Source organism: Pseudomonas sp. FSL W5-0203 (assembly GCF_001896155.1).
In the GTDB taxonomy this organism is placed as follows: Bacteria; Pseudomonadota; Gammaproteobacteria; order Pseudomonadales; family Pseudomonadaceae; genus Aquipseudomonas; species Aquipseudomonas paracarnis.
On sequence record NZ_MPOR01000009.1, the window covers coordinates 115,344 to 170,247 of the forward strand.

Consider the following 54,904-nt stretch of genomic DNA (forward strand, 5'->3'; position numbering starts at 1 on the left):
GCGTCTCAATGCGCCTGCTGCGGCCACACCACTGGGTCAATGAACGCGAAATCGTCCTCTGTAGGAGTGAACAAGCTCGCTCCTACATGGATTGTCACCGCTCGGTGACATTTCTTCTCCCCTTCGTTACTTGCCCATCCCGCGCCCTTGTTTAGACTCCGGTCATCCCAAAAAAACAATAAGGGCCACCCATGACCACCCATCCACTGCCTGTCAGCAGTTGGCTGAATGCACCTGCCCATCACGCTTGGCTCGCCGCAGAAGGCCAGCGCCTGTTGGCGTTCGCCAAGGCATCGCGCCTGCCGGACGGTTTCGGCAACCTCGACGATAAAGGCCAGTTGCCGGCCACTGCCCGCGCCGAAACCATGAACACCGCGCGCATGACACACAGCTTTGCCATGGCCCATGCCATGGGGTTGCCGGGTTATGCCGAGCTGGTGGCGCACGGTGTGGCAGCGCTCAGCGGCCCGCTGCGTGACAGTGAGCACGGTGGCTGGTTCGCCGCGCCCCAGGCGGCTGATGGCAACACCGGCAAGGCCGCCTACCTGCACGCCTTCGTGGCCCTTGCCGCCAGCTCTGCCGTAGTGGCCGGCGCGCCGGGTGCGCGCACATTAATGAACGACGCCGTCCATATCATCGACCAGTTCTTCTGGAGCGAAGAGGAGGGCGTCATGCTCGAATCCTTTGCCCGAGACTGGAGCGGCGTCGAAGCCTACCGTGGCGCCAACAGCAACATGCACGCCACCGAAGCTTTCCTGGCATTGGCCGATGTCAGTGGTGATACACGTTGGCTGGACCGTGCGCTGCGCATCGTTGAACGGGTGATCCATACTCATGCCGCTGGCAACCAGTTCATGGTCATCGAACATTTCGATACGCACTGGAAGCCGTTGCTCGGTTACAACCAAGACAACCCTTCCGATGGCTTTCGCCCTTACGGCATCACCCCAGGCCATGGTTTTGAATGGGCGCGGTTGCTGCTGCACCTGGAAGCTGCGCGCCTTGAGGCCAAGCTGGCCACGCCGGACTGGCTGGTGAGCGACGCCAAAGGCCTGTTCGCCAGTGCCTGCGAGTACGCCTGGGCGGTGGATGGTGCGCCGGGCCTTGTCTACACTTTGGATTGGAACCAACGCCCGGTAGTACGCGAGCGCCTGCACTGGACCCATGCCGAAGCCAGCGCCGCTGCTCAGGCGCTGCTCAAACGTACCGGTGAGCTGCATTACGAAACCTGGTACCGACGTTTCTGGGAGTTTTGCGAAACCCACTTCATCGACCGGCTCCAGGGCAGTTGGCACCACGAACTCAGCCCGCACAACCAACCCAGCAGTAATATCTGGGGCGGTAAACCTGACCTGTACCATGCCTGGCAAGCGGTAGTGCTGCCTGCACTGCCCTTGGCACCCAGCTTGGCCAGTGCATTGGGCGGCGGATGCTATGTCACCAAGTGGTGACATTTGTGCGTCCCTTTGTTACCTGCGCCCTGAAAATCCATGTTTAAACTCCGTGCAGCGCAAGCTCTAGACTTGCATGCATAACAACAAGAAAAGGTACTCAGATGAACGCGATTAATCGCCTCGCCGTCGCTATTTCCATTGCCTCGTTGTTCCCCCTCAGTGCATTTGCCGCCGACTCCAAAGGTACGGTGGAAGTGGTGCATTGGTGGACCTCCGGCGGTGAAAAAGCGGCTGTGGATGTCCTGAAGGCCCAAGTTGAGAAAGACGGCTTTACCTGGAAAGACGGTGCTGTAGCAGGCGGCGGTGGCGCCACTGCCATGACCGTGCTCAAAAGCCGCGCGGTTGCTGGTAACCCGCCAGGCGTTGCCCAGATCAAAGGCCCCGACATCCAGGAATGGGCGTCGACTGGCCTGCTCGACACCGACGTGCTCAAAGACGTCGCCAAAGAAGAAAAATGGGATTCGCTGCTCGACAAGAAAGTCTCCGACACCGTGAAATACGACGGTGACTACGTGGCAGTGCCGGTGAATATCCACCGCGTGAACTGGCTGTGGATCAACCCGGAAGTCTTCAAGAAAGCCGGCATCACCAAGAACCCAACCACCCTCGAAGAATTCTATGCAGCGGGCGACAAGCTCAAGGCTGCAGGCTTCATTGCACTCGCCCACGGCGGCCAGCCTTGGCAGGACAGCACCGTGTTCGAAGCGGTGGTGCTCTCGGTGATGGGCGCCGATGGCTACAAGAAAGCCCTGGTCGACCTGGATAACGGCGCATTGACCGGCCCGGAAATGGTCAAGGCCCTCACTGAACTGAAGAAAGTCGCGACCTACATGGACGTCGACGGCAAGGGCCAGGACTGGAACCTGGAGGCTGGCAAGGTCATCAACGGCAAGGCCGGCATGCAGATCATGGGTGACTGGGCCAAGTCCGAATGGACTGCGGCCAAGAAAGTCGCCGGCAAGGATTATGAGTGCGTAGCGTTCCCGGGCACTGATAAAGCCTTCACCTACAACATCGACTCCCTGGCGGTGTTCAAGCAGAAAGACAAAGGCACTGCCGCGGGCCAGCAGGACATCGCCAAAGTCGTGCTGGGTGAAAATTTCCAGAAGGTGTTCAGCATCAACAAGGGCTCGATCCCTGTGCGTAACGACATGCTGACCAAGATGGAATCCTACGGCTTTGATTCCTGCGCCCAGACCGCCGCCAAAGACTTCCTGGCCGACGCAAAGACTGGCGGCCTGCAGCCAAGCATGGCGCACAACATGGCCACGACCCTAGCGGTACAGGGTGCGTTCTTTGATGTCGTGACCAACTTCATCAACGACCCGAAAGCCGACCCGGCCGATACCGCCAAGAAGCTGGGTGCTGCGATCAAGTCAGCCAAGTAAGACGTGGTAGCGGATTTTTGTGGGAGCCGGGCTTGCCCGCGATGCAGGCAACTCGGTGTGCCGGTTACACCGAGGTGATGCCATCGCAGCGGTGCGACGATTCGACAAGCCAGCTCCCACACAAACCGCGTTCGACAAGAGACTCACCTTGTAGTCCTTTTTCCCTGTACTGGATTTTCCCATGAGTTCTGTTGCTGTGTTCAGCAAGGCCTCGCCATTCGATGTGCTGCAGCGCTGGCTCCCTAAACTGGTGCTGGCGCCGAGCATGTTCATCGTGCTGGTGGGCTTTTATGGCTACATCCTGTGGACGTTCGTGCTGTCGTTCACCACCTCGACCTTCCTGCCCAGCTACAAATGGGCGGGCCTGGCGCAGTATCAGCGGCTGTTCGACAACGACCGCTGGTGGGTGGCGAGCAAGAACCTGGCCGTGTTCGGTGGCATGTTCATCGGTATCACCCTGGTGATCGGCGTGCTGCTGGCGATTTTCCTCGACCAGAAAATCCGCCGCGAAGGCTTTATCCGCACCATTTACCTGTACCCGATGGCGCTCTCCATGATCGTCACCGGTACCGCCTGGAAATGGTTGCTCAACCCGGGCATGGGCCTGGACAAACTCCTGCGGGACTGGGGCTGGGAAGGCTTCCGTCTCGATTGGCTGATCGACCCGGACCGCGTGGTCTACTGCCTGGTGATTGCCGCTGTGTGGCAAGCCTCCGGCTTTATCATGGCGATGTTCCTCGCTGGCCTGCGCGGTGTTGATCAGTCGATCATCCGCGCTGCGCAGATCGACGGCGCGAGCCTGCCGCGTATCTACTGGAGCGTGGTGCTGCCCAGCCTGCGTCCGGTGTTCTTCAGTGCGGTGATGATCCTGGCGCACATTGCGATCAAGAGCTTCGACCTGGTGGCGGCAATGACCGCAGGTGGCCCGGGCTATTCGTCCGACCTGCCGGCGATGTTCATGTACTCGTTCACCTTCAGTCGCGGCCAGATGGGCATGGGCTCGGCCAGTGCAATCCTGATGCTCGGTGCGATCCTCGCGATCATCGTGCCGTACCTGTATTCCGAGCTGAGGACCAAGCGTAATGACTAGTCTCGCCGCCAAACCTGCCATCAGCCTGAGCCGCATCGCGATCTACGCGGTGCTGATCCTGGCGGTGCTGCTGTACCTGGTGCCGCTGGTGGTAATGCTGCTCACCAGCTTCAAGACCCCGGAAGACATCAGCACCGGTAACCTGCTGAGCTGGCCCACCGTGGTCAGCGGCATCGGCTGGGTGAAAGCCTGGGCCACCGTGGATGGCTACTTCTGGAACTCGATCAAGATCACCGTTCCTGCTGTGCTGATCTCTACCGCTATCGGCGCCTTGAACGGCTACGTGCTGTCGTTCTGGCGCTTCCGCGGTTCGCAGCTGTTCTTTGGCCTGTTGCTGTTCGGCTGCTTCCTGCCGTTCCAGACCGTGTTGCTGCCCGCGTCGTTCACCCTCGGCAAGATGGGCCTGGCCAGCACCACCACCGGCCTGGTGTTTATCCACGTGGTCTACGGCCTGGCGTTCACCACGCTGTTCTTCCGTAACTACTACGTGAGCATCCCGGATGCGCTGATCAAGGCAGCACGCCTGGACGGAGCGGGGTTCTTCACCATCTTCCGCCGGATCATCCTGCCGATGTCGACGCCGATCATCATGGTCTGCCTGATCTGGCAGTTCACCCAGATCTGGAACGACTTCCTGTTCGGCGTGGTGTTCTCCAGTGGCGACTCCCAGCCCATCACGGTGGCGCTGAACAACCTGGTCAACACCAGTACCGGGGCCAAGGAATATAACGTGGATATGGCGGCGGCGATGATCGCCGGGCTGCCGACCCTGCTGGTCTATGTGATCGCAGGCAAGTATTTCGTGCGCGGCCTTACGGCTGGCGCGGTCAAGGGGTAATCATGGCTACGCTTGAACTTCGCAATGTAAACAAGACTTATGGCGCCGGCCTGCCCGACACCTTGAAGAACATCGAACTGTCGATCAAGGAAGGCGAGTTCCTCATCCTGGTCGGCCCGTCGGGCTGTGGTAAATCCACGCTGATGAACTGCATCGCTGGCCTTGAGACCATCACCGGCGGCGCGATCATGATCGGTGATCAAGACGTGAGCGGCATGAGCCCCAAGGACCGTGACATCGCCATGGTGTTCCAGTCCTACGCGCTGTACCCGACCATGAGCGTGCGCGAGAACATCGAGTTCGGCCTCAAGATCCGCAAGATGCCGCAAGCCGACATCGACGCCGAAGTGGCGCGCGTGGCCAAGTTGCTGCAGATCGAACACCTGCTCAACCGCAAGCCGGGCCAGTTGTCCGGTGGCCAGCAACAGCGCGTGGCCATGGGCCGTGCCCTGGCGCGCCGGCCGAAGATCTACCTGTTCGACGAACCGCTGTCTAACCTCGACGCCAAGCTGCGCGTCGAGATGCGTACCGAAATGAAGCTGATGCACCAGCGTCTGAAAACCACCACCGTCTACGTGACCCACGACCAGATCGAAGCGATGACCCTGGGCGACAAAGTGGCGGTGATGAAGGACGGGATCATCCAGCAATTCGGCACGCCAAAAGAAATTTACAACGACCCTGCCAACCTGTTTGTGGCAAGCTTTATCGGTTCACCACCGATGAACTTCGTTCCCATGCGCCTAAAACGCCAGAACGGTGATCTGGTGGCGGTGCTCGACAGCGGCCAGGCCCGTTGCGAGTTGGCGTTGGGCATGAATGACGCCGGGCTGGAAGACCGCGATGTGATCCTGGGCCTGCGCCCGGAGCAGATCGTGCTGGCAGCGGGCGAGGGTAATGGCTCGTCGAGCATTCGTGCCGAAGTCCAGGTCACCGAGCCGACCGGCCCGGACACCCTGGTGTTTGTGCAGCTCAACGACACCAAGGTCTGCTGCCGTTTGGCGCCGGACGTGGCACCGCAAGTGGGCGAGACCCTGACCTTGCAGTTCGACCCGGCCAAGGTATTGCTGTTTGACGCCAAGACCGGTGAGCGGTTGGGCGCAGTGGCTTCATTGCCGGCACAGGGGCATGCCGACAATGTGACCCAGTTCAAGGGCCGTTAAGCAAGATAAGTGATTGTTTTAATTAAAAAATGTAACCCGCGTTAGATAAAAACAGTTTAATAACAATAAAGACGAGGATGTAGGGATGAAAAAGCAACACAACAACACCCGGCTGATCTGCCAACTGTCAGCGGCAGCAGCCCTTGTATTGTCCGCCAATGCGATGGCGGCCGATGCATTCAGCGCTGATTCCAAGTGGATGACCGGCGATTGGGGCGGCGAGCGTACCAAGCTGATCGAGCAAGGTATCGACATCAAGGCCGACTACGTGGGCGAGATGGGCTACAACGCCCACGGCGGCTACAACGACGACAAGACCGGTCGTTACTCCGACCAGTTCGGTCTGGGCGTGGCACTGGACCTGCAAAAACTGTGGGGCTGGGATAACACCCAGGCCAAGATCCAGTTGACCAACCGTAATGGCCAGAACATCTCCAATGACCGCATTGGCGACCCGCGTGCCGGCACCTTGAGTTCCTCGCAAGAAGTGTATGGCCGTGGCCACATGGTGCGTTTGACCCAGTTCTGGATTCAGCACCAGATGTTCGACAACAAGCTGGACGTGAAGCTCGGTTACTTCGGTGAAGGCGAAGACTTCAACACCTTCCCTTGCGACTTCCAGAACCTGTCGTTCTGCGGCTCCCAGGTCGGTAACTACGTCAATACCTGGTACAACTGGCCGGTCGCCCAGGCCGCTATCCGCGTGAAATACAACATCACGCCTGAGCTGTATGCGCAAATCGGTGCCTACAACCAGAACCCGTCGCAGCTGGAGCACGGCAACGGCTTCAAACTCAGCGGCAGTGGTACCAAGGGCACCGTGATTCCGGTGGAATTGGTCTGGTCGCCGAAGGTTAATAACCTGCCGGGCGAATACCGTGTGGGTTTCTATAAAAGTGCGGCCGATGCTCCGGATGTACGTGAAGACGTCAACGGTAACGATGCGGTCCTCAGCGGCGCCGACTTCCGTACCCGCAGCAGCAAGAAAGGCTACTGGTTCGTTGCGCAACAGCAACTCACCACCCATAACGGCGACGCTTCCCGTGGTTTGAACATTGCCGCCAACGCGACCTTCCATGACAAGGAAACCAACCTGGTCGACAACTACCAGTCGTTGATGCTCGTGTACAAAGGCCCATTCGACGCGCGTCCAAAAGATGACGTCGGCATTGGCGTCGCTCGCCTGCATGTCAACAATGATGTGAAGAAAAACTCGGAGCTGCTCAACGACGCCAGGGGCGTGAGCGACTACGACAATCCGCTGTACACGCCGATTCGTGAGACTGAGTACAACGTCGAACTCAACTACGGTTTCCACGTCACCAACTGGCTGACTGTGCGTCCGAACCTGCAGTACGTTGTCCAGCCTGGCGGCGTGGATAAAGTCGACAACGCGCTGGTAGCGGGCCTGAAAATTCAGTCTACGTTCTAACGCTGTTGCGATAAGCTCCTCTCTCTGTGCGCATTTGCGGGTAGCCATGGCTATCCGCTTTTTTTTGCGTGGCACTGTGATATTCGGGACCTGGCACATGCACGAGCAACCGCTGCAACGCTTTTTCAAATCCCTGCGCGAGCGTCCGGTGTTCGCCTGGGAGCGCTTTCAGATGCGCGATGTGTTGGTGATCGACCATCCGCTGTGCCAGGCGGTGTTCAGTCGCCAGGGTGCGCAATTGCTGCACTTTCAACCCACCGGCCAAAAGCCGTGGCTGTGGTGTGCCGCCAAATGGCCGCAAGTCGGGGCTATCCGTGGTGGCGTACCGGTGTGCTGGCCGTGGTATGGCCGTCACCCCAGCGAAAATGCCTGGCCTTCCCACGGTTGGGCCCGCTTGATCGACTGGAAACTGCTCGACAGCAGCACTGACGATGACGGCGTGCGCCTGCACTGGCAATTGCAACTGTGCGACTGGCAGGTGGACTTGCACGCACACTTGGGCGAAACCCTGGAACTGCGCCTGAGCACCGAGCATCACGACGAGCTGCCGTGCCAGTTGAGCCATGCATTGCACGCTTACTGGCGTATTGGTCACGTTGACGAGGTAGCGCTGTCTGGGCTCGAAGGGGCGCAGGGTTATGACCAGCTCAATCGCCAGGTTTGCCAGCAGGAAGGTGAATTGCGGGTCGATGGCGGATGCCAGCGGGTGTTCCAGCATGAGGGCGAACTGCAGCTCAAGGACCGCGCCTGGCAGCGTGAACTGTGCATCGATACCGGCGACAGCGCCGACACGGTGGTGTGGCACCCGGGGAGCCGGCCGCTGTTGGGCGTGAGCTTTAACGAAGCGTCGGGGTTTGTGTGTGTGGAGGCGGCGATGGCGGCGGCGAGCCTGGCGCCGGGGGAGAGGGCGCATTTGAGTTTGCAGGCCAGGGCAGGGGTTTAGCGGTGTGGCTGATGGCGCTATCGCAGGCAAGCCAGCTCCCACAGGGGAATGCATTCCAAATGTGGGAGCTGGCTTGCCTGCGATAGCGCCGGTACTGCTGGTAGAGCTGCCTGCTAGTTGAACTCATCCCCCACCGGATATCGGCTGTCATTCAAGCTCTCTTTGATCTTGCGCAAATGCGGCTGGAAATCCACTCCGCGACGCAGGGTCATACCCGTTGCCAACACGTCCAATACCGTCAATTGGATAATCCGAGAAGTCATCGGCATGTAGATATCCGTGTCTTCCGGCAGCGGGATGTTCAGGCTCACCGTACTGGCTTTGGCCAGCGGCGAGTTTTCGGCGGTCACGCCCAGCACTGACGCACCGTTTTCCCGAGCGATACGCGCCACTTCCACCAGTTCGCGGGTACGACCGGTGTAGGAAATGATCACGAACAACTCACCGGTGTGCGCCACCGAGGCGATCATGCGTTGCATCAGCACGTCGGCGTGGGCGGTCACTGCCAGGTTGAAGCGGAAGAACTTGTGCAACGCATCCATGGCCACCGGGGCTGAAGCGCCGAGGCCAAAGAAGTGGATCTGCCGTGCCTGGATCAACAAGTCCACGGCCTTGCTGATCAGCGCCGGGTCCAGGGCCTGGCAGGCACTGTCCAAGGAGGCAATGGCGCTGCCAAAGATCTTCTGGGTGTAGGCCTCGGGGTTATCATCGGCCTCCACGGCGCGGCTGACATACGCGGCGCCACTGGCCAGGCTTTGCGCCAACTGCAATTTGAGTTCAGGGTAACCGCTGACACCGAACGAACGGCAGAAGCGGTTGACCGTCGGTTCACTGACCGAGGCGGCCTGGGCGAGGGCGGCGATCGAGAAGCGTGTGGCCTGCTGCGGGTTGAGCAGGATCACTTCAGCGACTTTGCGCTCGGCCTTGTTCAATTCTTCGAGGCGGTTCCGGATCTGTTCCAGAAGATTTCGCACGCGGTCCATTCAGTCTTTCCTTCGGGCGACGATGCAAATAAAAAGGCGGTAACCAATCGATGAGTGGCTTTTCGCGGTGGCCTATCCTACTGAGGGTAGCTGAACACCACCACTCGCAATGCGTATTTCGGGAAAATGTTGTGGTTATTACTACATTTTTCCTTGAGTGATGCCTTGAAAAAAGGTATTTGTAGCTTAACTTGATAAAAGAACAAACATCATGCCTTCGATAACCGTGGAACCCTGCACCTTTGCCCTGTTTGGCGCCTTGGGTGATCTGGCGCTGCGCAAGTTATTTCCTGCCCTTTATCAACTCGATGGCGCCGGGTTGCTGCACGACGACACACGCATCCTGGCCCTGGCCCGTGAAGCCGGCTCCGAGCAGCAACACCTGGCCCATATCGAAAAAGAATTGCGTAAATACGTCGGTAAGGAACTCGACGAGGCCGTGGCCCAGCGTTTCCTCGCGCGCCTTTCGTATGTGCATGTCGACTTCATGAAGGCTGACGACTACGTTGCCCTAGCCGAAAAAGCCGGCAGCGATCAACGCCTGATTGCCTACTTCGCCACCCCGGCGGCGGTGTACGGCGCGATCTGCGAAAACCTGTCCAAGGTTGGCCTGGCGGAAAATACCCGCGTAGTGCTGGAAAAACCCATCGGTTCGGACCTGGAGTCATCGCGCAAGGTCAACGACGCCGTGGCGCAGTTTTTCCCGGAAAACCGCACCTACCGCATCGACCACTACCTGGGCAAAGAGACGGTGCAGAACCTGATTGCCCTGCGTTTCGCCAACAGCCTGTTCGAAACCCAGTGGAACCAGAACTATATTTCCCACGTGGAAATCACCGTGGCCGAGCAGGTCGGCATCGAAGGCCGTTGGGGTTACTTCGACAAGGCCGGCCAGCTGCGCGACATGATCCAGAACCACCTGTTGCAGCTGCTGTGCCTGATTGCCATGGACCCGCCGGCCGACCTGTCCGCCGACAGCATCCGTGACGAGAAGGTCAAGGTGCTCAAGGCCCTGGCGCCGATCAGCCCCGAAGGCCTGACCACCCAAGTAGTCCGTGGCCAGTACATCGCCGGCTACAGCGCTGGTAAAGCCGTGCCGGGTTACCTGGAAGAAGACAATTCCAACACCCAGAGCGACACCGAAACCTTCGTCGCCCTGCGTGCCGATATCCGCAACTGGCGTTGGGCCGGGGTGCCGTTCTACCTGCGTACCGGCAAGCGCATGCCGCAAAAGCTGTCGCAGATCGTCATCCATTTCAAGGAACCATCCCACTATATCTTCGCCCCCGAGCAGCGCTTGCAGATCAGCAACAAGCTGATCATCCGCCTGCAGCCGGACGAAGGTATTTCCTTGCGTGTGATGACCAAGGAACAGGGCCTGGACAAAGGCATGCAACTGCGCAGCGGGCCACTGCAATTGAATTTTTCCGACACCTATCGCAGCGCACGCATCCCCGATGCCTACGAGCGATTGTTGCTGGAAGTGATGCGCGGCAATCAGAACCTGTTTGTTCGCAAAGATGAAATCGAAGCCGCGTGGAAGTGGTGTGACCAGTTGATCGCCGGGTGGAAAAAATCCGGTGATGCGCCTAAGCCGTATGCGGCGGGGTCCTGGGGGCCGATGAGCTCCATTGCACTGATTACGCGGGATGGGAGGTCGTGGTATGGCGATATCTGAATTGAAACTGCCTCAGGGCGTCACTGCCCATGAGTACCGTACGCCTGCGCTGCTGGCCGATGGCCTGGCCAATGACGTGGCCGAACAACTGCGCGCGGCCATCAGTGCCCGTGGCGAGGCGACGTTGGTGTTGTCCGGTGGCCGCAGCCCCGTGGCGTTTTTCCAGAACCTGGCCAAGCAGGGCCTGGACTGGTCCAAGGTCACCATCACCCTGGCCGATGAGCGCTGGGTGCCGGTCGAACACGCCGACAGCAATGCCGGCCTGTTGAAGCAACACTTGCTGCAAGGCCCGGCGGCCAAGGCGAAGTTCTTGAGCCTGTACAGCCCTGCCGCCAACCTTGAAGACGCTGCCGAGCAGGCCGATCGCCTGCTGGCCGAGCTGCCTGCCATTGATGTGTTGGTGCTGGGCATGGGCGATGACGGTCACACCGCCTCGCTGTTCCCCAACAGTCCCAACCTGGCTGAAGCCCTGAAGCCCGACGGTACCCGCCGTTGCTGGCCGATGCTGGCACCGACCGTGCCGCACCAGCGCCTGACCATGAGTCGCGCGCTGTTGGCGACGGCCAACTACACCGTGCTGTCGATTTCCGGCAGTTCGAAATTGACTACCTTGAGCGCCGCCCTGGCCAGCAACGATGTTGCTGCCATGCCGATTCGCGCGTTTTTGCAACCTACTCTAGAGATTTACTGGTGCCCATGAGCCAAGGATCAGCCGCTATGAAAAGCCCCCAATCGACCGTGTCCATGGCGGATAAAGTTGCCTTGATCGACAGCCTCTGCGCCAAGGCGCGGATCCTGCCGGTGATCACCATCGCCCGCGAACAGGACATCCTGCCGTTGGCCGACGCCCTGGCCGCTGGCGGTTTGACCGCGCTGGAAGTGACCCTGCGTTCCGAGTTCGGCCTCAAGGCCATTCAGGTCTTGCGCGAGCAACGTCCTGAGCTGTGCACCGGTGCCGGTACCGTGCTCGATCGTCACATGCTCGAAGCGGCCGAAGTGGCGGGCTCGCAATTTATCGTCACCCCTGGCATCACCCGCGACCTGCTGGAAGCCTCGGTGCACAGCCCGATCCCGCTGCTGCCGGGCATCAGCAACGCCTCCGGCATCATGGAAGGCTACGGCCTGGGTTATCGCCGCTTCAAACTATTCCCGGCTGAAGTCAGCGGTGGTGTTGCTGCCATCAAGGCGCTCGGCGGCCCGTTCGGCGAAGTCAAATTCTGCCCGACTGGCGGTGTTGGCCCAGCCAACATCAAGAGCTACATGGCGTTGAAAAACGTGATGTGCGTGGGGGGCAGCTGGATGCTGGATCCGGAGTGGGTCAAGAACGGCGACTGGGCGCGTATCCAGGAAGTCACTGCCCAGGCGCTGGCGCTGCTGGACTGAACGGATTTATCGAATCGTTGTTGCTGTGCTTAACGGCATTTTTGCGGCGCACTTGGTCGGTGTGCCGCTTTTTTTTGCCTGTAGAAAAACCTCAAGCACATCGCCGCTCTGAAGGTGGGAGCTGGCTTGCCTGCGATAGCCATTTATCAGTTAGCCCATCTTTGGCTGCTACACCGTTATCGCAGGCAAGCCCGCTCCCACAGTTTTAAACGGTGTTTAGTTTGGTGATCGCGTGGACTAGCGCATTGATGTCCGCCGCCGACGTCACCAGCCCCGGCGTCACCCGGATACAGGTGCCAAACGCTGCCCCCGTGCGCGTAGTGGTGAACAGGCCGTGCTCCTTGAGCAACCTGTCCACCATCGCCTGCTGATCACGCCCGATAAACTTGAAGGCGGTGATCCCGCAATACAGTCGCGGGTCATCCGAAGTCAGCACTTCGATCCCCGCCAACGGCCGCACCTGGTTCACCCACAGGTTGCGCAGGTAATTGACGCGTGCGCCCTTGGCTGCAGCGCCCCCCAATTGTCGATGCTCTTCAAACACCAGAGGCAAGGTCATCAGCGCCGGAAAGTTCGGCGTGCTGTAGGACGTACGCGCTCGCACATCGGTGGCTGGGTAATGGAACTCGCCCATATCCGGGTCGATATCGGCCAGGCGCTCCGGTGCGATGTACAAAAAGCCCAGGGTCAACGGCGCGCCGATCCACTTGTGCAGGTTGAAGCCTGCGAACTGAATGCCCAGTTCGGCCAGGTTGAATTCGATCTGGCCCAAGGCGTGGGCGCCGTCGAGGATCACGTCGATTCCTCGTTCGCGCGCTGCCTTGGCAATGGCCGCAACCGGCATGACCAGGCCCGTACGGTGGGTCACATGGGTCAAGGCCATTAATTTCAGGCGCGGGTACTGCACAAACGCATCGTGATAAGTCTGCACCAAGCTGTCGAAACGGGCCGGGTGGGTGTGGGCCACCTCTATGACTTCCACGCCGCGAGTCGCTGCCAGCCAGCGCATGGCGCCTTTGACTGTGTCGTATTCCAGATCAGTGATCAGCACCTGGTCGCCCGGTTGCAGGCGGTTGTAGTTGCGGATCAGCGACTGCAAGGCTTCGGTGGCGTTACGGGTGAAAGCGACCGACTCGGGGTCGACAGCAATCAACCCGGCCAACTGGCGGCGTATCTCGTTGTTTTCACCCTGTTCAAAACGCTGGCGCACATGCACAGCGTTGCTGCGGTTGATAAAGCTGATGTGCTCAAGGTATTGGGCCTGCACCGCCCGGCTCATGCGCCCGAAGTAGCCGTTTTCCAGGTTGATCGGGCCGGGCTCGCACTCGTAACGCTGAGCGATGGCCTGCCAGTGCGCTTCGTTATCGGCATTCCTCGGCATGGTGGGTCTCCTAGTGGCGGGGGGCGGGTCTGCCGTGTTTGGCGCGCAGTGGCTCAAGCAATTCGGACAGACCGTTGTGGTCGATTTCCTGCATCAAGGCCAGCAAACCGCCCAGCTCCCCGTGGGGGAAACCTTCGCGGGCGAACCAATTCAGGTAGGGCCCAGGCAAGTCGGCAATGATCCGGCCTTTGTATTTGCCGAAGGGCATTTGGCGGGTGATGAGCAGTTCGAGTTTTTCGGGATTCATGAGCGTCGCAGGGTTGAGGCCAGGCTTTCGAAAATACAGGCATTCTGCATGAAGGCCAAATGACAGATCATGCAAATAACCAAGATACAGATGGTTCAATAATTCGTAACTTATTGAAATAAAACGTAAAAATAATTTTTGAAAACCTGGCACGGGCGCTGCAATAACCAAGGCAACCTTCTAACCCGTACAAGGAATTGAAAAATGACTGATATCAACAAAGAATCGATCTCCGTACTGAACGACCTGATCGAGACCAGCATCGACGGCCAAAAGGGTTTCAAGGAATGCGCTGAAGACATCAAGCATCCAGAACTCAAGGCCCTGTTTGCCAAACGCTCCGCTGATTGCGCGACAGCCGCTGCTGAACTGAAAACTGCTGTGCGTGCCTTGGGTGGCGATCCTGAAGATTCCGGCAGCATGGCTGGCGCCCTGCACCGTGGCTGGGTCGACGTGAAGTCGATGGTCACTGGCAAGGACGAAGAGGCCGTATTGAACGAAGCCGAGCGCGGTGAAGACCACGCATTGAAGGCTTACCGTGAAGCGATCGAGAAGATCAACAAACACAACCTGGTGGGCATTCGTGACTTGGTTGAGCGTCAGTACCACGGTGTACAGCGCAATCACGACCAGGTAAAAGCCCTGCGTAACCAGGCCCGCGCTCAGTCGTAAGACCTACGCTGGGCTTAGTGTGGGAGCGGGCTTGCCCGCGAAAGCGGTGGATCAGTCACGGTTGTATTGACTGACACACCGCATTCGCGGGCAAGCCCGCTCCCACATTTGTTTTACGCAAAGGCTGGAATGTAGATCAGCCAATACTGATCGGCGGTAGCTCGGTCAAGGTCACCACTTGCTGCTTACGTGGCGCCAGAATTTCCGCCTCGCCATCGACGACCAACTCATCACGCTGGTTGAACACCCGAGTGGCAATGCGCACGCGAAACTTCGGCAGTTTCTCGAGGATTTCCAAGCGCACGGTCAATGTGTCGCCGATCTTTACCGGCTTCTGGAAGGTCATCTGCTGGCCGATGTAAATCGTGCCCGGCCCAGGCAACTCACAAGCCACCGCCGCGCTGATCAGCGCACCGCTGAACATGCCGTGGGCAATCCGCTCCTTGAACATGGTTGCCTTGGCGTATTCAGCATCCAGGTGCACCGGGTTGTGGTCGCCGGACATGGCGGCGAACAACTGGATATCACGCTCTTCGACGGTTTTGCTGAAGCTGGCGGTCTGGCCTACTTCGAGCGCTTCGTACGGGGTGTTGGTTACCTGGGTCATCTAAAGGTGCATCCTGTGGCTTATCGATAATTAATCGGCTGATTTTAAAGCAAAAACTATTCGCAGCGGGTGGGCCTGCGCAACGCCAGCGCCTGGTCGAGCCAGGCCAGCAGGTCGGCGGTGACTTCATCGCGGTTGGTTTCGTTGAACACTTCATGGCGCGCCTGCGGGTAGAGCGTCAATTGCACGTCCTGGCAACCGGCTTCACGCAGGGCGTGGGCCAGGTCCTTGAGACGCTTGCCTTCACTCACCGGATCACAATCGCCGCCCATCACCAGGATCGGCAGGCCAGGATCGATCTGCGCCAGGTTGGAGACTTTGCTGATCTGCTGCAAGCCGCCCAGCAGGTCGATCCACAGTTGATTGGTGCAACGAAAGCCACAGAGTGGGTCGTTGATGTAGTTATCCACTTCAACCGGGTCGCGGCTGAGCCAGTCGAATTTGGTGCGGTTGGGCTTGAAGGCTTTGTTGAATGAGCCGAACGACAGGAAGTCGATCAACGCACTGCGCCCTCGCAGGCCTTGGCGCGCTCGCTCGATGCGCGCGATGATTTGCGCTGCACGGTAGAGGGCCACCGGCTGGAAATTCGAGCCGCTGAGTATTGCGCCATGCAAGCTGGCACTGTGATGCAGCAAGTACGCCTGGGAGATATAGCTGCCCATGCTGTGGCCCAGCAGGATGATCGGCAGCCCGGGATGCTGTTGGCCGATGTGCTGATTGAGGCTGGCCAGATCGCCCACTACTTTGTTCCAGCCATCCGTTTCAGCATATAGCCCAATAGTGCCGGCCTCTGCAGTGCGGCCATGCCCGCGCTGGTCCAGCGCATACACACCCAGGCCTGCTGCACACAATGCCTGCGCCAGGCGCGCATAGCGGCCGCCATGCTCGGCCATGCCATGGGAGATCATCACCACGGCCCTGGGTGGCCCGTCGGGCAGCCATTGGTTGACGTACAGACGGGTGTGGTCGTTCGCGGTCAGCCAGAAGGTGCTGTGGTTCATGGCGGCTTCCTTTGCTCAGGGTGGTTGCATTGTATAGCTCATCCGGCGTGGGGCGGGGTATCTGCCTACGCCTTAGGTACAAGATTCATACAATCAATGACACAGTTCAGCGTCTTGCCTGTTTGGCCATAGCTGCTAACTTCCCCAAAGCTCCGCTTCTTATTGCTGCACATCTGCATGGCAGCGGCCGGACACACTCAGGTAAAGAGGACAAGAATAATGCAACCTGATTTCTGGAATGACAAACGCGCGGCGGGAGTCCCCAATGCCATCGACCTCAGCACCTACAAGTCGGTGATCGAGGTGTTCGAGCGTTCCTGCAAGACCTTTGCCGACCGTCCGGCATTCAGCAGCATGGGCATTACCCTCACCTACGCAGAACTTGAACGCCAGAGTGCGGCGTTTGCCGGTTACCTGCAGCAGCACACCGACCTCAAGCCCGGCGAGCGCATCGCGGTGCAGCTGCCCAACGTGCTGCATTACCCGGTGGCGGTGTTCGGCGCACTGCGCGCCGGGCTGATCGTGGTCAACACCAACCCGCTGTATACCCCGCGCGAGATGCGCCACCAGTTCAAGGACGCCGGTGTGCGCGCGCTGGTCTACCTCAACCTGTTCGGTTCGCGGGTGCAGGAGGTATGCACCGACACCGAGATCGACTACCTGATCGAAGCCAGGATGGGCGATTTCATGCCCGCCGCCAAAGGCTGGCTGGTCAACACCGTGGTCGACAAGGTGAAGAAGATGGTTCCGGCCTACCACCTGCCGCGAGCAGTGTCGTTCAAGCGCGCCCTGCGCATGGGCGCGGGCCTTGGGGTGACGCGCCATCCGGTGACCCTGGACGACGTCGCCGTGCTGCAATACACCGGCGGCACCACCGGCCTGGCCAAGGGCGCGATGCTCACCCACGGCAACCTGGTGGCGAATATGCAGCAGGTGCGGGCGTGCATGTCGCAACTGGGCGACGACGGCCATCCGCTGATCAAGGAAGGGCAGGAGGTGATGATTGCACCGCTGCCGCTGTACCACATCTATGCATTCACGGCCAATTGCATGTGCATGATGGTCTCCGGCAACCACAACGTGCTGATCACCAACCCACGGGACATCGGCGGGTTTATCAAGGAGCTCAAGCAGTGGCAGTTCTCCGGCCTGTTGGGGCTGAACACGCTGTTTGTGGCGCTGATGGACCACCCGGATTTCAAGACCCTGGATTTCTCCCACCTGAAGATCACCAACTCCGGCGGCACCGCCCTGGTCAAGGCCACGGCGGAACGCTGGAAGGCGCTGACCGGTTGCGCCATCGGCGAAGGCTACGGCCTCACCGAAACCTCGCCAGTGGCCAGTACCAACCCCTACGGCGGCCTGTCGCGCCTGGGTACCGTGGGCATCCCGGTGCCGGGTACGGCGATGAAGGTCGTGGATGACCTGGGGCAAGAACTGCCGTTGGGCGAGCGCGGCGAGCTGTGCATCCAGGGCCCGCAAGTGATGAAGGGCTACTGGCAGCAACCGGCCGCCACCGCCGAAACCCTGGACGCCGATGGCTGGTTGAAGACCGGTGACATTGCGGTGATCGACACCGATGGCTACATCAGTATTGTGGATCGCAAGAAGGATTTGATCATCGTCTCGGGTTTCAACGTGTACCCCAACGAAATCGAAGACGTGATCATGGCCCACCCGGCCGTGGCCAACTGCGCCGTGATCGGCGTACCGGACGAGCGCACGGGGGAGGCGGTGAAGCTGTTCGTGGTGGCACGGGCCCAGGGGGTGAGCCTCGAGGAACTGAAGACGTACTGCAAGGCCAACTTCACCGGCTACAAGGTGCCCAAGCATATTGTGTTGAGGGAGTCGTTGCCGATGACGCCTGTGGGCAAAATTTTGCGCCGCGAGCTGCGCGACATCGCTTGAGTTGAAACCGGGTACAAAAAATGTGGGAGCTGGCTTGCCGGCGATAGCGGTGTTTCAGTCACCTGTTGAATTGACTGATCCACCGCTATCGCAGGCAAGCCAGCTCCCACATTGTCATATAGCACCCTTGAGAGCTTGTTCTAGAGCCATTTTTGGCGTTATAGAATTTTTGCTCTAAAAGTGACCATTGGATATTCTTGAGTCATGTTTATGACTGTAGGGCCCTCTTTTGGCTCTAGGCGGCCCTTGGCAAAGCTGCTACTCTCGGCGCGCTTTGTGACTTCTAGGCCTGCTTGAAAGCGCCAGACTCACCTAAAAACATACACCAATAATAATCGCATCAAATGCGATGATGAATTCGCGTCGCTGAGGAGTGGGCTTCCATGAATGAAGACTTTTGGAAGGATAAGTACCCCGCCGGGATTGCTGCACAGATCAATCCAGACGAGTATCCGAATATTCAGGCGGTACTGAAGCAGTCCTGCCAGCGCTTCGCCAACAAACCGGCTTTCAGCAACCTGGGCAAGACAATCACCTACGGTGAACTGTACGAATTGTCCGGCGCATTCGCCGCGTATCTGCAACAGCATACCGACTTGAAGCCTGGCGATCGAATCGCTGTGCAACTGCCCAACGTTCTGCAATACCCCGTCGCTGTATTCGGTGCCATCCGCGCCGGCCTGATCGTGGTCAACACCAACCCGCTGTACACCGCGCGGGAGATGGAACACCAATTCAATGATTCGGGGGCCAAGGCCCTGGTTTGCCTGGCCAACATGGCGCACCTGGCTGAAAAAGTCGTGCCCAAGACCGCCGTCAAGCACGTGATCGTCACCGAAGTTGCCGACCTGCTCTCGCCGTTCAAGCGCGTGCTGATCAACAGCGTGATCAAGTACGTGAAGAAAATGGTCCCGGCCTATCATCTGCCCCAGGCCATCAAGTTCAACGACGTACTCGCCAAGGGCCATGGCCAGCCGGTCAACGATGCCAGCCCGGCCAGCGGCGATGTGGCCGTGTTGCAATACACCGGCGGTACCACCGGCGTGGCCAAGGGCGCGATGCTGACCCACCGCAACCTCGTCGCCAACATGTTGCAATGCAAGGCGCTGATGGGCTCCAACCTCAATGAAGGCTGCGAGATCCTGATCACACCGCTGCCGCTCTACCACATCTATGCCTTCACCTTTCATTGCATGGCGATGATGCTGATCGGCAACCACAACATCCTGATCAGCAACCCGCGCGACCTGCCGGCGATGGTCAAGGAACTGTCGAAGTGGAAGTTCAGCGGCTTCGTCGGCCTCAACACCCTGTTCGTGGCACTGTGCAACAACGAAGGTTTCCGCAAGCTGGACTTCTCTGCGCTGAAGGTCACCCTATCGGGCGGCATGGCGTTGCAACTGGCTGCGGCGGAGCGTTGGAAGGCCGTGACCGGCTGCGCGATCTGCGAAGGCTACGGCATGACTGAAACCAGCCCGGTGGCCACGGTCAACCCGATCCAGAACATCCAGATCGGCACCATTGGCATTCCGGTGCCTTCCACCGCGTGTAAAGTCATCGCCGACGACGGTACCGAGCTGGCGCTGGGCGAAACCGGCGAGCTGTGTGTAAAAGGTCCGCAAGTGATGAAGGGCTACTGGCAGCGCCAGGATGCCACCGACGAGATGCTCGACAGCGAGGGCTGGCTGAAGACCGGCGACATCGCGATCATCCAGCCAGACGGCTACATGCGTATCGTCGACCGCAAGAAGGACATGATTCTGGTCTCCGGCTTCAACGTCTACCCCAACGAGCTCGAAGACGTGCTGGCGGGCCTGCCGGGCGTGCTGCAGTGTGCGGCCATCGGCGTACCGGATGAAAAATCCGGCGAGCACATCAAGTTGTTCATCGTGGTCAAGCCAGGGGCCACCCTGACCAAGGACCAGGTGATGGAACACATGCGCGCCAACGTCACCGGCTACAAGGTGCCCAAGGCCGTGGAGTTCCGTGATGCGTTGCCGACCACCAACGTGGGCAAGATCCTGCGGCGTGAATTGCGTGATGAAGAACTGAAGAAACTCGGTCTTAAAAAGTAACCCATAAAAAAACCCGCTGATGCGGGGTTTTTTATGAGGGCGCTGGCGAAACACTTACCCCCTATGGGGGCGGGCTTGCCTGCGATAGCGCTACACCAGCCACTGCTGTATCGCCTGACTCACTGCTATCGCGGGCAAGCCAGCTCCCACAGGGTTACCGGGTTACAGCACGAACTGCGCAAAGCTCACACCCGCACCGGCGGGGCGCACGTCCTTCAAGAACGAATCCTTGTCGGCGCTCAACTCCAGGGTAATCTCCGGCTTGCGCTTGCCCGCATTGCGCACCACCAGCCCCTCGAGTTTTTCACGCAGGAACACGGTCGGCACCTTCAGGTGCAACAACTGGTCGGTGTCGGCGTTGTGCATCAACAGATGGATCCACTCGTACTGGCCCACGGCAATACGCCCCACCGGCAGGTCGAACCACCAGATGTTGCGTTTGCGGTCCAGGTCGGTGAAGTGGCAGTTGTTGACGCCGAGTACGGCACCGCCCAGTTCCTGGTTTCTGCGGGCAATGGCCTGTGCTTTATTGAGTTTCATAACCTTCCTACGGGATCTGTTATTCAGCGTTGCAGCCTGAATGTGCCGGGCATTCTCGTGGGTTGGGCATAAAACATAAAGCCAAACCTGCCGCTTTCGATGAAATGCTCGTACAAAAATAATTGAAACTCTGCCGTTGCGCTTCAGGTCAACCGCTACGTAGTGACCAAAAACCATTTGATTGTTATCAGGAGTAATACCATGAGCAGCACTTCCGATAAGGTAAAGGGCTTGGCGAACGAAGCTGTCGGTAACATCAAGCAAGGCGTCGGTAAAGTCACAGACAATGACAAACTGCGTGCTGAAGGCGTGATCCAAGAGAAAAAAGGCGAAGCTCAGCAAGCAGTGGGCAAGACCAAGGACGCAGTGAAAAAAGCCACTGAGTAACACGTCCTGGCGGGCAGCCCCCAGCAGCCCGACGGCCATCCACGGATGGCCGTTTTTGTATCCGGTGTTGCAACTAAACTTTCGAAATTGTTTCAGAGTCGCCAAATGGGCTACTTTGATGTAGAAAACGGCCCCTGAGTCGCCCATGAACTCAATCTCTTTGCGGCGAAAGGAGACGCTATGATTTTTCCGGTACTCGATGGTCTCAAGCTGCACAAGGTGCTGATGCGCACCGTCACTGAATTTCTCGATGACGAGATGCCGACTTACGCCTCGGCACTGGCCTACCAGATGCTGTTCTCGTTGTTCCCCTTTCTGCTGTTCCTGATCGCCCTGATCGGTTTCCTGCACCTGCCTGACTTCTTCACCTGGCTGCGCCTGCAGTCGGAACTGGTGTTGCCGCCCCAGGCGCTAGAGCAAGTCAACCCGGTGATCGACCAACTGCAGCAGTCCAAGGGGGGGCTGCTCTCGGTCGGTATCGTGATTGCCTTGTGGACGGCCTCCGCGGGCGTGCGCCTTATGATGAGCGCCATGAACGCCGCCTACGACGTGGTTGAGGGCCGGCCGATCTGGAAGCGTTTTCCACTGTCGATTTTCTACACCGTCGGCATCGCCGGCATGCTGCTGGCTGCTGCCGCGCTGATGGTGCTCGGCCCGCAGGTCATGGAGTGGCTGGCCGGGCAGATCGGCATGCAGGAATTCGTCGTCACCCTGTGGACTATCCTGCGCTGGCCATTGATCGTGATCCTGCTGATGTTCGCCGTGGCACTCATGTATTACGTGATGCCGGATGTCGAGCAGGAGTTTCGCTTTATCACCCCAGGTTCGGTATTGGCGGTGGTGGTGTGGATCGTCGCCTCCCTCGGCTTTGGCTACTACGTCAAAACCTTCGCCGACTACAACGCCATGTATGGCAGTATCGGTGCGATTATTGTCCTGCTCCTGTATTTCTATATCTCCGCTGCCGTGCTGTTGCTCGGCGCGGAGATGAATGCCGTGATCGAACACATGTCTGCCGAAGGCAAGGACCCCGGGCAGAAGGAAATCGGCGAACCGGCCCCGACTGAAAAACAGCACGTCTCTGGCTTAGGCCGGGACCACTCCAAGCCCATTACCGAGCCTGAACAATGATCCGTGAAATCCTGAAAATGGGCGACGAGCGCCTGCTGCGTATCGCCCCGCCGGTACCGCCGGAGATGTTCGACAGCCCCGAGTTGTGGCAACTGATCGACGATATGTTCCAGACCATGGAACACGTAGGCGGTGTTGGCCTGGCTGCACCGCAGATTGGTGTCGACCTGCAACTGGTGATCTTTGGTTTCGAGGCCAGCGAACGCTACCCGGAGGCGCCGCCGGTACCCCAGACCATTCTGATCAACCCGCTGATCACACCGCTTAGCCCGGTACTGGAAGAGGGCTATGAAGGTTGCCTGTCAGTGCCCGGCCTGCGCGGCGCCGTGAACCGTTACCAGCAGATCCGCTACGAAGGTTTCGACCCCAAGGGCGAGCCGATTGTGCGTTTTGCCGACGGCTTCCATGCGCGGGTGGTGCAGCATGAGTGCGACCATTTGATCGGCCGGTTGTACCCATCGCGGATTACCGATTTCAGCAAATTCGGGTTTATTGAAGTGATGTTCCCGGAGCTGGACCCAACGGCTGACGAATAGCCCACAGTTCAACTGTGGGATCAGTGTTTATTCAGGACTGGGGCATTGAGCCCCATCGCAATCATCGGCTTATTGCGCTTGTAACGCACCAGCCGTTCACTCAGCGATTGCGGCAAAACCGTGTCCTGGCTGAACCCCATGCCCCGATACAACCCTTCCAGGTCCGGATGGCACAGCAACCAGACCGTCCCCTCACAACCCGCCACGGCCTCTTCAACCAGTCGCGCCGCGAGCCCCTGGCCACGATAAGTCGGCGCCACAAACACCCCCGTCAGCCACTGCCCACCCACCACCGGGCTCAAGCACAAGCCCGCCACGATGTCGCTATCGCGCGCCACCCACAAGCGGCCGCCCTTGAGTGCCTTCATCGACGAATTGTGGTTGCGATAAAACTTGTTCAGCAGTGGCCACAGAGGCTCTGCCAGCGGTTCGATGTGCAATGGGGGCATGGGGTTCAGACAAGCATTATCCAGGGCCGGGGATTATAAGCGCCTTCTGCCGGGCAATAGGTGGTATACCCAGTGCTACATCCCCTGTTAGTGGAGCATGCATCATGGCCAAAGGTATGGATTCAAAGAAAGCCGCCAAGAAAAAACCGGCAAAGACCGCCGATGAAAAACGCGCGGACAAGAAGACCAAAAAATCCGAAGCAGGCCTGTTCGGTCACTGAGTTACACGCTTAGAACTAAACGATCTGCAAGATTTTCCCGCCTCATTGCACAGAGCAGGAAACACCTGCTCTGAGCTGCCGATGGCCAATTACCTTGATCCGACCCAACGCCGGGAAATCGAAGCCCTGGCGACGACCTTCGTGGCAAGAACCGAATGGCCGACCTGGCTACTGTTGATCGGCGTATATGCCGGCTGGTTCGCGGTGATCCTTGGCAGCCGGTGGCTGGGCCTGTGGCTGAGCATGTTGCTGCTGATTCCGCTGGTGACTCTGTGGCTATCGGTGCAGCACGAATTGCTCCACGGCCACCCGACCCGTTCGTTGTTGCTCAATAAACTCCTCGGCTATGCGCCTTTCGCGGTGTGGTATCCCTATACGCTGTACCGCGACAGCCACCTGTTGCACCACAACGACGACAACCTGACCCTACCGGGCATCGACCCGGAAAGCCGCTACCTCAATCAGCAGCAATGGGACGACAGCTCGCTGTTCGAACGTGGCGTGCATTGGCTGACCAAGACCGTGCTTGGCCGCTTCCTGCTGGCTGCGCCGTTGGCCATTGGCCGGTTGGCCCGTCACGAGTTTCAACGCCTGCCCCAGGTATGGCCGATGTGGCTGGCTCACGGCGCCGTTACTGTGCTGATGCTGAGTTTCATTGCCTCCTACAGCGCGCTTGCGGTGTGGCATTACCTGCTGCTGGTCAGCGTGCCAGCGTTGTCCCTGGCTTCGATCCGCTCCTACTATGAGCACCGCCCCCATCTGCGGCCGGAACACCGCACAGTGCTCAACGAAGCGTCCTGGCCCTGGGCCTGGCTGTTTCTCAACAACAATCTGCACCTGGTGCACCACGATCTGCCAAAGTTGCCGTGGTACCTGCTGCCCAGGGTGTACCGTGCCCGGCGCGAGCAGTGGCTGGTGCGCAGCGGTGGCTTCCTGGTGCAAGGCTACGGCCAGTTGATCAGCCGTCACGGCCTCAAGGCCATCGACAGTCCCCGGCACCCGTTTGCCTGAGAGGCGACCATGAGTGAGTACTACGCCGACCTGCGCATGTACGTTGCGCCCGAACCCATCCAGCAGGCCAATCAACACTGGCTGGCGCGCATCCTTGAGCGCTTGAAGCTGCATCGTCTTAACGCCGACCACCTCGACTTGCGCGGCCTGTGGCTGGCGCCACAATTGCTCGTCAGCCAAACCTGCGGCTACCCGCTGATGACCCAACTGCGCGGCCAGGTGCGCATCATTGGGCGCCCCCGTTACGAGTTGGCCCACAGCAGCCACGGCGAACATTGCAGCCTGCTGTTGACCCGCGCGGACAACCCGCGTACCCGCCTGACGCAGTTCTACCAGAGCCGCGGCGTGATCAACGGCCACGACTCCAACAGCGGCATGAACCTGCTGCGTCACTGTCTGGCGCCGTTGCAGCGCGACGGGCGGTTCTTCGCCAGCGTCGGCATCAGCGGCGCCCACCGCGAGAGCTTGCGCTGGCTGCGTGAAGGCCGCGCCGACCTCGCCGCCATCGATAGCGTCACCCACGACTACCTCGCCCGATTCGCCCCCGAAGAGGTCGCGGGCCTGCGCGTCATCACCCGCAGCGCGCCGAGCCCGACTTTGCCTTACATAGGCGCGCTGGGCTTGAGCGATGGGCAGGTGGCGCAGATTCGTGAGGCGATGAACCTGGCGTTGCAGGACCTGCCGCAGGTGGCGCAAACCCTCGGTGTGCGAGCTGTGCTTCCTGCCAGCGAAGATGACTATCAGGTGGTGTTGGATTACCAGCGCAAAGCCGCCAGCATCGGCTATTCGGTACTTCAATAAGGTTATATAAGAATGCGTTTTAAGTATTATTAAAGCATAAGGAGCCTTGCTAGGATTGCTTCACCGGAACACCGGACATACCGCGCAACCTACTCAGAAGGAGCCCCTATGTCCGGCGCCGATCGTGCTCACAGCGACTATGTGGGCTCCCTGTTTCGCATTCATTACCCTTGGCTGTGCAGCCGTTTGCACCGCTACCTCAACTCCCGTGCCCACGCCGAAGACATCGCCGTCGACGCGTTTGTCCAGCTCTTGAGTGCACCTCAGGTAGCGCCGATACGACAGCCCCGCGCATTGCTTACCACTATTGCCCAGCGCCTGGTGTACCAGGTGTGGCGTCGACGTGACCTGGAGCGTGCCTACCTCGCTACGCTGGATAACGATGCGGCCTGCGCGGAGGGCAGGGCCCGAGTGCTCGAAGCGCTGCAGGCCGTCGAGCAGACGCTCGACCGCTTGCCGGCCAAGGTCAAGGCGACGTTCCTGCTGTCCCGTGTCAACGGCCTGACGTACCCCCAGATCGCCGCCGAACTGGGGATTTCCCAGCGCTCGGTCAGTGACTACATGGCCCGCGCTGTTACCGGACTTGAATCCCACCCCGATCAAATGTGGGAGCTGGCTTGCCTGCGATAGCGGTGAGCCAGCCAACACCTCTGGCCATGACAGGCCGCCATCGCAGGCAAGCCAGCTCCCACACTTCCTGTGCTCACTTTGAATCTGATCGAACCCACCAAGAGGCAACTTATGAAAGCAATCAGACACCTGCTGGGCAGTTCGCTGCTGGCATTGGCAGTAATGGCGCAACCCACCTCGGCGGCCGGACCTTCCACGCTGCGCATCGGCTACCAGAAAAGCTCGGTCAGCATGGTGCTCGCCCGTGAGCACAAGCTCTTCGAAGCCGCACTGCCGGGCACTCAGGTGCAGTGGACCGAATTCCTCGGTGGCCCGCCGCTGATCGAAGCGCTCAACGCCGGCAGCCTGGACATCGGCAATATTGGCGATATCCCGCCGATCTTCGCCCAGGCGGCCGGGATCGACTTGCAGTATTTTGCCGTCGAGCCCAACGAGGGCAAGGCCGAAGCAGTGCTGGTGCCCCAGGCAAGCACCGTGCAGAACGTGGCCGAACTCAAGGGCAAGCGCGTGGCATTGCTCAAGGGCTCCAGTGCACACAACCTGTTCCTCAAAAGCCTGCTGCACGCCGGGTTGCAGTGGAAGGATGTGAATGTGGTGTACCTGTCGCCTTCCGACGGCCGCGCCGCGTTCGAACAAGGCAAGGTGGACGCATGGGTGGTGTGGGACCCGTACTACTCGGCCGCCGTGATCGACGGCTCGGCACGTGTGCTGCGGGACGGGCAAGGGTTGAACCCTGCGGGCAATTTCTTCGTGGTCAACCACCCGTTTGCCAAGCAGCACCCAGAGGCCATCGCCACGATTATCCAGACGCTTGGCAAGGCGCAGCGCCTGTCGCTTGATGAGCCTGCCGCGAGCATCACGCTGATGGCCGGCACCCTGGGCCTGCAACCGGCGGTGGTCAAAAGCTACTTCGAACATCGCTCGCCTGAGCCGATCCGCCCCTTGGAGGCCATCGATATCGCCAACCAGCAACGCACCGCCGACCTGTTTTTTGCCAACGGCCTGATCCCGAAAAAAGTCGACGTGCAGCAGGCTGTCTTCAAGCCCCTTGATCATCCCTGAGTAGTGATGCTGGCGGATTAGTGGCCTTGCAGAGTGCCAAGGCCTGTCTATGCTCACCCAGAACCGTTAACGACGCTTGGCCGATAAAGCGTTTCCAATGGTTATTTCCCCATGCAGGTGTACCAGAAATATCCAACGTATGAATGGAATGCGCCCTCCAGGCGCCGGGAATCCAGGGTGATCTGACCATGTTCAACCGCCAGCACAAATCCGACCTGCAAGAGATCCAGCGTTTTTCCTGTGCCCTTACCGAAGCCAACGCCAAGCTTGCCGCCATCAGCCGCTCCATGGCGATGATCGAGTTCGACCGCACGGGAGTGATCCTGAATGCCAACGAGCGTTTTTGCCAAACCATGGGCTACAGCATCGAGCAGATCCGTGGCAAACATCACCGCCTGTTTTGCGAGGAGGCGTATACCCACACCGATGCCTACCACCAGTTGTGGCGCGATCTGGCGCGAGGCGAGGCGCTCAGTGGCACCTTTATGCGCTTGAACAAGCATGGCGAGGAGGTGTGGCTCGAAGCCAGTTACATGCCGGTGCTGGACAGCGACAACCAGGTACGCAGTGTGATCAAAGTAGCGTCGGATATTTCTGCACGGGTGCACCATGAACACGAAAACCAGAGCCTCATCGACGCCATTGGCCGTTCCATGGCGGTAATCGAGTTCACGCCCCAGGGCCAAATCCTGAATGCCAACGACAATTTCCTGCGTACCGTGCAGTACACGCGGGAGGAAATCATCGGCCAGCACCACAGCATGTTCTGTCATCGCAGTGAAGTGGAGTCGCCGGCCTACAAGGCATTCTGGGCCTCACTCAATCGCGGCGAATATCACTCCCATCGCTTCGAGCGTAAAAACAAATACGGTAAGACCTTGTTTCTGGAGGCGTCCTACAACCCGATCTTCGACACGAATGGGCGCCTGTACAAAGTGGTGAAGTTCGCCAGCGACATTACCAGCCAGGTCACTACCCTGCGTACTGCCGCCGATTCGGCCCACGCCACCTCGGTGCAAAATGACGCCTGCGCACGCAAGGGCTCGCAGGTGGTGCAGCAAACGGTAGAGATCATCGAGGCGATCTCCAGTGACCTCAACCAGGCTGCCGAGAGCATCGATGCGGTGAACAAGCAGTCGGACATCATCGGCGCCATTGTGCAGACCATCCGCAGCATCGCCGAGCAAACCAATATGCTGGCACTCAATGCGGCGATTGAGGCGGCGCGGGCCGGTGAGCATGGACGTGGGTTCGCGGTGGTGGCCGATGAAGTGCGCAGTCTCGCGGCACGCACCAGCCAGGCCACGGTGGAGATCGTGGATGTGGTGCGCAAGAATCACGACCTGTCGCTGTGCGCGGTGTCGAGCATGCAGTCGAGCCTGAGCCGCACGGGGCTCGGGGTGGAACTGGCGAATGAAGCGGGGCAGGTGATCCTGGAGATCCAGGAAGGCTCGCGGCATGTGGTGGATGCGATCAGTCAGTTCAATTCCACGCTGCAACTGCAGTAATTGAAACCTGCGCTGATACCCTGCGAAAGAATATTCAAATGTGGGAGGGGGCTTGCCCCCTCCCACATTTGGATTCCCTGCGCGACTAGATCGCAGCCAGGGTTTCTTTCACGGCCTGCGCCTGTGGGTCAGCCGTCTTCGCCGCTACCTGCTGCTGTTGCTGCTGCTGGAGGCGTTCGGATACTTCCTTGGCAAAGGCCTCGTCAATGTAGCGGCGGGTAGGCGGGCGCTTCAGGCGGCAAGCGATGACCGTATAGAGACCAATCGTTGCCGCTGGCTAGCTGTTTTTTACGGTGCGAATATCAAACGAGCCTTTGAACGAACGGTCCGTGCCTTCGACCTCAGCAGTGATTTCGAAAGTGCCGGCTGCAGAGCCTGTATTCCCGTCATAGGTGCGCAAGTCAAGCGTGCCGCTTTTTGCACGGTAGGAGGTGCGATGGCCGAAGACTGTTTGTCGGAAATAGCTGACGTTAACGTCTTTTGGCCAAGGTTGAGGCACGGTGATCGGACCTGGGGGCTGATCCTTGGGAAAGTCGATTTGAATGCCTATAAAGTCGCCACCCTGGCTGGGCTGGCGTCCATCCAGAGTGATCCAGCGTCCGGGACTGGATTCGCGATATACGACGTTGCTGGTATCTATTTCACCTTCGAAGCCTGTGGATTTAAGCCATCCTGCCGAGGCGTGTTCGCTCTGTTCCATGTTCAATCCGGGTTACCTTCCAATGGCGGCCCACCACGGGAACGCCTGATTATCAGTAGAACCGCCTGAGGCGTTGCGATCTACTGTCAAAGTTGACAGTAGAGTCACTCCGCTGACGGACGGTATCGAGCGCCGACGGTGGTCAATGGGCGATATTTTCCAATGCCAGATTACGCGTACGCGGCCCGAACCAACTGATGGTAATCATCACGATCAACATGCTGCTGGCAATAAACGCCAACACCCCCGGCGTGCCAAGGTGCTCTAGGATAAAGCCGATCAACAGGCTACTGAACACCGTGGACAAACGGCTGAACGAATAACAGAACCCGACCGCTCGCGCACGGATATTGGTGGGGAACAATTCGCTCTGATAGGAGTGATAACTGAAGCTCAGCCAGGCATTGCAGAAGGTGATCATCACCCCGCAGAAAATCAGCCCTAACGCTGTGGTTTGCAGGGCAAACAGGCTGCCGAAGATCACTGCACCCATGGCCGAGCCGACAATTTGCCATTTGTTCTCAAAGCGGTTGGCCACCTTGACGAACAGCAGCGGGCCGAGCGGGTAGGCGAGGGTGATGATAAAGGCGTAGAGCAGGCTGTGGGTCACGCTGACACCCTGGCCCGAGAGCAAGGCCGGCAGCCAGTTGCCAAAGCCGAAGAAGCCGATGGCTTGGAATACATGGAACACGATCAGCATCAAGGCGCGTCGCCGGTAGGGCGGCTGCCAGATATCGGCGAAACGGCCATTGCCCTGCACGCTGATGGCTTCGGGGTCCGGTTCGTCCAGCGGCTTGCCATGATCCTTTTGGCAGCGTGCCTCCAGGTTGTTCAGGATCGTGTCGGCCTCTTCGAAGCGTCCCTTTTGTGCAAGCCAGCGCGGTGACTCCGGCAGGCGCTTGCGCAGTTGCCAGATAAACAGCGCAAACACTGCACTTGAGAGCACCACCCAGCGCCAGCCCGCGATACCGAACGGCGCCTGTGGCACCAGCCACCACGACATCAAGGCCACAGCCGGTACCGACAGAAACTGGATAAAAAATGCAAAGGCAAACGCCGAACTGCGCATGCGCTTAGGTACCAGTTCCGAGAGATAGGCATCGATGGTCACCAGTTCGATGCCAAGGCCAATGCCCACCAGAAAGCGCATGCAGATAATGCCCACGGCCGAGGTCTGAATGCCCATCAGCACCGTTGCCACCGTGTACCAGACCAGCGCAAAGGTGAAGATCGCGCGTCGCCCGAAGCGGTCGGCGATGGGGCTGAGCAGGCTGGCGCCGAGGAACAGGCCCAGGAATGTGGCCGAGGCGAAAGCGGCCTGGTCCGAGAAGCCGAAAACACCTTCGCTGCCGGTATGAAAAATTCCGTCGCTGATCAGGCCAGGGCTGATATAGGCGGTTTGGAACAAGTCATACAGCTCGAAAAAGCCGCCGATGGAGAGCAACGCCACCAGGCGCCAAATAGTGGCGACGGCGGGCAGGCGGTCGATGCGGGCGCTGATGTGGGCGGCGCGCAGAGAGGCGAGGGTGTCTGTGGTGGAGGCGGGGAGTGTGGGCATGAGCAAATTCCATAGGCAGTCACCTGGAATCTTAGCTTCCTAACGGAAATGGGTGCTTGTTAAGTTGCCGGAAATGGGCCGTACATTCGCCGATTAATTGCGCGTGGTGCCGCTGTTTCGGACGTTTATGGTTCGAGGGCCTGAAAGCTGTCCTGCCGAAGGTTGCTATCGGCAGGCAGCTTCTGGCGGGAGTGGGGCCCTCCCGCTGCGTGGATGTTCTAGACGTGCTTGAAGTCCTCAACCTTATAAGCGCCTTGGGTGAAGCTCATCTTCTTTTGAGGGTCTTGCGCGTTTTGCGCTTCAAATTCGAGGGACGCTAACAGAGTATTGCCTTGCAGTTGCAATACGGCGAATTTGCCACTGGTTGCCATATAATTGCCTGGCTGACCTTGTCGCGTGTCGTCAAACTCAAGTCGTACTTTTTTATCACTTTCAGTTGCACCGATGTCGTAGGTCTCACCTTCCTTGATATTTTGGTCGATGCTCATTTTTATCAAGCCAGATCCGGACATGATTCCAACGGTCGAATTGAAATTTGACTCTCCGTTCAAATGGGCGACGTAAGACGTTTCAAATGGGAAGTTCCACCCATCGATTACGCCGAAAATTTTGTCGTTCTCACCGATCTTCTTGCTCATGGCCGCTTCTCCATATCCAGGGATGAGCGAGGCGTTGCCTTGCTCTGGCTTATGAATAGGTGAAGATGAAAAACAGGTCTACTGTCAAATATGACAGGTGGTAGTGGTTTTCAGACCAATGGTGATGACCATCGGCCTGAGGCCTAATAGCTCGCTCAGTCATGGCCGTCGAGGGCGAAGGTCTTGAAGCCGGCATGCTGGCTGAGGCGTTGGTAATACGCCGCGATGGCGGGGTAGGGTGGCCGCTCAATGGGTGTCATCTGCCACCGATGCACCGAAAGGCCTATCAAGATGTCAGCGAGGGTGAACTCTTCGCCCGCGACGTAGGCGCCGGTCTGGGTCAACTGTTGTTCCAGCAAGGCCATCTTGTCATTCCAGGCCTGCACGCCCGCCTGGATGCGTTGCGGGTCCTGATAGTCCGGGTTCTTACGCACCAGTGCGTGGAACACATAGCCCCATGAAGGATTGAGTTCGGTGGCCTGCCAGTCCATCCACTGTTCAACCCGTGCACGCAAGGCAGGCTCAACGGGTAGCAAGTCATGGCGCTGATAAAGGCCGACAAGGTAGCGACAGATGGTATTGGACTCCCACAGCACGCCATGGTCGTCGATCAGCACCGGCACCTGCGCGTTGGGGTTCAAGGCGAGGAACTCGGGGGACTGGGTGGGCTTGAAGCCGATGCCCCAGTCCTCACGCACGTAGTCGATGCCCAGTTCCTGGCAGGTCCAGAGTACTTTACGCACGTTGATGGAGGAGGTGCGACCCAAAATTTTCAGTGAATGGCCCATGGTGCTTCCCTGGCATTTGGAGAATGACCAATCTAGCAGGCGCCGGGCACAGCGGCGAGGGTGTGAAGCGGGCACGGTCGAAAATGTGGGAGCTGGCTTGCCTGCGATAGCGCTGTGTCAGTCAATGAAGGTACTGCCTGATGCGCCGCTATCGCAGGCAAGCCAGCTCCCACAGGGATCGTGGATTGCCTCAGCAGCGTGGTGTGTGCTGGTCCATGGCCTTGCCCACCAGCAATACGCTCAGCTCGCTCAATTGATGAATGGCCAGGGCCACATCACGGTGTTTGCCGGTGAGGTCATCGGACAGGTCGAGCAGTAAGGTGCTGACGGAGCAGACGGTTTCGTAGCTGTTGGCCAGCAGGGTTTCAGTGGAAACATCGGGGATGAGCTTGAAGAGGGTGGTTAGCGGCGGATCGATTTTTTTGATCATCAGAGCATCCTGGAATGGGCTGCCGCCGTATCGCTACTAAACGAGGGTGGCAGCTGTACGCAGGTTAGTAGACCGGTGGACACTCAAAGCCGGCGCACCCGAAAGTGCCCTACGCACAGCCGCCATTAACGCGGGCAGGCTTATGCACTTAGAGTGACCAAACTCGGGCTACTAAACCCGATCACCGAGAAATTCAGCGACCGGCAAACCTTAGAGACCGTCACCGAGGCGCACAAGCCGGCGGATTCTGACGTAAGCGTAGGCAGCGGAGCAAGGCGCTTACTGCAATGTAAGCCGCTTCCTACGGCTGTCCTACCTATCAAGTGGGCACGGTAGAAAAAGGTGGGAGCTGGCTTGCCTGCTCCCACATTGTGTGCGTTCAGCTCGACGTTCAGGTGCTCTCGCGCACCTGCAACTCAAACCCCATATCCACCACTGGCTTGGCCACCTTGTTGCCCGCCATGATCGTCAGCAAATGCTCCGCCGCCCGACGCCCGATGGCTTCCCGTGGCGTGCTGATGCTACTCAGGCGCGGCACCATGAATGAGGAAGCGGGCAGGTCGTTGAAGCCCAGCACCGCCACACGTTCAGGCACCTTGATGCCATGGCGCAGGGCTTCGAGCAGGGCGCCCTGGGCCAGGTCGTCGTTGCCGAAGAAGATCGCATCCACATCCGGATGCGCTGCCAGCAATTGCAGGAACAGTTCGCCGCCCAGGCCCACGGAGGAGGGGCGTGGTGTCAAAAGCTCCAGCGCCGGGTCGTACATGCCCGCCTGCTGCAAGGCGCGGCGGAAACCTTCGCCGCGCAACAACGTGCGCTGATCCAACTGCGCGCCGATATAGGCCAGGCGCTTGCGCCCCCGGGACAGCAAGTGCGCCGCCGCGGTCTCGCCAGCGGCCAGTTGCGAGAAGCCCACGCAGTTCACCCCGGCATTAGGGTCCAGATCCATCATGTACACACAGGGCACATTGCTGGCCTCGACCATTCGTCGCGCGCTTTCGGTGCGGTCAAACCCGGTCAGCAGCAATCCCCGCGGCTGATAGGCCATGTAGTTGCGCAGCAGGTCTTCTTCTTCATCGCGCGAATAATGGGAGTTGCCGATCAGTACTTCAAAGCCCTTGGGCCGCAGTACCTGATGAATAGCTTCCAGGGTTTCGATAAACAGCAGGTTGGACAGTGACGGCACCAGCACCACCACCGAATGGCTCTGCGCCGAGGCCAGGGCGCGGGCGGCGGGGTTGACCACGTAGCTCAGTTCGGCGGCGGCCTGTTGCACCTTTTCTACCAGCTCCGTGGCGACCGTGCTGATACCGCGCAAAGCACGGGAGGCGGTAATCGGACTGACGCCAGCCAGGCGGGCGACTTCGTTCAAGGTGGGGCGACCCGTCGTGCGGGTATTTTTATCGTTCTTAGAGGTCATCAGGCAGCTTGCCAAACAAAAATCGAGGCACTAAGGTAGCGCTGTCTCCAAAGGGCTGCAAATTCTTGGATAAAGGGTTGCCTGATCCTGTCCAGCTCTTGAAGTCAATCTGTTGGAACGGATGCACGCGTCACTCCATAAAAATGACAAGTCGGCGCGGGAAAAGCCTGTTTTTGCACTAGCCTTACGCTATGCAAAGGTAGCGCTATCTGCGTCCTGAGGTGTTTCATGAGTCAACCTGTTACCGCCCTGGTCATCATGGGTGTTTCCGGCTGTGGCAAGTCCAGCGTCAGCCAAGCCCTGTGCGCCCTTAACGGCGCCACTGCCATTGAAGGCGACAGCTTTCACCCCGCCGCGAACATCGAAAAGATGAGCGCCGGCCACCCCCTCAACGACGACGACCGCGCCGGCTGGCTCGACATCCTGTGCGATGAACTGCGCCGCGCGTTGAAAGCGGGCGAGCATCCTGTACTGACCTGTTCGGCCCTGAAGAAAAAATACCGTGACCACTTGCGCGAAGCCGCGCCGGGCCTGGGTTTTGTCTTCCTGGAACTGACCCGCGAAGTCGCCGCCGACCGCGTGTCTCACCGCCCCGGCCATTTCATGCCGGCAAGCCTGATCGATAGCCAGTTCGCCACCCTTGAATCGCCCAAGGGCGAGCCGCTGACCCTGGCCTTGAACGCCAGTGAAGACAGCGTCGAGGAGCTGGCCGAGCAGACCAATACCTGGTGGCGCAAGCACGGCTTTGAACCTACTCATTAATTTTTTGCCGGAAAAGATAGCGCTATCCCCGGCAGGAAGTTCAACACCCGCTTTAATAACAACAACAAACAGGAGAGACCCCCCATGTTTGGCATGTCCCACGAGTCTTACCTGCTGCTAGATGCAGTAGTCACTATCATCGGGTTGATCGTACTGATCACCAAGTTCAAGGTGCACCCGTTCATTGCACTGATCATCGCGGCCGGTTTCCTCGGCCTCACCTCGGGTATGCCCGTGGACAAGATCATCAAGGCGTTCCAGGACGGCTTCGGCGGGGTGCTCGGCTTTGTCGGCATCATCCTCGCGCTGGGCACGATGCTCGGCAAGATGATGGCCGAGTCCGGCGGTGCCGATCAGATCGCCCAGACCCTGATCCGCGCCTTCGGCAAAGAGAAGGTCCAGTGGGCCATGATGTTCGCCGCGTTCCTGGTGGGCATCCCGCTGTTCTTCGAGATCGGCTTTGTATTGCTGATCCCGCTGGTGTTTATTGTCGCCCGGCGTACCGGCGTGTCGTTGATCAAGATCGGTATCCCGCTGCTGGCCGGTTTGTCGGCGGTGCACGGCCTGGTGCCACCGCACCCGGGCCCGCTGCTGGCCATCGGCGTGTTCGGTGCCGATATCGGCAAGACCATCCTGTACGGTCTGATCGTTGCGCTGCCGACCGCCATCATCGCCGGCCCGATTTTCGGTACGTTCATCGCCAAGTACATCCCGGGCAACCCGTCCCAGGAACTGGTGGACCAACTGGCCCGCGAGACCGATAACAAGTCGCTGCCAAGCTTCAGCATCACCCTGGTCACCGTGCTGCTGCCGGTGTTCCTGATGCTACTCAAAACCTTTGCCGACATCGCGTTCGCTGAAGGCAACGTGGTGCGTAACTGGATGGACATGATCGGCCACCCGATCACCGCACTGTTGCTGGCGTTGCTGTTGTCGCTGTACACCTTTGGCCATCGTCAGGGCATCCACTCCAAGCAGATCCTCAAGCTGCTCGACGCCAGCCTTGCGCCGACCGCCGCGATCATCCTGATCATCGGTGCCGGTGGTGGCTTCAAGCAGATGCTGGTGACCAGCGGCGTGGGCGACGTGATCGGCCATATGGCGGTGAACGCGCAGATCAACCCGATCCTGCTGGCGTGGCTGGTGGCGGCGGTGATTCGGATTGCCACCGGTTCGGCGACGGTTGCGACCATTACCGGCGCGGGCATTGTGGTGCCGGTGGTGGGCATGATCCCAGGGGTTAACCGCGAGTTGCTGGTACTGGCGACGGGCGCGGGTTCGTTGATCCTGTCTCACGTCAACGATGCGGGGTTCTGGCTGGTCAAGCAGTACTTCAACATGACCGTGGCCGAGACGTTCAAGACCTGGACGGCGATGGAGACCATTCTGTCGATCGTGGCGCTGATCTTCATCATGTTGCTGTCGTTGGTGGTGTAAGCCACACCACAAAAGCAGTGGCGGCAACTCGATCAAAATGTGGGAGCTGGCTTGCCTGCGATAGCATCACCTCGGTACATCTGAAACACCGAGGTGTCTGCATCGCAGGCAAGCCAGCTCCCACATTAATTGGGTTTCTTCAGGTAGATCAGGTCAGGCCTTGCTGACCAACGCATCCGCCCTGAACATCCCGCGAATCCCACGTACGGCCTGGCGAATCCGATCCTGGTTTTCGATCAGCGCAAAGCGCACATGATCATCGCCATACTCACCAAAACCGATCCCCGGCGACACACACACCTTCGCTTCCAATAACAGTTTCTTGGCAAACTCCAGCGAGCCCATGGCGGCATACTGCTCGGGAATCTTGGCCCAGACGTACATCGACGCCTTCGGGTTCTCCACCATCCAGCCCAGCTCATGCAGGCCTTTGACCAGCACATTGCGACGCTGGCGGTACTGTTCAGCGATGTCCTTCACGCACTGTTGGTCGCCTTCCAGCGCTGCAATCGCCGCCACTTGCAGCGGGGTGAAGGTGCCGTAGTCGTGGTAGCTCTTGATGCGTGCCAGGGCGTTGACCAGTTCCGGGTTGCCTACCATGAAGCCGATGCGCCAGCCGGCCATGTTGTAGCTCTTGGACAGGGTGAAAAACTCCACCGCAATGTCCTTGGCGCCGGGCACTTGCATGATCGAGGGGGCTTTCCAGCCGTCGTAGACGATGTCGGCGTAGGCCAGGTCGTGCACCACCAGCACGTCGTACTGCTTGGCCAGGGCGATCACCCGTTCGAAGAAGTCCAGTTCCACACACTGCGCGGTCGGGTTGGACGGGAAGCCGAGGATCATCATCTTCGGCTTGGGGATCGAGCCGCGAATCGCGCGCTCCAGCTCAGCGAAGAAATCCACGCCCGGTATCAGCGGCACCGAACGTACCTGGGCACCTGCAATCACTGCGCCGTAGATATGAATAGGGTAGCTGGGGTTGGGCACCAGCACGGTATCGCCCTGGTCCAGGGTGGCCAGCATCAAGTGCGCCAGGCCTTCCTTGGAACCGATGGTCACGATGGCTTCGGACTCAGGGTCGATATCCACCGCGTAACGGTCCTTGTACCAGCGCGAAATCGCCCGGCGCAGGCGCGGAATGCCTTTGGAGGTGGAGTAGCCGTGGGTGTCTTCACGCTGGGCGACGGTGACCATTTTCTCCACGATATGAGGAGGCGTGGCGCCGTCAGGGTTACCCATGCTCAAGTCGATGATGTCTTCGCCGCGCCGACGCGCAGCCATCTTCAGCTCGGCAGTGATATTGAAAACGTAAGGGGGGAGTCGATCTATGCGCGCAAAGCGGCGCGGCGAACCTTGGTCTGCCATTGTTGCCTCGAGGTACGTAAGCGCCCGGAACCGTCCGAGCGACGTCGGCCACTGCGGTGGCCTGCGGGGCAGACAATAAGGGCGATGATGGCCAGTTGTCCAGATGCGTAGGAAATTTTTCTACATGGAGTACAACGCGGATATGCCCCTATACTCGATGCGGGTTTGTTCCCTCATAAGAAGGAGACTGTTCGTATGGATCAGCAGACAAAACAACCGTTGGAGTCACGCCTGGAAGCCGGTAAGGCCCTGGTGATCGCCGGGGTACAAGGGCGATATTCGAAGGCCACCGTGGGCGATATCCCACGGCTGTGGGAGTTGTTCGATACCTGCATCAAGGACATCAAGAAGCGCGTCGGCGGTGTGACCTACGGGGTGTGCCATAACCCGCATCACGGCGAATTCGATTACCTGGCAGGTGTTGAAGTCCCGGCCAGGAAAGACGTGCCAAGCAATTTCGAGGTGATCGAAATTCCGCCACTCAACTATGCCGTGTTCCCCCACTACGGGCCGGTGCAGGCGCTTGAGCAAACCTACGAGCGCATCATGTTCGAATGGCTGCCGCACTCGGGCTACAAAGTCATGGGCGCGGATTTCGAGCGCTATAGCGCGGACTTCGATGCCAGGAAGGGCACGGGGACGGTGGAAATCTGGCTGCCGATCGGGGAGCGGGGCTGACACTGCACCCGATGTCACGTAAACACGACATGCACGCTTAAAAGTCATGTTTACGTGACATTGCCGCTATGGATTAAACCTGAAGCTCAACCGGCGCTCATACCCTACGCGACCCTTGTACGCCTCACCGCGATCCACCCATCCTGCCCCCAGATACAACCCCATTGCCGCCAGGTTGTGGGCATCCACCGACAACTCCAACCCCTTGATCTGCGGCCAGGCCTCGCGCGCCACGGCGGGCAACGCCTGCAAACACATCTTGCCGTATCCACGCCCCTGTTGATGCCGGTCTACCTGTAGCGCGTGGAGTGTGGCGCTGTGTTCATCGGCCCAATGAGGCAGGCACGGTGGTCGCTTGAGCAGCAAGAACGCCACAGGAAGGTCGTCGACCAACAGCGCAAAGCCCTTGACCCCAGGGCTCGGGTTGGCGAGCAGGGTATTGAGGGCGCAATACATATCACCGCAAAACGGCAGTTGTTCAGGGTGAACTTCGATGGCGCCGACTTGCTGTTGTTGCACAGCATTCAGCGCCTCGTAGGCAACGAGGCGGGTTGGCATGGGGCTGTCCGAACGGCTGCAAGAGAAGTGGCAGTTTATCGGGTTTGGGCTACGGGAAATTATTTTTCAGGGGGATGTCGATTTCCCTTCGGGCCATTCGACTAAGGGTGTCTTCCGTGATTTTCCACCCCAAGGAGTCATCGCCATGAGCACTGCAATCAAGCGCCTGATCGAGCAATGGAAAGACGCCGTCGTCAGTCGCGATATCGACAAAATTGTCAGCTTTTACGCCGACGATATCGTCTCGTTCGACGCCGTAACCGCTCTGCAATTCAAGGGCAAGGCGGCCTACCGCGCGCATTGGGAGGCGTGCATGGAGCACTGCCCCGGCCCCGGCATCTTCGAGTTTCATGAATTGCATGTCGTCGATGCGCCAGACAGCGCATTCGCCCACTGGCTGGCCCACTGCGGCGGCGCCGGGCCGGACGGCGAGGTAAAGGCCTGCTGGATGCGCGTGACTGCCGGCTACCAGCGTATCGATGGCCAATGGAAGGTGGTGCACGAGCACTGGTCGGCACCGTTTGATATGCAAAGCGGCACGGCGTTGTTCGACCTGAAACCTTGAGCACTGCGAACTATAGTCAGTAGTCCGAAAACGGAGAACACCATGAAATACCTGTGCTTGATCTACAGCGACGAACAGGCGTTGCACACCTCGCCCGACAGCCCCCACGACTCGGAATGTCTGGCCTACGCCGAGTCCATCCAGGCCAGCGGGCGCATGCTGGCCGCCGAGCCGCTGGAGTCAGTGACCACCGCCACCACCGTGCGCATGCGCAACGGCAAGCTGTCGATCACCGACGGGCCTTTTGCCGAAACCAAGGAGCAGCTCGCCGGGTTCTACCTGATCGACGCCAAGGACCTCAATGAAGCGCTCCAGGTGGCTGGCGGCATTCCGGCAGCCCGGGTCGGCAGTGTGGAAGTGCGCCCCGTGCGCCAATTGAATCTCTCAACACAATAATCAAAAGACTTGAGGAGGTTGCCCCGTGAACATTCAACCCGCAGAATTTGAACTGTCCATCAGCCGCTTGATCGATGCGCCGCGCCGCCGGGTGTTTCGCGCCTGGACCGAGCCAACCCTGCTGCAACAATGGTGGGGCCCCCACGGCATGACCACCCCTGAATGCGAGATGAACCTGTGGGTCGGCGGCTTGTTCCGCACCTTGATGCGCGCCCCGGATGGCAGCGAGTACCCGACCCAAGGCGTGTTCCTGGAGATCGACGCGCCCAACCGCCTGGTGTTTACCGACGCGTTCATGCCGGGTTGGGTGCCTTCGGGCAAGCCGTTCATGAGCGCCGAAGTCACCTTTGAGGAGGTCGGCGAAAAGACCCTCTATACCGCCCGCGCCATGCACTGGAGTGCCGAGGACAAGCAGGCCCACGAAGCCATGGGCTTTCATGACGGCTGGGGCCAGAGCCTGGACCGCCTGGTGAAGTTGGTGACCGAGGACATGGTCGATTGACCCAGCAGATCGACGCTATTTACCGCCGCGAATCACGCCGCGTGCTCGCGACGTTGATTCGTGTGCTAGGGGATTTCGACCTGGCCGAGGAGGCGCTGCACGAAGCATTTTTCGTCGCCCTGCAGCGCTGGCCCGAGGATGGCGTGCCGGATAATCCACGGGCGTGGCTGGTGTCCACCGGTCGCTTCAAAGCCATCGACCGCCTGCGTCGGCAGTCGCGTTTTACCCCGTTATTGGAAGAGCAGGCCGAGGCGTTGGAGGCCGCGCCTTGGAGTGATGAAGACGTGGAAGACGACCGCCTGCGCCTGATGTTCACTTGCTGCCACCCAGCGTTGGCAGCCGATGCCCAGGTTGCGCTGACCTTGCGCGAGATCTGCGACCTGAGCACCGAGGCCATCGCTCACGCTTTTCTAGCCACGCCCACCACCATTGCCCAACGCATCGTGCGCGCCAAGGGCAAGATCCGTGAGGCGAGAATTCCCTATCAAGTGCCGTCCCGCGCCGAATTGCCCGAACGATTGGACAGTGTGCTGCGGGTGATTTACCTGGTGTTCAACGAGGGCTATTCGGCCTCAGCGGGTGCCGACCTCACCCGCGAGGACCTGACCTTGGAGGCCATTCGCCTGGGGCGTTTGCTGCTGGAGTTGCTGCCCGAGCCGGAAGTCATGGGCTTGCTGGCGTTAATGTTGCTGCACGAGTCGCGTCGGCCTGCCCGCACTTCTGCCAGCGGCGAACTGGTGCTGTTGGACGCTCAGGATCGTACGCTTTGGGACAGGGCCTTGATCGCTGAAGGCTGCGCATTGGTGGAGCAGGCGCTGATGACGCCACGCTTCGGGCCGTATTGCTTGCAGGCTGCGATTGCCGCCGTGCACGCCGAGGCGCCCAGCGCAGGGGAAACCGATTGGCGGCAGATTGTCGGGCTCTATGATGTATTGCTCAGGTCTGTGCCGTCGCCGGTGATCGAGTTGAACCGTGCGGTAGCGGTGGCGATGGAGCAGGGGCCTTTGGCGGGGCTGGCGCTGGTAGACAACCTTTTGCAGCGCGGTGAGTTGCAGGACTATCACTTGGCGCATTCGGCGCGTGGGGAATTTTGCCGGCAGTTGGGGCGGTTTGACGAAGCTCGCAGCGCGTACGAAAATGCGCTGTCGCTGACGCAACAGGCGCCAGAAAAACGCTTCATCACGCGACGCCTCGCCGAACTCAAATAGCCAACACGATGTTATGACGCCCCGCGATCCAATGTGGGCGCTGGCTTGCCTGCGATGACGGCCTGACAGCCAACGTCTCCCTAACGGCCCCCTCTACATCGCACTTCGTTCATTCCAGCATCTTGCTCAGCAACCAGCTCCCCGCAGGCCCCGGCGGCTGGTGCCGGGACCACAGCGCATCCACCGCCACCGAACGCGGCCAACTGCGCACCTTGAGTTCAACCAACTGGTTGCCGCCAAAGCGCTCCACCAGCCAGCGTGGAATCGGTGCCCAGCCAAACCCCAGCTGTGCCATTTCCATCAGCATCAGGTAACTCGGCGCCGACCATACTCGCTGCGTGACGCGGTTTTCATTGGGGCTGATGATGCTCGCCAAACGCAACTCCCGGTGTTGTTGCAAGGTGTGCGGGTGAACCTTGTCCAGGTTCGCCAATGGGTGTCCAGGCGAGACAAACAGCGCGATCTCCGTGCGCTCTTCCACGGGGGAGAACGTCAGGTCCGGCGGGTAGGCTTCTTGTTTCTCGATAAACGCGATCTGCGCCCGGCCACTTTGCACCAGTGCGATCAAGTCTTCGCATTCCGCGATCAGGCATTCCAGCTCAAGGTCCGGGTAGCGTTGCTCGAAGGCCGTGAGGGCGACCTCGAATCGATCGGATTGGTAAGTATCGGACATGGCGAGACTCAACTTCGGCTCCAGGCCTTGCGATAACTGACTGGCTGCCAGCTCCAGGCGGCTACTGGCTTCCAGCACTTGCTCAGCCCGTTGCAGCAACACTTGCCCCGCCGGTGTGAGGGTCGGCTTGCGGCTGCTGCGGTCAAACAGCACCACGTTCAGGTCAATCTCAAGGCTGGCCACTGCCGCGCTCACGGTGGACTGGCTTTTGCCCAGCTTGCGCGCCGCCGCGGAAAACGAGCCTTGGGTGGCAGCCTGGACAAACGCCTGAAGCACTTCATGGGAGGCCATGACTATCGCCTTGATCGATGGTTATTGGTTATGAAGTATCGAGACAAAGCCTGATCATGGCAACCATCGTCACTCACGGAGCCGGGCCATGACCCCTACCAAATCCCTTACTGAACGCGTTTTTCAAGCCCTTGGTTTCGAGGGGTTGGCCTTATTGATTTGCACGCCGCTGTTGGTGTGGATCACCGGCCGGCCAGCGCTGGAGATGGGCGCAGTGACCCTGGGCATCAGCCTGTTGGCACTGAGCTGGAACGTGGTGTTCAACAGCCTGTTCGACCGCCTTAAAAATCGCCTGCAACTGGCCAACGGTGGTTGGACCCGTGTGCTGCATGCGCTGCTGTTTGAAGGCGGCCTGATCCTCTTGGCAGTGCCGTTGATTGCCGCCTTGATGAAGATCAGCCTGTTGGAAGCCTTCATCCTCGACATTGGCGTGTTGTTGTTCTTCCTGCCGTACACCTACGTGTACCACTGGGGTTATGACGTGCTGCGCGAGAAATTCGCCGGTAAAACCCCAGTTACCCCGTAGGCGTGCGTCGCTTATAGGAACATCCCGCCCGACGCCTCGATCCGCTGGCCGGTGATCCAATGACTGCCATCGGCCAGCAAGGTCGAAATCGCCCCGCCAATGTCGTCCGGCAAGCCTACGCGGCCCAGGGCGGTGTTATTGGCAACCATCGCATTCACATCGGTGTTATCGCGCACCGCGCCGCCGCCGAAGTCGGTGGCAATCGCGCCCGGTGCCAGGGTGTTCACGGTAATACCCCGTGGGCCCAGTTCTTTAGCCTGGTAGCGCGACAAGACTTCCACCGCGCCTTTCATAGATGCGTAGGCGGCATACCCCGGCAGGCTGAAGCGCGCCAGGCCGCTGGAGATATTGATGATGCGCCCGCCATCGCTGATCAGCGGCAGCAGTTTCTGCGTGAGGAAAAACGGTGCCTTCACATGGATCGCCACCAACTGGTCGAACTGGGCTTCGGTGGTTTCGGCAAAGCTTGCGTAGGTGCCAACCCCGGCGTTGTTGATCAGGAAGTTGAAATGCTCCTGGGCGAACACATCCTTGAGCAGTGTGCCGATCTGGCCAACGAATGCATCGAAGGTTGCGCTCTGGCTGACGTCCAGTTGCAGCATGGCGGCGCGACCGCCCAAGGCCTCTACCTGGGCAACCACGGCTTGGGCTTCGGCCGCTGCGCTGTGGTAAGTGCCGATGATGTCGATGCCTTGCGCAGCCAGGTGCAGGGCGGCGCTTTTGCCCAGGCCACGGCTAGCGCCAGTGATGAGTGCGATTTTACGGGTCATGGTGCAGTCCTCGAATGGAGTGAGTGGGACTGAGTGTATTTGTCCGGCCATAACGTGATAAACAGGCTGATATCGAAATCACTGGCCGGATAAGGCGAACAATCTAATGAACAAGCTTGAGCTGCTGCGCACCTTCGTACGCGTTACTGAGTTGTCGAGCTTTACCCAGGCCGGCCAAAGCCTGGGCTTGCCGCGCTCTACGGTCTCCGAGCATGTGCAGGCGTTGGAGGAGTTGCTCGGCGCTCGGCTGTTGCAACGCACCACGCGCAAGGTGCAGGCGACCCAGGATGGTCGTGTGTTGTATGAGCGCAGCAAGGATCTGCTGGCGCACATGGAAGAGTTGGAAGGTTTGTTCCGTCAGGACGAAACCCAATTGGCCGGACGCATACGGGTGGACATGCCCAATGTCATGGCGCGGGGCGTGATCTTGCCGAACTTGCCCACGTTCATGGCGCGCCATCCGCTGATCGACATGGAAATCAGCTGTTCGGACCGCCAGGTGGACCTGATCGCCGAAGGTTTTGATTGCGTGGTGCGCGTCGGCGCCCAGCCCGATCAAACTGTGGTAGCGCGGCGGGTGTGCAGCATGCCGATGGTCAACTGCGCGAGCGCGGCGTACCTGCAACGGTATGGCGTGCCCGACACCCTGGCAGACCTGGCGCATCATCAGTTGGTGCATTACGTGCGGCCGCTGGGCGCACGCTCGGCCGGGTTCGAATACCTGGTGGGCAACAAGGTGCAGCGGCTGCCGATGGCAGGCCGGGTGACGGTCAACAGCACCGACGCCTATCAATCGGCGTGCCTGGGCGGGTTTGGCATTACCCAGGTGCCGCAACTCGGGATACACGACTTGTTGGCCAGCGGCGAGTTGGTGGCGGTGCTGCCCGACTACCAGGCGCCGCCCTTGGATGTGTCGTTGCTGTACGCCGGCCAGCGGCATCTGCCGTTGCGGGTGCGGGTGTTCATGGACTGGTTGACCGCCACCCTGCAAGCTCATCTTTAACGGCGTGCCGACAACTGCTGGGGCGCCAGGAACGCGTCGTGGAAGTAATCCCGGAACGCTTGCATCGCGGGGGTAAACGCGCGCTCGCGGTGCCAGGCCAGGCCGACGCTCATGGGTGTGACCGGGTCGGTCACGGTCAGGGTTTCGATGCGTTTGCCTTCCAGGGACCAGGGCCGGTGTACCAGGTCTGACAGGATCGCCACGCCGCTGCCATTGGCAACCATGCTGCGCACCGCCTCCACCGAGCTGGTGCGCAGCCGCACCTTGGGCGTTTGCCCGGCCTGTTCCCAGTAGCGCATGGCGCTGTGTTCGGCTTCATCGACGGTGAGCAAGATGTAGGGTTCTTGGGCCACGTCGGCCAGGCTCACGGCACCGCGTTCGCACAATGGGTGATGGCTGGGCAGCCACAGGCGGCGTTCGGAGTTGAATAGAATTTCCGAGACGATATCCGCGTGGGTGAGGTTGGCAGTGAGCACCACAGCCATGTCGAACTGGCCGTCGAGCAGGCCCTGTTCGATGGCCTGGCGCTCCTGTTCGAACACCTCGATGGTCACGTCCGGATGCCAATGCTCCATGCGCTGTAAATGGTGCGGCAGGAAATAACCCAGCACGGTGTAGCTGGCCGCCACCCGCAGCACGCCGCTGGCGCGGTAATCCGGCAACGGGCTGTTGAGGGCATCCTCCACGCTGCGCACAATCACATAGGCACGGTTGAGAAAATGCCGCCCCGCGTCGGTGAGGTTCATGCCTTGGGCCGAGCGCACGAACAACTGCACGCCGAGCATGGCTTCCAGCTCCTTGATCGCTGTGGTCACCGCCGATTGGGAAATATTCAGGTGAATTGCTGCCTGGGAAATCTGGCCGATTTCCGCAGTGGCGACGAAATAGCGAACCTGGCGCAAGGTTAAAGACATATCGCACTCTGCTTATTGATCGTTCCCACGCTCTGCGTGGGAATGCCTCTTGTGACGCTGCGCGTCACGGTCTCAAGTGCGGACGCAGAGCGTCCATGGCTGCATTCCCACGCAGAGCGTGGGAACGATCGGGGGTCGAGGATAAAAAGCTATCTGATTTTCAGAAGATGGGCCATCTGATAATAGATCTTCCCAAGGGGTCAAGCCACGGCCTACTTTGCGGGCATCACCTTTGGCGGAGCGACCTCGATGCAGGCAGTGGATTTCAATTCAGACATGGGCGAAGGCTTTGGCCCCTGGACCATCGGCGACGGCGTCGACGCAGAGCTGATGGCCTATATCAGCTCGGCCAATATCGCCACCGGCTTTCACGCCGGCGACCCAGGCACCATGCGCCGCACCGTCGAGCGCGCCAAGCAACGGGGTGTGGCCATCGGCGCACACCCAGGCTTTCGTGACCTGGTGGGTTTCGGTCGTCGGCATATCAACGCACCGGCCCAGGAACTGGTGGACGACATGCTCTACCAGCTCGGTGCCCTGCGCGAAATAGCCCGTGCCCAAGGCATGAGCCTGCAACACATCAAGCCTCACGGCGCGCTCTACATGCACCTGGCCCGCGATGAAGAGGCCGCCCGGCTGTTGGTGCAAAACCTGCAAATCATCGAGCCCACGCTGATGCTGTACTGCATGCCCAACTCGGTGATCTGGCGCATTGCCAAGGAACTGGGGCAGCCGGTGGTGCGCGAGTTCTATGCCGACCGTGAATACGACCTCAGCGGCTCCATCGTGTTTACCCGCAATGTGCGGGCGCTGGACCCCGCCACAGTGGCCGCCCGGGTCTTGCGTGCGTGTCAGGCCGGCCTGGTACGTACCGTCGAAGGCGAAGACCTGGCGATCGAATTCGATTCCATCTGCCTGCACAGCGACACCCCTGGCGCCCTGGAGCTGGTGGAGGCCACCCGTGAAGCCCTGGACCAGGCGGGTATCGACGTCAGACCTCCCCAATAAGAGCCAACCCTTACTTTTTTGCCTGCCTTTCTACAATGATTCCAAGAGGAACAGACATGGCTGAAACGTCCCCCATCCGCTACAGCTTCGGCGGTGATGAACACCTGTTTGCCGAGGTCAGCAACAGCATGTCCCTGGAGGCTTTTTTCAAGGGCATGGCGGTGACCCGCGCCGTGGAGCGCCTGGCACTGGAAGGCGTATTGGATGTCTGCCTGGCCAACGCATCGTTCCAGATTCGCTTCGACCCTGACCGCATTGCCCCTCACGCGCTGCTCGACGCCGTGCAAAGCGCCGAAGCCCAGGCCGTGGCCGAACGCACCTTGCGCACGCGCATCATCGAAATCCCGGTGCTCTATAACGACCCCTGGACCCGCGAAACCCTGATGCGTTTTCGTGACCGCCACCAAGACCCCAGCGGCACAGACCTGGAATACGCGGCACGCATCAATGGCCTGGCCGACGTGGACGCGTTCATCGCCGCCCACAGTGGCGCGCCGTGGTTTGTGTCGATGGTCGGCTTTGTCGCGGGCTTGCCGTTCATGTTCCAGATGGTCGAACGCGAGCGGCAATTGCAGGTGCCCAAATACCTGCGCCCACGCACCGACACGCCGAAACTGACCCTGGGCCATGGCGGCTGCTTTGGGTGTATCTACTCGGTGCGTGGCGCGGGCGGTTACCAGATGTTCGGCGTTACCCCGGCACCGATCTACGACCCGGCGCAGCAGTTGGCGTACCTCAAGGAGCACATGGTGTTCTTCCGCCCTGGCGATATCGTGCAGTTCAAGCCGATGGACCGCGAGGCTTATGACCTGGCGGTCGCCGAGGTGGACGCCGGTCGTTTCGACTTGCGCATCCGCCCGGTGGAGTTTTCCCTGGATGCCTTTCTCGCCGACCCCATCGGCTACCCGAAAACCCTGCAGGAGGCGCTGGCATGATCAAGGTCCTCAAACCTGGCCTCGCCACCTCCGTGCAGGACCTGGGCCGCGAAGGTTATTACCACTTGGGCATCCCGCCGTCGGGGGCGCTGGACCAATACGCGTTGAGTGCGGCCAACCACCTGGTGGGCAATCCTGTGGGCGCGGCGGGCCTGGAATGCACGCTGATCGGGCCGGAGCTGGAGTTCCAGCAGGACGCGCTGGTGGCCTTGAGCGGCGCCTTGATGTCGCCGCGCCTGGACGGTGAAGTGGTGCACCAGGACACCGCCTTTGCCGTGCGCGCCGGGCAGGTGCTGCGGTTCGAGTTTCCCAAGGCCGGCGCACGCACCTACCTCGCCGTCGCCGGCGGTATCGACGTGCCGTTGGTGCTCGGCAGCCGCTCCACCTACACACTCGGCGCCCTCGGCGGGTTTAACGGCCGACGCTTGCAGGAGGGCGATCAATTGCCGATCGGTACCGCCAGCGGTATGGGGCGTGCGGGCAACAGCTTGCCGATGGCGTTGCGGCGTTCGGTCGGCGGCGATGTGACGTTGCGGGTAGTGCCGGGGCTGTATTACGAGCGCTTGACTGACGAGGCCAAAAGCAGCTTTTTTGCCGAGCCGTGGACGGTGGGCTCCGAGGCCGATCGCATCGGCTACCGCTTCAAGGGCGGCAGCGCGTTGAGCTTCCAGCCACGGGAACAGCCGTTTGGCGCGGGCTCCGATCCTTCCAACATCGTGGACAGTTGCTACCCGATTGGCTCGATTCAAGTACCGGCGGGGCTGGAGCCGATTGTGTTGCACCGCGATGCGGTGTCGGGCGGTGGCTACGCGATGATTGGCACGGTGATCAGCGCCGACCTGGACTTGATCGGGCAGATGCAGCCCAACCAGCGAGCGGGGTTTGTGGCGGTGAGCCTCGAGGAGGCTTTGGAGGCGCGGCGGGTGTACAAGAAGCGCCTCAAAGCGATGACGGGACTCTTCAATCACTGAATAAACGCAAACTGCTGTGGGAGCTGGCTTGCCTGCGATAGCGGTGGGCCAGCTTGCATTGTGTTGGCTGATACACCGCAATCGCAGGCAAGCCAGCTCCCACAGTTGGGCTCATTTCAATTTGAGAATGTGCGCAATGCCCGGCGATCAGTGGCTGGACGCTTCAAACACTGAATAAACGCAAAACCCTGTGGGAGCTGGCTTGCCTGCGATAGCGGTGGGTCAGCTTGCATTGTGTTGGCTGATACACCGCAATCGCAGGCAAGCCAGCTCCCACAGTTGGGGCTTATTTCAATTTGAGAATTTGCGGAATGCCCACCGTCCAGCGATCAGGGTGAAGGTTGCGACCAAGGCCACCAGTATCCAGAAGCCTTCCGGATCCTGGGAAAGCGGCACCCCACCCACATTCATGCCAAAAAAGCCGGCAATGATATTGATCGGCAGCGCCAGCACCGTCACCACCGTGAGGGTAAACAGCGTGCGGTTGCTCTGTTCATTGAGGTTGGCGGCGATCTCTTCCTGCAACAGCTTGATGCGTTCGCCCAAGGCGGTCAGGTCGTTGATGATCAGCGCAAACTCCTCGGTGGATTTGCGTAACTCCTTCACGTCTTCCTTTTGCAGCCATTGCGGCGGGCGATTGAGCAGGCGCAGCAGCGAGCCCGGTTCCAGCGCCAGCAGGCGTTGCAGGCGCACCAGCACGCGGCGGGCGGCACCCAGTTCGGCGCGGTTGGTGGACAGGCGCGAAGACAACAGCTGATCTTCGATATGGTCGACGCTGATACTGGTCTTGCGCACGATCTGCGTCAGCACTTCGCCCTGGTCGCGCAGCAGGTGCACCAACAGCTCCAAGGGGGAGCGAAAGTGTTCGCCGGCCTTCACCGACGAGCGCAATTTATCCACCGAGTGCAAAGGCTGCAGGCGCGCGCTCACCAACAAGCGGCTGCGAGCGCACACCCATAGCGTGGAAATATCCGACGACACCATGCTGCTGAAGTTGAACACCACATCGTTGACCACTGCCAACAAGGCCGAGTCCACATGCTCGATGCGCGTGGAGCGTGAGCCCTCATGCAAGGCTTCAAAAAACTCTTCCGGCAGCGACAAATGCGCCTGCATCCAGCGCTCGCAGGCGGCGTGCGCCAGGTTCAGGTGCAGCCACAGGAATTCGTCCGGGTCTGGCGGGTGCTGTAAGGCGGCGAGGGCGGTGGCGGAATCAATTTGTTGGCCTTTCTCGCCGGGGCGAAAACGAAAACCGTAAAGCAGGCCAAACAGATCGGAATCTTGATGGCCGTGGTCGATGCTGTGGTTCATGGCGACTCGCAGAGAAAGGGCCTGTAGGACGTTTCACAGGTTCCTGAGCGAATCATTGCAAGGCGGTATGACGGTTATGTGACCGTTTGAGGCGCGCATAAAAAAACGCGCCACCCGAAGGTGGCGCGTTTTTTCAAGGTTCAACTCAGGTGTCTTGCTTGTTTTCCAGCACGGCACCGGTCTTGGCGTCGAGCTTCACATCCCATTTCTTGCCGGTAGTGTCGGTCAGGTCCACTTCGTAGACCAGCTTGCCAGCTTCGTGATCCAACTCGGTATCGTTGATGGTCGCGCCGGCATGTTGGGCGACGGCGGCGGCGTTAAGCTTTTCGAACGCCATCACTTCACCGGACTTGAGCAGGCTAGGAATCTGGTCCGGACGGACATCAGCCTGGGCCAGGCCGGCAGTCAAGGTCAGGGCAGTAGCAGCGAACAGGGCAGTCAAGGTTTTCATGGTGTGTGTCCTTCTTAGGTTGAGCTGTTTAAGTGGCGCCAGATTAACCGGCGCAACTTAACTCATCCTTAATGGCTCACTGACACTAACGCTTTTAGTACTTATGGTCGTTGAGCAGGTCTTGCACGCTGGACGACGGCCAGCGCTTGTAGAACTTCAACAGCTCGGCGGCGCGGTTGGTGAAAATGCCATCGACGCCGGCCTTCATCACTTTCTCGAAGTCCACCGGCTCATCCACCGTATACACATGCACCAGCAGGCCCTTGTCGTGGGTCAGCTTGTTCATTTCAGGCTTCACCAGGTCGGTGTAGCTCTGGTCGCCGTGGTCGGTCAGCTCGGCCGACGGGCCGGTGCCGATGGCGCCGAGGCTTTTGGCTTCATCAACCCATTTTTCGAATTCGGCAGCGTCTTTAGGCTCTTGCTTGGCGTAGTAGGCGGCCTTGGTGGATTCGCCAGACTCGGCGAAGGTCACTTTGGATTTGGGCTCGATGCTGCCTTCACCCACCCACAACAGCAGGATTTTCGGAGTGTTGGGCATTTCCTTCTGCAGCTCTTTGAGGCTGGCGGTTTCGAAGGTTTGCAGCACCACGCGGCCCTTGCCTTGGCCGACACCGGTATTGCTCTTGCCCAGTTTGGAGCCGGCGGAGCTCAGCCAGCCTTTGTCGAGCAGCTTGTTTTTCAGGTCGGCTTCGATACCGGGGAACTGCTTGGGCTCCTTGGTCTCGATGTACAGGCCGGGTTTGTGCGAGGGGTTGCCTTCGGCGATCTTGATGATGTCGTCCAGGCTCAGGATTTTCAGGCCAACGAAACCAGGGCGCGCGCGGTCCGGGTAGGCGGCGTTGAACCAGCTGCCGGCGTCGAGGGTTTGCAGCTCTTTCCAAGTGAACTCGTTGGCGGGTGCGTCTTTGCGCTCGGGAAACTTGGTGGCGACGTCGGTGGTGCGCTGCAGGTTGTTGTCGTGCAGGGCGAACAGCACGCCGTCCTTGCTACGTTGCAGGTCCAGTTCCAGGTAGTCGGCGCCCAGGTCGCGTGCAACCTTGTAGGCAGCGGCGGTGGATTCAGGCGCATCGTAGGAAGCACCACGGTGAGCGATCACGGCAGGGTAGGGAATGCCTTCGTTTGTCGCCAATTCGGCCGGGCTGACCGGCTCGGCAGCCTGTGCCTGGCCAAGGCCGAGCATCAACGCCAGCAGCAAGGCGCTTTTGGAAAACGTGACAGGCATATGCGAAGTCCTTTCGTGGAGGTAACTTTGAGAAGGTGTCCTTTTTAACAATTGATTGCGAACGGCGCTATCACCAAACCGACATTAACGTGCGCACCGGCCAATTTTGTCGACTTTTTTGCAGGGTGTTGCAGTATTCTTACGGGTAGCTGCCCCGCCAGAGGGCGGTATTTTCTGCCACGCGTGTAAACCATCTTTCCAGTCCCTGTGGGACTTTTCAGTGAGGTTTACCATGCGCATCACTTCCGAGCTTATCTGCCAGGCCGCCGACCAACTCCAGGGTTTTGTCGGCCTCAACCGCAAGACCGGCCAGTACATCGTACGATTCAGCGAAGACTCATTCGGCATGGACGTGGCCGATGACGGCATCATCCCCACGGCCGAGTTCGTCTGGCTGCCGGCCGCCGACCACACCATGACCCTGTGCCGAGCGCGCCTGCAGTTGTTGCTCGACCAGAATATCGACGAGCGCATCAACATCACCGAGCCGCTGCGTGTGTATATGCGCCGGGTAGAGATCCCGCAGATCAGCGCGTTGCGCAGTTTGGTGAGCTGAGCGTCCGCGATTGCTAACGATGACGAGCAAATGTGGGAGCTGGCTTGCCTGCGATAGTCTCACTGCGGTTTCACTGCATCACCGAGGTGTCTGCATCGCAGGCAAGCCAGCTCCCACCGGGTTCGGTGTTTCAAGTGGAGAAGGCGTAGGCCCGCTCTACCTTGCACACCCGCGTGTGAAACGCCGCATACCAAGTGGCCCGCCCTTGCTCACGCACCTGCCGATGCTCGGCCTGCTGTTTCCAGGCCAGGATCGCCGCCTCGCTGGCCCAGTAGGACACGGTGATCCCCAGCCCATCCTCCCGCGCCGATTCCACCCCAAGAAACCCCGGTTGTTGCCTGGCCAGTTCCAGCATGCGCGTGGCGGCCTCGCCATAACCCCGGTCGGCGTCGGTGCGCAGCGAGCTGAAAATTACCGCGTAATAAGGTGGGGCGGGTGTTTTGGCAATCATGCCGATACCTCCTGGCAGGCCTTGAGCAGCGCAATCACCAGCGGCGGCGTGATGCCCTTGAGTGCGGCGCGTTCAGGCTGGAACAGGGTGGCGACGAAGAACGGGTGGTCGAGCAGTTCCACCGCGCGCAGATCGCCCGCCGAATCGTGGCCGGTGGGAATCAGGTTGGCGTCCAGCAGGGCGTCGGCAAAGGTGGGGTTGATGCCGTAGCGGCAACGGTAACCCTCGTGGATGTCCAGGCTGCCGTAGGCCTGGGCAATGCGCGTGTACGCGGCCAGGCGCACGGTGTCGTTCACTTCCACCAGGGAGCAGTCCAGCGGCGTGATGACGGCGCGCTCAGCATCGGGCATTAATTCGCCGTGCTGGGCATCGGCCCAGCCGAGCACATGGCGGGCATATTCCAGCACGGCATGTTGAAAACCGCCGCAGGTACCGAGGAAAGGGCGACCTTGTTCGCGGGCAAAACGTATCGCGCGCAGGGCGCCGTCGACGTCGCGATAGGGGCTGCCGGGCACGCACCAGAAGCCGTCGAAGTCGCTCAGGGCAGAAGTGGAGGTAAGGGTGTCGGTGGCCAGCCATTGCACGTGGACGCTCAGGCCCAGAGCGTCGGCGGCCTGTTGCAGGGCCATGGGAATGGCTTGGTGGGCGGTCACATCAGGGTTGTAGTCACCGATCAGGGCAAGGTGCAGCGCGGGGGTTGGCATCGTGTACGTCCCATGGCTTGTGGTGGGTTGATACCCACTATAGATTGGCGCTCACGCAATCAATATTGGCGTTTGCCCATATGTTCAATGCAGCTACGCACTATCAAATCGACTACGCCGACCTGTCATTGGTCCTGGCCCTGGTGCGCGGCGGTACCCTGGCACGGGCGGCGGCGCTGCTGCGGGTCGATGTGTCCACGGTGTTCCGTGCGGTGCGGCGGCTGGAGGCGGCGCTGGGTCAAACCCTGTTTGAAAAAAGCCGTGCCGGTTATTTGCCCACCAGCCTGGCGAGCAACCTGGCCCAACAGGCCGAGCGTGCCGAGCAGGCGCTGGAGGCGGCGCGCATTGGCGTGGAACAGGGCGGTGAAGTGATCAGCGGCACCGTGCGCCTGACCTGCACCGACTCAGTGTTGCAAGGCTTGCTGTTGCCGGCCCTCGCGCAGTTCATGCCGGCCTACCCGGCGTTGACCCTGGAACTGAGCACCTCCAATGACTTCGCCAACCTCAGCCGCCGCGATGCGGATATCGCCCTGCGCCTGACCACGGCGCCGCCGGAGCATCTTGTCGGACGTTGCCTGGGGGCGGTGGCGTATCAGGTGTGTGCCAGTGCCGACTATGCGCGCCTGCACCCAGACCATGAGTGGGCCGATCTGGCCTGGATCGCGCCGGACGATTTTTTACCCGATCACCCCACCGTCGCCTGGCGCCGTGAGTATTTGCCGGGCGTGCGTCTCCGTTATCGGTGCAACAGCATGCAGTCGGTGGCCGAATTAGTGCGCGCAGGGTTGGGCGTAGCGGCGCTGCCGGATTTTCTAGTCGGGAATGGCGTGCAACCGCTGGGCCCTGCGCTGGCAGGGCACGATACGGCGTTGTGGTTGTTGACGCGGCCTGATTGTCGGGCGTTGCGCTCGGTGGTGACGCTGTTTGATGAGTTGGGGCGGCATGTGCGCTGGCTGCGAAGTTAACCCTCAGACAGCCAGCGCCAAGGGTTCAGCGATTGCCCCGCTCATTGGCAAACGCGCTTACCGCTTGTACCGCCTCGCCGGTACCTTCGCGAATCTGCAGGATCACCGTGCCGGCCTGGTTGGCCAGTTCCACACCCTGGGCAGCGCGGTCGCGGGTGGCGTCCATGCTGTCGATGGCTTGGCGGGTTTCGTCCTGGATCATGGCGATCATGCCGGAGATTTCCGCGGTGGAGCCGCTGGTGCGCGCGGCCAGTTGCCGCACTTCATCGGCCACCACGGCAAAGCCACGTCCCTGCTCGCCGGCGCGGGCGGCTTCGATGGCGGCGTTGAGGGCCAGCAGGTTGGTCTGGTCGGCAATGCCGCGAATGGTGTTGACGATGGCGGTGATCTGTTGCGAGCGTTCGCCCAGCTTGGCGATCAGTTGCGAAGAGGTGTCGATATCCACGGCAATTTCACGCATGCCGCTGGCGGTCTTCTGAATCACCTCAGCGCCTTTTTCCGCCATCTCCTGGGTGTTCAACGACAGGTGATAAGCCTGGGCGGCGCTCTGTGCGTCAGCGGCATGCTGTAGCACGCGGGCGGTGACGTCCGAGGCGAACTTCACCACTTTGCACAAGCGCCCGCTGGCG

The 54,904-nt window shown here is 59.9% G+C and carries 59 protein-coding genes and 2 pseudogenes (2 of these 61 only partly in view); 37 read left to right on the forward strand and 24 right to left on the reverse strand.

Features of this window, described 5'->3' with window-relative positions:
• The 8 genes from BOP96_RS10910 to BOP96_RS10945 all read left to right on the forward strand — a co-directional run.
• A protein-coding gene (locus BOP96_RS10910; RefSeq protein ID WP_020303134.1) for a hypothetical protein crosses the window boundary here: on the forward strand, positions 1-43 show its final stretch. It extends 782 nt beyond the left edge of the window; 43 of the gene's 825 nt are visible here — the last part of the coding sequence; its start codon lies beyond the left edge, outside the window; the stop codon is at positions 41-43.
• A 148-nt stretch (positions 44-191) separates the two neighbouring features.
• Entirely contained in the window at positions 192-1,451 is a 1,260-nt protein-coding gene (locus BOP96_RS10915; RefSeq protein WP_073452671.1) for a D-mannose isomerase, read from the forward strand.
• A gap of 104 nt (positions 1,452-1,555) precedes the next feature.
• Positions 1,556-2,842, forward strand: coding sequence for an ABC transporter substrate-binding protein (locus tag BOP96_RS10920; RefSeq protein WP_003193767.1), 1,287 nt, complete (start codon positions 1,556-1,558; stop codon positions 2,840-2,842).
• Between the two features lie 181 nt (positions 2,843-3,023).
• Complete coding sequence (locus BOP96_RS10925; RefSeq protein WP_003193765.1) at positions 3,024-3,932, forward strand: carbohydrate ABC transporter permease; 909 nt, start codon at positions 3,024-3,026, stop codon at positions 3,930-3,932.
• A complete protein-coding gene (locus tag BOP96_RS10930; protein ID WP_003193763.1) occupies positions 3,925-4,770 on the forward strand; it encodes a carbohydrate ABC transporter permease in 846 nt (281 codons plus the stop codon). The genes BOP96_RS10925 and BOP96_RS10930 overlap by 8 nt, the downstream gene beginning before the upstream one ends.
• Before the next feature lie 2 nt (positions 4,771-4,772).
• Positions 4,773-5,933: an ABC transporter ATP-binding protein gene (locus BOP96_RS10935; RefSeq protein ID WP_014719666.1), complete on the forward strand. Its 1,161-nt coding sequence runs from the start codon at positions 4,773-4,775 to the stop codon at positions 5,931-5,933.
• A gap of 85 nt (positions 5,934-6,018) precedes the next feature.
• Entirely contained in the window at positions 6,019-7,365 is a 1,347-nt protein-coding gene (locus BOP96_RS10940; protein WP_003193760.1) for a carbohydrate porin, read from the forward strand.
• 97 nt (positions 7,366-7,462) lie between these two features.
• A complete protein-coding gene (locus BOP96_RS10945; protein WP_060766950.1) occupies positions 7,463-8,308 on the forward strand; it encodes a D-hexose-6-phosphate mutarotase in 846 nt (281 codons plus the stop codon).
• A gap of 113 nt (positions 8,309-8,421) precedes the next feature.
• Here the strand turns inward: BOP96_RS10945 and BOP96_RS10950 are convergent, their stop codons facing one another.
• Entirely contained in the window at positions 8,422-9,282 is an 861-nt protein-coding gene (locus BOP96_RS10950) for a MurR/RpiR family transcriptional regulator (RefSeq protein ID WP_169856377.1), read from the reverse strand.
• A gap of 220 nt (positions 9,283-9,502) precedes the next feature.
• Here BOP96_RS10950 and zwf point away from each other — a divergent pair, with 220 nt between their 5' ends.
• From zwf to BOP96_RS10965, 3 genes are read left to right on the forward strand one after another with little or no spacing between them, the layout of a single operon-like run.
• Positions 9,503-10,969, forward strand: coding sequence for a glucose-6-phosphate dehydrogenase (zwf, locus tag BOP96_RS10955; protein WP_014719663.1), 1,467 nt, complete (start codon positions 9,503-9,505; stop codon positions 10,967-10,969).
• Positions 10,956-11,669, forward strand: coding sequence for a 6-phosphogluconolactonase (pgl, locus tag BOP96_RS10960; RefSeq protein ID WP_073452673.1), 714 nt, complete (start codon positions 10,956-10,958; stop codon positions 11,667-11,669). Before zwf ends, pgl begins: the two co-directional genes overlap by 14 nt.
• A 17-nt stretch (positions 11,670-11,686) precedes the next feature.
• A complete protein-coding gene (locus tag BOP96_RS10965; RefSeq protein ID WP_019819350.1) occupies positions 11,687-12,352 on the forward strand; it encodes a bifunctional 4-hydroxy-2-oxoglutarate aldolase/2-dehydro-3-deoxy-phosphogluconate aldolase in 666 nt (221 codons plus the stop codon).
• Between the two features lie 205 nt (positions 12,353-12,557).
• Here BOP96_RS10965 and BOP96_RS10970 read toward each other — a convergent pair whose 3' ends face one another.
• Both BOP96_RS10970 and BOP96_RS10975 read right to left on the reverse strand, forming a co-directional pair.
• Complete coding sequence (locus BOP96_RS10970) at positions 12,558-13,733, reverse strand: aminotransferase class V-fold PLP-dependent enzyme (protein ID WP_019819348.1); 1,176 nt, start codon at positions 13,731-13,733, stop codon at positions 12,558-12,560.
• A 10-nt stretch (positions 13,734-13,743) separates the two neighbouring features.
• On the reverse strand, positions 13,744-13,980 hold the full coding sequence (locus BOP96_RS10975) for a DUF3820 family protein (protein WP_003193750.1): 237 nt from the start codon (positions 13,978-13,980) through the stop codon (positions 13,744-13,746).
• 204 nt (positions 13,981-14,184) lie between these two features.
• On the opposite strand from BOP96_RS10975, the gene BOP96_RS10980 reads away from it, so the two are divergent.
• Positions 14,185-14,652 carry a ferritin-like domain-containing protein gene (locus BOP96_RS10980; protein ID WP_014719659.1) on the forward strand — a complete coding sequence of 156 codons (468 nt, stop codon included), beginning with the start codon at positions 14,185-14,187 and terminating at the stop codon, positions 14,650-14,652.
• A 136-nt stretch (positions 14,653-14,788) separates the two neighbouring features.
• Here BOP96_RS10980 and BOP96_RS10985 read toward each other — a convergent pair whose 3' ends face one another.
• Entirely contained in the window at positions 14,789-15,259 is a 471-nt protein-coding gene (locus BOP96_RS10985; protein WP_003193747.1) for a MaoC family dehydratase, read from the reverse strand.
• A gap of 56 nt (positions 15,260-15,315) precedes the next feature.
• On the reverse strand, positions 15,316-16,260 hold the full coding sequence (locus BOP96_RS10990) for an alpha/beta hydrolase (protein ID WP_032902770.1): 945 nt from the start codon (positions 16,258-16,260) through the stop codon (positions 15,316-15,318).
• Between the two features lie 219 nt (positions 16,261-16,479).
• On the opposite strand from BOP96_RS10990, the gene fadD2 reads away from it, so the two are divergent.
• Together fadD2 and fadD1 are read left to right on the forward strand one after the other, a co-directional pair.
• Positions 16,480-18,168 carry a long-chain-fatty-acid--CoA ligase FadD2 gene (fadD2, locus tag BOP96_RS10995; protein WP_060766489.1) on the forward strand — a complete coding sequence of 563 codons (1,689 nt, stop codon included), beginning with the start codon at positions 16,480-16,482 and terminating at the stop codon, positions 18,166-18,168.
• A gap of 383 nt (positions 18,169-18,551) precedes the next feature.
• The gene (fadD1, locus tag BOP96_RS11000) at positions 18,552-20,243 is read left to right on the forward strand and encodes a long-chain-fatty-acid--CoA ligase FadD1 (RefSeq protein ID WP_014719656.1); all 1,692 of its coding nucleotides are present in this window, start codon (positions 18,552-18,554) and stop codon (positions 20,241-20,243) included.
• Between the two features lie 162 nt (positions 20,244-20,405).
• Here fadD1 and BOP96_RS11005 read toward each other — a convergent pair whose 3' ends face one another.
• Positions 20,406-20,783, reverse strand: coding sequence for a hypothetical protein (locus BOP96_RS11005; protein ID WP_034134348.1), 378 nt, complete (start codon positions 20,781-20,783; stop codon positions 20,406-20,408).
• Between the two features lie 201 nt (positions 20,784-20,984).
• Here BOP96_RS11005 and BOP96_RS11010 point away from each other — a divergent pair, with 201 nt between their 5' ends.
• The 3 genes from BOP96_RS11010 to def all read left to right on the forward strand — a co-directional run bounded on the left by BOP96_RS11010 (position 20,985) and on the right by def (position 22,837).
• Complete coding sequence (locus BOP96_RS11010) at positions 20,985-21,170, forward strand: CsbD family protein (RefSeq protein WP_003193737.1); 186 nt, start codon at positions 20,985-20,987, stop codon at positions 21,168-21,170.
• Between the two features lie 180 nt (positions 21,171-21,350).
• Positions 21,351-22,301 (forward strand): YihY/virulence factor BrkB family protein, encoded by a 951-nt coding sequence (locus BOP96_RS11015; protein ID WP_014719655.1) that lies wholly within the window; start codon positions 21,351-21,353, stop codon positions 22,299-22,301.
• On the forward strand, positions 22,298-22,837 hold the full coding sequence (gene def, locus BOP96_RS11020) for a peptide deformylase (protein ID WP_014719654.1): 540 nt from the start codon (positions 22,298-22,300) through the stop codon (positions 22,835-22,837). The genes BOP96_RS11015 and def overlap by 4 nt, the downstream gene beginning before the upstream one ends.
• A gap of 20 nt (positions 22,838-22,857) precedes the next feature.
• Here the strand turns inward: def and BOP96_RS11025 are convergent, their stop codons facing one another.
• Positions 22,858-23,286 carry a GNAT family N-acetyltransferase gene (locus BOP96_RS11025; protein ID WP_019819336.1) on the reverse strand — a complete coding sequence of 143 codons (429 nt, stop codon included), beginning with the start codon at positions 23,284-23,286 and terminating at the stop codon, positions 22,858-22,860.
• A 302-nt stretch (positions 23,287-23,588) separates the two neighbouring features.
• Between BOP96_RS11025 and BOP96_RS11030 the strand changes: the two genes are divergently transcribed.
• The 6 genes and pseudogenes from BOP96_RS11030 to BOP96_RS30850 all read left to right on the forward strand — a co-directional run.
• Positions 23,589-24,518 carry a fatty acid desaturase gene (locus BOP96_RS11030; protein WP_014719652.1) on the forward strand — a complete coding sequence of 310 codons (930 nt, stop codon included), beginning with the start codon at positions 23,589-23,591 and terminating at the stop codon, positions 24,516-24,518.
• Between the two features lie 9 nt (positions 24,519-24,527).
• Complete coding sequence (locus tag BOP96_RS11035; RefSeq protein WP_073452675.1) at positions 24,528-25,319, forward strand: phosphate/phosphite/phosphonate ABC transporter substrate-binding protein; 792 nt, start codon at positions 24,528-24,530, stop codon at positions 25,317-25,319.
• Between the two features lie 108 nt (positions 25,320-25,427).
• Positions 25,428-25,949 (forward strand): sigma-70 family RNA polymerase sigma factor, encoded by a 522-nt coding sequence (locus BOP96_RS11040; protein WP_073452677.1) that lies wholly within the window; start codon positions 25,428-25,430, stop codon positions 25,947-25,949.
• Positions 25,950-26,060: 111 nt separating this feature from the next.
• On the forward strand, positions 26,061-27,011 hold the full coding sequence (locus tag BOP96_RS11045) for an aliphatic sulfonate ABC transporter substrate-binding protein (RefSeq protein WP_073452680.1): 951 nt from the start codon (positions 26,061-26,063) through the stop codon (positions 27,009-27,011).
• A 188-nt stretch (positions 27,012-27,199) separates the two neighbouring features.
• A pseudogene (locus BOP96_RS30845) lies at positions 27,200-27,976 on the forward strand (PAS domain-containing protein); the annotation flags it as partial.
• Positions 27,977-28,096: 120 nt separating this feature from the next.
• Positions 28,097-28,519 (forward strand): annotated as a pseudogene (locus BOP96_RS30850) (methyl-accepting chemotaxis protein); the annotation flags it as partial.
• A gap of 277 nt (positions 28,520-28,796) precedes the next feature.
• Here BOP96_RS30850 and BOP96_RS11055 read toward each other — a convergent pair.
• The 6 genes from BOP96_RS11055 to BOP96_RS11080 all read right to left on the reverse strand — a co-directional run bounded on the left by BOP96_RS11055 (position 28,797) and on the right by BOP96_RS11080 (position 34,056).
• Complete coding sequence (locus BOP96_RS11055; RefSeq protein WP_019819324.1) at positions 28,797-29,219, reverse strand: hypothetical protein; 423 nt, start codon at positions 29,217-29,219, stop codon at positions 28,797-28,799.
• Positions 29,220-29,361: 142 nt separating this feature from the next.
• Entirely contained in the window at positions 29,362-30,777 is a 1,416-nt protein-coding gene (locus BOP96_RS11060) for an MFS transporter (RefSeq protein WP_014719646.1), read from the reverse strand.
• Positions 30,778-30,995: 218 nt separating this feature from the next.
• On the reverse strand, positions 30,996-31,415 hold the full coding sequence (locus BOP96_RS11065; protein ID WP_058409952.1) for a hypothetical protein: 420 nt from the start codon (positions 31,413-31,415) through the stop codon (positions 30,996-30,998).
• 155 nt (positions 31,416-31,570) lie between these two features.
• The gene (locus tag BOP96_RS11070) at positions 31,571-32,203 is read right to left on the reverse strand and encodes a glutathione S-transferase family protein (RefSeq protein ID WP_060766493.1); all 633 of its coding nucleotides are present in this window, start codon (positions 32,201-32,203) and stop codon (positions 31,571-31,573) included.
• 190 nt (positions 32,204-32,393) lie between these two features.
• Positions 32,394-32,633 carry a DUF6124 family protein gene (locus BOP96_RS11075; protein ID WP_073452682.1) on the reverse strand — a complete coding sequence of 80 codons (240 nt, stop codon included), beginning with the start codon at positions 32,631-32,633 and terminating at the stop codon, positions 32,394-32,396.
• A 391-nt stretch (positions 32,634-33,024) separates the two neighbouring features.
• A complete protein-coding gene (locus BOP96_RS11080; protein ID WP_161793224.1) occupies positions 33,025-34,056 on the reverse strand; it encodes a LacI family DNA-binding transcriptional regulator in 1,032 nt (343 codons plus the stop codon).
• Between the two features lie 225 nt (positions 34,057-34,281).
• On the opposite strand from BOP96_RS11080, the gene BOP96_RS11085 reads away from it, so the two are divergent.
• Positions 34,282-34,815 (forward strand): gluconokinase, encoded by a 534-nt coding sequence (locus tag BOP96_RS11085; RefSeq protein WP_014719641.1) that lies wholly within the window; start codon positions 34,282-34,284, stop codon positions 34,813-34,815.
• A gap of 84 nt (positions 34,816-34,899) precedes the next feature.
• On the forward strand, positions 34,900-36,252 hold the full coding sequence (locus BOP96_RS11090; protein ID WP_014719640.1) for a GntP family permease: 1,353 nt from the start codon (positions 34,900-34,902) through the stop codon (positions 36,250-36,252).
• A 153-nt stretch (positions 36,253-36,405) separates the two neighbouring features.
• On the opposite strand, the gene alaC is transcribed toward BOP96_RS11090, so the two are convergent.
• Positions 36,406-37,617 carry an alanine transaminase gene (gene alaC, locus BOP96_RS11095; RefSeq protein WP_020303120.1) on the reverse strand — a complete coding sequence of 404 codons (1,212 nt, stop codon included), beginning with the start codon at positions 37,615-37,617 and terminating at the stop codon, positions 36,406-36,408.
• A gap of 195 nt (positions 37,618-37,812) precedes the next feature.
• Here alaC and BOP96_RS11100 point away from each other — a divergent pair, with 195 nt between their 5' ends.
• Positions 37,813-38,295, forward strand: a complete 483-nt coding sequence (locus BOP96_RS11100; protein ID WP_032902784.1) for a GyrI-like domain-containing protein — start codon at positions 37,813-37,815, stop codon at positions 38,293-38,295.
• 66 nt (positions 38,296-38,361) lie between these two features.
• On the opposite strand, the gene BOP96_RS11105 is transcribed toward BOP96_RS11100, so the two are convergent.
• A complete protein-coding gene (locus tag BOP96_RS11105; RefSeq protein ID WP_014719637.1) occupies positions 38,362-38,853 on the reverse strand; it encodes a GNAT family N-acetyltransferase in 492 nt (163 codons plus the stop codon).
• A gap of 145 nt (positions 38,854-38,998) precedes the next feature.
• On the opposite strand from BOP96_RS11105, the gene BOP96_RS11110 reads away from it, so the two are divergent.
• Genes BOP96_RS11110 through BOP96_RS11125 form a run of 4 tightly spaced genes read left to right on the forward strand, consistent with a single transcriptional unit; the run spans position 38,999 to position 41,524 of the window.
• Positions 38,999-39,418: a YybH family protein gene (locus BOP96_RS11110; RefSeq protein WP_019819316.1), complete on the forward strand. Its 420-nt coding sequence runs from the start codon at positions 38,999-39,001 to the stop codon at positions 39,416-39,418.
• A 42-nt stretch (positions 39,419-39,460) separates the two neighbouring features.
• A complete protein-coding gene (locus BOP96_RS11115; protein ID WP_014719635.1) occupies positions 39,461-39,814 on the forward strand; it encodes a YciI family protein in 354 nt (117 codons plus the stop codon).
• A 25-nt stretch (positions 39,815-39,839) separates the two neighbouring features.
• On the forward strand, positions 39,840-40,316 hold the full coding sequence (locus BOP96_RS11120; RefSeq protein ID WP_019819312.1) for an SRPBCC family protein: 477 nt from the start codon (positions 39,840-39,842) through the stop codon (positions 40,314-40,316).
• Entirely contained in the window at positions 40,313-41,524 is a 1,212-nt protein-coding gene (locus tag BOP96_RS11125; RefSeq protein WP_073452684.1) for an RNA polymerase sigma factor, read from the forward strand. Before BOP96_RS11120 ends, BOP96_RS11125 begins: the two co-directional genes overlap by 4 nt.
• A gap of 109 nt (positions 41,525-41,633) precedes the next feature.
• On the opposite strand, the gene BOP96_RS11130 is transcribed toward BOP96_RS11125, so the two are convergent.
• Positions 41,634-42,488 (reverse strand): LysR family transcriptional regulator, encoded by an 855-nt coding sequence (locus tag BOP96_RS11130; protein ID WP_073452686.1) that lies wholly within the window; start codon positions 42,486-42,488, stop codon positions 41,634-41,636.
• 88 nt (positions 42,489-42,576) lie between these two features.
• On the opposite strand from BOP96_RS11130, the gene BOP96_RS11135 reads away from it, so the two are divergent.
• Positions 42,577-43,014: a multidrug/biocide efflux PACE transporter gene (locus BOP96_RS11135; RefSeq protein ID WP_014719631.1), complete on the forward strand. Its 438-nt coding sequence runs from the start codon at positions 42,577-42,579 to the stop codon at positions 43,012-43,014.
• 11 nt (positions 43,015-43,025) lie between these two features.
• Here BOP96_RS11135 and BOP96_RS11140 read toward each other — a convergent pair whose 3' ends face one another.
• Positions 43,026-43,784: an SDR family NAD(P)-dependent oxidoreductase gene (locus tag BOP96_RS11140; protein ID WP_014719630.1), complete on the reverse strand. Its 759-nt coding sequence runs from the start codon at positions 43,782-43,784 to the stop codon at positions 43,026-43,028.
• A gap of 106 nt (positions 43,785-43,890) precedes the next feature.
• On the opposite strand from BOP96_RS11140, the gene BOP96_RS11145 reads away from it, so the two are divergent.
• Entirely contained in the window at positions 43,891-44,787 is an 897-nt protein-coding gene (locus BOP96_RS11145; RefSeq protein ID WP_020303117.1) for a LysR family transcriptional regulator, read from the forward strand.
• Here the strand turns inward: BOP96_RS11145 and BOP96_RS11150 are convergent.
• Positions 44,784-45,701 (reverse strand): LysR family transcriptional regulator, encoded by a 918-nt coding sequence (locus BOP96_RS11150; RefSeq protein WP_014719628.1) that lies wholly within the window; start codon positions 45,699-45,701, stop codon positions 44,784-44,786. The two genes, BOP96_RS11145 and BOP96_RS11150, sit on opposite strands and share 4 nt — an antisense overlap.
• Positions 45,702-45,950: 249 nt before the next feature.
• Here BOP96_RS11150 and BOP96_RS11155 point away from each other — a divergent pair, with 249 nt between their 5' ends.
• From BOP96_RS11155 to BOP96_RS11165, 3 genes are read left to right on the forward strand one after another with little or no spacing between them, the layout of a single operon-like run.
• Positions 45,951-46,709 (forward strand): 5-oxoprolinase subunit PxpA, encoded by a 759-nt coding sequence (locus tag BOP96_RS11155; protein WP_073452688.1) that lies wholly within the window; start codon positions 45,951-45,953, stop codon positions 46,707-46,709.
• Positions 46,710-46,765: 56 nt separating this feature from the next.
• Positions 46,766-47,644 carry a 5-oxoprolinase subunit B family protein gene (locus BOP96_RS11160; protein WP_020303116.1) on the forward strand — a complete coding sequence of 293 codons (879 nt, stop codon included), beginning with the start codon at positions 46,766-46,768 and terminating at the stop codon, positions 47,642-47,644.
• The gene (locus tag BOP96_RS11165) at positions 47,641-48,615 is read left to right on the forward strand and encodes a biotin-dependent carboxyltransferase family protein (RefSeq protein WP_014719625.1); all 975 of its coding nucleotides are present in this window, start codon (positions 47,641-47,643) and stop codon (positions 48,613-48,615) included. The genes BOP96_RS11160 and BOP96_RS11165 overlap by 4 nt, the downstream gene beginning before the upstream one ends.
• A gap of 291 nt (positions 48,616-48,906) precedes the next feature.
• Here BOP96_RS11165 and BOP96_RS11170 read toward each other — a convergent pair whose 3' ends face one another.
• The 3 genes from BOP96_RS11170 to BOP96_RS11180 all read right to left on the reverse strand — a co-directional run bounded on the left by BOP96_RS11170 (position 48,907) and on the right by BOP96_RS11180 (position 51,599).
• A complete protein-coding gene (locus tag BOP96_RS11170) occupies positions 48,907-49,926 on the reverse strand; it encodes a transporter (protein ID WP_014719624.1) in 1,020 nt (339 codons plus the stop codon).
• Between the two features lie 145 nt (positions 49,927-50,071).
• Complete coding sequence (locus BOP96_RS11175) at positions 50,072-50,377, reverse strand: PepSY domain-containing protein (RefSeq protein WP_014719623.1); 306 nt, start codon at positions 50,375-50,377, stop codon at positions 50,072-50,074.
• A 94-nt stretch (positions 50,378-50,471) separates the two neighbouring features.
• The gene (locus BOP96_RS11180) at positions 50,472-51,599 is read right to left on the reverse strand and encodes a glycerophosphodiester phosphodiesterase (RefSeq protein ID WP_014719622.1); all 1,128 of its coding nucleotides are present in this window, start codon (positions 51,597-51,599) and stop codon (positions 50,472-50,474) included.
• Positions 51,600-51,831: 232 nt separating this feature from the next.
• On the opposite strand from BOP96_RS11180, the gene BOP96_RS11185 reads away from it, so the two are divergent.
• Positions 51,832-52,155, forward strand: a complete 324-nt coding sequence (locus BOP96_RS11185) for a DUF2025 family protein (RefSeq protein WP_014719621.1) — start codon at positions 51,832-51,834, stop codon at positions 52,153-52,155.
• A 130-nt stretch (positions 52,156-52,285) separates the two neighbouring features.
• Here BOP96_RS11185 and BOP96_RS11190 read toward each other — a convergent pair whose 3' ends face one another.
• Together BOP96_RS11190 and BOP96_RS11195 are read right to left on the reverse strand one after the other, a co-directional pair.
• Positions 52,286-52,606 (reverse strand): antibiotic biosynthesis monooxygenase family protein, encoded by a 321-nt coding sequence (locus BOP96_RS11190; RefSeq protein ID WP_038451277.1) that lies wholly within the window; start codon positions 52,604-52,606, stop codon positions 52,286-52,288.
• Entirely contained in the window at positions 52,603-53,310 is a 708-nt protein-coding gene (locus tag BOP96_RS11195) for a CTP synthase C-terminal region-related (seleno)protein (protein WP_014719619.1), read from the reverse strand. Before BOP96_RS11195 ends, BOP96_RS11190 begins: the two co-directional genes overlap by 4 nt.
• Positions 53,311-53,390: 80 nt before the next feature.
• Between BOP96_RS11195 and BOP96_RS11200 the strand changes: the two genes are divergently transcribed.
• Entirely contained in the window at positions 53,391-54,275 is an 885-nt protein-coding gene (locus BOP96_RS11200; RefSeq protein ID WP_014719618.1) for a LysR family transcriptional regulator, read from the forward strand.
• 25 nt (positions 54,276-54,300) lie between these two features.
• Here BOP96_RS11200 and BOP96_RS11205 read toward each other — a convergent pair whose 3' ends face one another.
• On the reverse strand, positions 54,301-54,904 hold the final stretch of the coding sequence (locus BOP96_RS11205; protein WP_020303112.1) for a methyl-accepting chemotaxis protein. It continues 716 nt past the right edge of the window; only the last 604 of its 1,320 coding nucleotides appear in the window; its start codon lies beyond the right edge, outside the window; it ends in the stop codon at positions 54,301-54,303.

Coding starts and splice junctions, on each gene's coding strand:
- BOP96_RS10915 (WP_073452671.1), top strand. CDS start 192: ATGACCACCCATCCACTGCCTGTCAGCAGTTGGCTGAATGCACCTGCC.
- BOP96_RS10920 (WP_003193767.1), top strand. CDS start 1,556: ATGAACGCGATTAATCGCCTCGCCGTCGCTATTTCCATTGCCTCGTTG.
- BOP96_RS10925 (WP_003193765.1), top strand. CDS start 3,024: ATGAGTTCTGTTGCTGTGTTCAGCAAGGCCTCGCCATTCGATGTGCTG.
- BOP96_RS10930 (WP_003193763.1), top strand. CDS start 3,925: ATGACTAGTCTCGCCGCCAAACCTGCCATCAGCCTGAGCCGCATCGCG.
- BOP96_RS10935 (WP_014719666.1), top strand. CDS start 4,773: ATGGCTACGCTTGAACTTCGCAATGTAAACAAGACTTATGGCGCCGGC.
- BOP96_RS10940 (WP_003193760.1), top strand. CDS start 6,019: ATGAAAAAGCAACACAACAACACCCGGCTGATCTGCCAACTGTCAGCG.
- BOP96_RS10945 (WP_060766950.1), top strand. CDS start 7,463: ATGCACGAGCAACCGCTGCAACGCTTTTTCAAATCCCTGCGCGAGCGT.
- zwf (WP_014719663.1), top strand. CDS start 9,503: ATGCCTTCGATAACCGTGGAACCCTGCACCTTTGCCCTGTTTGGCGCC.
- pgl (WP_073452673.1), top strand. CDS start 10,956: ATGGCGATATCTGAATTGAAACTGCCTCAGGGCGTCACTGCCCATGAG.
- BOP96_RS10965 (WP_019819350.1), top strand. CDS start 11,687: ATGAAAAGCCCCCAATCGACCGTGTCCATGGCGGATAAAGTTGCCTTG.
- BOP96_RS10970 (WP_019819348.1), bottom strand. CDS start 13,733: ATGCCGAGGAATGCCGATAACGAAGCGCACTGGCAGGCCATCGCTCAG.
- BOP96_RS10975 (WP_003193750.1), bottom strand. CDS start 13,980: ATGAATCCCGAAAAACTCGAACTGCTCATCACCCGCCAAATGCCCTTC.
- BOP96_RS10980 (WP_014719659.1), top strand. CDS start 14,185: ATGACTGATATCAACAAAGAATCGATCTCCGTACTGAACGACCTGATC.
- BOP96_RS10985 (WP_003193747.1), bottom strand. CDS start 15,259: ATGACCCAGGTAACCAACACCCCGTACGAAGCGCTCGAAGTAGGCCAG.
- BOP96_RS10990 (WP_032902770.1), bottom strand. CDS start 16,260: ATGAACCACAGCACCTTCTGGCTGACCGCGAACGACCACACCCGTCTG.
- fadD2 (WP_060766489.1), top strand. CDS start 16,480: ATGCAACCTGATTTCTGGAATGACAAACGCGCGGCGGGAGTCCCCAAT.
- fadD1 (WP_014719656.1), top strand. CDS start 18,552: ATGAATGAAGACTTTTGGAAGGATAAGTACCCCGCCGGGATTGCTGCA.
- BOP96_RS11005 (WP_034134348.1), bottom strand. CDS start 20,783: ATGAAACTCAATAAAGCACAGGCCATTGCCCGCAGAAACCAGGAACTG.
- BOP96_RS11010 (WP_003193737.1), top strand. CDS start 20,985: ATGAGCAGCACTTCCGATAAGGTAAAGGGCTTGGCGAACGAAGCTGTC.
- BOP96_RS11015 (WP_014719655.1), top strand. CDS start 21,351: ATGATTTTTCCGGTACTCGATGGTCTCAAGCTGCACAAGGTGCTGATG.
- def (WP_014719654.1), top strand. CDS start 22,298: ATGATCCGTGAAATCCTGAAAATGGGCGACGAGCGCCTGCTGCGTATC.
- BOP96_RS11025 (WP_019819336.1), bottom strand. CDS start 23,286: ATGCCCCCATTGCACATCGAACCGCTGGCAGAGCCTCTGTGGCCACTG.
- BOP96_RS11030 (WP_014719652.1), top strand. CDS start 23,589: ATGGCCAATTACCTTGATCCGACCCAACGCCGGGAAATCGAAGCCCTG.
- BOP96_RS11035 (WP_073452675.1), top strand. CDS start 24,528: ATGAGTGAGTACTACGCCGACCTGCGCATGTACGTTGCGCCCGAACCC.
- BOP96_RS11040 (WP_073452677.1), top strand. CDS start 25,428: ATGTCCGGCGCCGATCGTGCTCACAGCGACTATGTGGGCTCCCTGTTT.
- BOP96_RS11045 (WP_073452680.1), top strand. CDS start 26,061: ATGAAAGCAATCAGACACCTGCTGGGCAGTTCGCTGCTGGCATTGGCA.
- BOP96_RS11055 (WP_019819324.1), bottom strand. CDS start 29,219: ATGGAACAGAGCGAACACGCCTCGGCAGGATGGCTTAAATCCACAGGC.
- BOP96_RS11060 (WP_014719646.1), bottom strand. CDS start 30,777: ATGCCCACACTCCCCGCCTCCACCACAGACACCCTCGCCTCTCTGCGC.
- BOP96_RS11065 (WP_058409952.1), bottom strand. CDS start 31,415: ATGAGCAAGAAGATCGGTGAGAACGACAAAATTTTCGGCGTAATCGAT.
- BOP96_RS11070 (WP_060766493.1), bottom strand. CDS start 32,203: ATGGGCCATTCACTGAAAATTTTGGGTCGCACCTCCTCCATCAACGTG.
- BOP96_RS11075 (WP_073452682.1), bottom strand. CDS start 32,633: ATGATCAAAAAAATCGATCCGCCGCTAACCACCCTCTTCAAGCTCATC.
- BOP96_RS11085 (WP_014719641.1), top strand. CDS start 34,282: ATGAGTCAACCTGTTACCGCCCTGGTCATCATGGGTGTTTCCGGCTGT.
- BOP96_RS11090 (WP_014719640.1), top strand. CDS start 34,900: ATGTTTGGCATGTCCCACGAGTCTTACCTGCTGCTAGATGCAGTAGTC.
- alaC (WP_020303120.1), bottom strand. CDS start 37,617: ATGGCAGACCAAGGTTCGCCGCGCCGCTTTGCGCGCATAGATCGACTC.
- BOP96_RS11100 (WP_032902784.1), top strand. CDS start 37,813: ATGGATCAGCAGACAAAACAACCGTTGGAGTCACGCCTGGAAGCCGGT.
- BOP96_RS11105 (WP_014719637.1), bottom strand. CDS start 38,853: ATGCCAACCCGCCTCGTTGCCTACGAGGCGCTGAATGCTGTGCAACAA.
- BOP96_RS11110 (WP_019819316.1), top strand. CDS start 38,999: ATGAGCACTGCAATCAAGCGCCTGATCGAGCAATGGAAAGACGCCGTC.
- BOP96_RS11115 (WP_014719635.1), top strand. CDS start 39,461: ATGAAATACCTGTGCTTGATCTACAGCGACGAACAGGCGTTGCACACC.
- BOP96_RS11130 (WP_073452686.1), bottom strand. CDS start 42,488: ATGGCCTCCCATGAAGTGCTTCAGGCGTTTGTCCAGGCTGCCACCCAA.
- BOP96_RS11135 (WP_014719631.1), top strand. CDS start 42,577: ATGACCCCTACCAAATCCCTTACTGAACGCGTTTTTCAAGCCCTTGGT.
- BOP96_RS11140 (WP_014719630.1), bottom strand. CDS start 43,784: ATGACCCGTAAAATCGCACTCATCACTGGCGCTAGCCGTGGCCTGGGC.
- BOP96_RS11145 (WP_020303117.1), top strand. CDS start 43,891: ATGAACAAGCTTGAGCTGCTGCGCACCTTCGTACGCGTTACTGAGTTG.
- BOP96_RS11150 (WP_014719628.1), bottom strand. CDS start 45,701: ATGTCTTTAACCTTGCGCCAGGTTCGCTATTTCGTCGCCACTGCGGAA.
- BOP96_RS11155 (WP_073452688.1), top strand. CDS start 45,951: ATGCAGGCAGTGGATTTCAATTCAGACATGGGCGAAGGCTTTGGCCCC.
- BOP96_RS11160 (WP_020303116.1), top strand. CDS start 46,766: ATGGCTGAAACGTCCCCCATCCGCTACAGCTTCGGCGGTGATGAACAC.
- BOP96_RS11165 (WP_014719625.1), top strand. CDS start 47,641: ATGATCAAGGTCCTCAAACCTGGCCTCGCCACCTCCGTGCAGGACCTG.
- BOP96_RS11170 (WP_014719624.1), bottom strand. CDS start 49,926: ATGAACCACAGCATCGACCACGGCCATCAAGATTCCGATCTGTTTGGC.
- BOP96_RS11175 (WP_014719623.1), bottom strand. CDS start 50,377: ATGAAAACCTTGACTGCCCTGTTCGCTGCTACTGCCCTGACCTTGACT.
- BOP96_RS11180 (WP_014719622.1), bottom strand. CDS start 51,599: ATGCCTGTCACGTTTTCCAAAAGCGCCTTGCTGCTGGCGTTGATGCTC.
- BOP96_RS11185 (WP_014719621.1), top strand. CDS start 51,832: ATGCGCATCACTTCCGAGCTTATCTGCCAGGCCGCCGACCAACTCCAG.
- BOP96_RS11190 (WP_038451277.1), bottom strand. CDS start 52,606: ATGATTGCCAAAACACCCGCCCCACCTTATTACGCGGTAATTTTCAGC.
- BOP96_RS11195 (WP_014719619.1), bottom strand. CDS start 53,310: ATGCCAACCCCCGCGCTGCACCTTGCCCTGATCGGTGACTACAACCCT.
- BOP96_RS11200 (WP_014719618.1), top strand. CDS start 53,391: ATGTTCAATGCAGCTACGCACTATCAAATCGACTACGCCGACCTGTCA.